General features: G+C 67.4%; 49 protein-coding genes and 1 tRNA gene (1 of these 50 cut by a window edge). 37 read left to right on the plus strand and 13 right to left on the minus strand.

Going from position 1 to position 57,331, the window contains the following annotated elements; translation table 11 throughout:
- The 14 genes from AC3WQZ_RS18805 to lpxC all read left to right on the plus strand — a co-directional run.
- On the plus strand, positions 1-1,811 hold a 1,811-nt coding region (locus AC3WQZ_RS18805; RefSeq protein WP_492301028.1), incomplete at its 5' end, for a peptidoglycan D,D-transpeptidase FtsI family protein.
- Positions 1,808-3,370: a UDP-N-acetylmuramoyl-L-alanyl-D-glutamate--2,6-diaminopimelate ligase gene (locus AC3WQZ_RS18810; RefSeq protein WP_058698450.1), complete on the plus strand. Its 1,563-nt coding sequence runs from the start codon at positions 1,808-1,810 to the stop codon at positions 3,368-3,370. The genes AC3WQZ_RS18805 and AC3WQZ_RS18810, both read left to right, overlap by 4 nt.
- Complete coding sequence (locus AC3WQZ_RS18815; protein ID WP_492301030.1) at positions 3,367-4,767, plus strand: UDP-N-acetylmuramoyl-tripeptide--D-alanyl-D-alanine ligase; 1,401 nt, start codon at positions 3,367-3,369, stop codon at positions 4,765-4,767. The genes AC3WQZ_RS18810 and AC3WQZ_RS18815 overlap by 4 nt, the downstream gene beginning before the upstream one ends.
- 13 nt (positions 4,768-4,780) lie before the next feature.
- Entirely contained in the window at positions 4,781-5,950 is a 1,170-nt protein-coding gene (gene mraY, locus AC3WQZ_RS18820; RefSeq protein ID WP_010814772.1) for a phospho-N-acetylmuramoyl-pentapeptide-transferase, read from the plus strand.
- Between the two features lie 69 nt (positions 5,951-6,019).
- On the plus strand, positions 6,020-7,531 hold the full coding sequence (gene murD, locus AC3WQZ_RS18825) for a UDP-N-acetylmuramoyl-L-alanine--D-glutamate ligase (protein WP_439668280.1): 1,512 nt from the start codon (positions 6,020-6,022) through the stop codon (positions 7,529-7,531).
- On the plus strand, positions 7,528-8,769 hold the full coding sequence (gene ftsW / locus AC3WQZ_RS18830; protein WP_010814770.1) for a putative lipid II flippase FtsW: 1,242 nt from the start codon (positions 7,528-7,530) through the stop codon (positions 8,767-8,769). Before murD ends, ftsW begins: the two co-directional genes overlap by 4 nt.
- The gene (murG, locus tag AC3WQZ_RS18835; protein WP_010814769.1) at positions 8,766-9,836 is read left to right on the plus strand and encodes an undecaprenyldiphospho-muramoylpentapeptide beta-N-acetylglucosaminyltransferase; all 1,071 of its coding nucleotides are present in this window, start codon (positions 8,766-8,768) and stop codon (positions 9,834-9,836) included. The genes ftsW and murG overlap by 4 nt, the downstream gene beginning before the upstream one ends.
- 22 nt (positions 9,837-9,858) lie before the next feature.
- Positions 9,859-11,292: a UDP-N-acetylmuramate--L-alanine ligase gene (gene murC, locus AC3WQZ_RS18840; RefSeq protein ID WP_010814768.1), complete on the plus strand. Its 1,434-nt coding sequence runs from the start codon at positions 9,859-9,861 to the stop codon at positions 11,290-11,292.
- Positions 11,289-12,272 carry a D-alanine--D-alanine ligase gene (locus tag AC3WQZ_RS18845; protein ID WP_011616088.1) on the plus strand — a complete coding sequence of 328 codons (984 nt, stop codon included), beginning with the start codon at positions 11,289-11,291 and terminating at the stop codon, positions 12,270-12,272. Before murC ends, AC3WQZ_RS18845 begins: the two co-directional genes overlap by 4 nt.
- A gap of 27 nt (positions 12,273-12,299) precedes the next feature.
- Positions 12,300-13,214, plus strand: coding sequence for a cell division protein FtsQ/DivIB (locus AC3WQZ_RS18850; protein WP_010814766.1), 915 nt, complete (start codon positions 12,300-12,302; stop codon positions 13,212-13,214).
- Positions 13,211-14,443: a cell division protein FtsA gene (gene ftsA / locus AC3WQZ_RS18855; protein ID WP_010814765.1), complete on the plus strand. Its 1,233-nt coding sequence runs from the start codon at positions 13,211-13,213 to the stop codon at positions 14,441-14,443. The genes AC3WQZ_RS18850 and ftsA overlap by 4 nt, the downstream gene beginning before the upstream one ends.
- A gap of 180 nt (positions 14,444-14,623) precedes the next feature.
- A complete protein-coding gene (gene ftsZ / locus AC3WQZ_RS18860) occupies positions 14,624-15,817 on the plus strand; it encodes a cell division protein FtsZ (protein WP_010814764.1) in 1,194 nt (397 codons plus the stop codon).
- Between the two features lie 447 nt (positions 15,818-16,264).
- Positions 16,265-16,771 (plus strand): peroxiredoxin, encoded by a 507-nt coding sequence (locus AC3WQZ_RS18865; RefSeq protein ID WP_010814763.1) that lies wholly within the window; start codon positions 16,265-16,267, stop codon positions 16,769-16,771.
- A 153-nt stretch (positions 16,772-16,924) separates the two neighbouring features.
- Complete coding sequence (gene lpxC / locus AC3WQZ_RS18870; RefSeq protein ID WP_010814762.1) at positions 16,925-17,842, plus strand: UDP-3-O-acyl-N-acetylglucosamine deacetylase; 918 nt, start codon at positions 16,925-16,927, stop codon at positions 17,840-17,842.
- A gap of 64 nt (positions 17,843-17,906) precedes the next feature.
- Here the strand turns inward: lpxC and AC3WQZ_RS18875 are convergent, their stop codons facing one another.
- Positions 17,907-18,410: a hypothetical protein gene (locus tag AC3WQZ_RS18875; RefSeq protein WP_010814761.1), complete on the minus strand. Its 504-nt coding sequence runs from the start codon at positions 18,408-18,410 to the stop codon at positions 17,907-17,909.
- Positions 18,411-18,715: 305 nt separating this feature from the next.
- Between AC3WQZ_RS18875 and secA the strand changes: the two genes are divergently transcribed.
- The 5 genes from secA (at position 18,716) to AC3WQZ_RS18900 (ending at position 26,445) form a co-directional block, all read left to right on the plus strand.
- The gene (gene secA, locus AC3WQZ_RS18880; RefSeq protein WP_010814760.1) at positions 18,716-21,493 is read left to right on the plus strand and encodes a preprotein translocase subunit SecA; all 2,778 of its coding nucleotides are present in this window, start codon (positions 18,716-18,718) and stop codon (positions 21,491-21,493) included.
- A gap of 163 nt (positions 21,494-21,656) precedes the next feature.
- On the plus strand, positions 21,657-22,883 hold the full coding sequence (gene argJ, locus AC3WQZ_RS18885; RefSeq protein WP_011616086.1) for a bifunctional glutamate N-acetyltransferase/amino-acid acetyltransferase ArgJ: 1,227 nt from the start codon (positions 21,657-21,659) through the stop codon (positions 22,881-22,883).
- Between the two features lie 80 nt (positions 22,884-22,963).
- Entirely contained in the window at positions 22,964-23,869 is a 906-nt protein-coding gene (locus AC3WQZ_RS18890) for an ATP-binding protein (protein WP_492301032.1), read from the plus strand.
- On the plus strand, positions 23,866-24,312 hold the full coding sequence (locus AC3WQZ_RS18895) for an NUDIX domain-containing protein (protein WP_011616085.1): 447 nt from the start codon (positions 23,866-23,868) through the stop codon (positions 24,310-24,312). The genes AC3WQZ_RS18890 and AC3WQZ_RS18895 overlap by 4 nt, the downstream gene beginning before the upstream one ends.
- A 93-nt stretch (positions 24,313-24,405) precedes the next feature.
- Positions 24,406-26,445, plus strand: a complete 2,040-nt coding sequence (locus AC3WQZ_RS18900) for an OPT family oligopeptide transporter (protein ID WP_492301033.1) — start codon at positions 24,406-24,408, stop codon at positions 26,443-26,445.
- Positions 26,446-26,475: 30 nt separating this feature from the next.
- Here AC3WQZ_RS18900 and AC3WQZ_RS18905 read toward each other — a convergent pair whose 3' ends face one another.
- The 6 genes from AC3WQZ_RS18905 to pilB form a co-directional block, all read right to left on the minus strand.
- Positions 26,476-26,664 (minus strand): DNA gyrase inhibitor YacG, encoded by a 189-nt coding sequence (locus AC3WQZ_RS18905; protein ID WP_010814755.1) that lies wholly within the window; start codon positions 26,662-26,664, stop codon positions 26,476-26,478.
- Between the two features lie 17 nt (positions 26,665-26,681).
- Entirely contained in the window at positions 26,682-27,440 is a 759-nt protein-coding gene (zapD, locus tag AC3WQZ_RS18910; RefSeq protein WP_439668274.1) for a cell division protein ZapD, read from the minus strand.
- A gap of 209 nt (positions 27,441-27,649) precedes the next feature.
- On the minus strand, positions 27,650-28,276 hold the full coding sequence (gene coaE, locus AC3WQZ_RS18915; RefSeq protein ID WP_010814753.1) for a dephospho-CoA kinase: 627 nt from the start codon (positions 28,274-28,276) through the stop codon (positions 27,650-27,652).
- Between the two features lie 63 nt (positions 28,277-28,339).
- Entirely contained in the window at positions 28,340-29,254 is a 915-nt protein-coding gene (locus AC3WQZ_RS18920) for a prepilin peptidase (protein WP_492301034.1), read from the minus strand.
- Between the two features lie 3 nt (positions 29,255-29,257).
- A complete protein-coding gene (locus AC3WQZ_RS18925) occupies positions 29,258-30,529 on the minus strand; it encodes a type II secretion system F family protein (RefSeq protein ID WP_492301036.1) in 1,272 nt (423 codons plus the stop codon).
- A gap of 64 nt (positions 30,530-30,593) precedes the next feature.
- Complete coding sequence (pilB, locus tag AC3WQZ_RS18930; RefSeq protein WP_011616081.1) at positions 30,594-32,318, minus strand: type IV-A pilus assembly ATPase PilB; 1,725 nt, start codon at positions 32,316-32,318, stop codon at positions 30,594-30,596.
- Positions 32,319-32,741: 423 nt separating this feature from the next.
- Here pilB and AC3WQZ_RS18935 point away from each other — a divergent pair, with 423 nt between their 5' ends.
- Positions 32,742-33,062 (plus strand): helix-turn-helix domain-containing protein, encoded by a 321-nt coding sequence (locus AC3WQZ_RS18935; protein ID WP_492293918.1) that lies wholly within the window; start codon positions 32,742-32,744, stop codon positions 33,060-33,062.
- A gap of 77 nt (positions 33,063-33,139) precedes the next feature.
- On the opposite strand, the gene AC3WQZ_RS18940 is transcribed toward AC3WQZ_RS18935, so the two are convergent.
- Positions 33,140-33,216: transfer RNA gene (locus AC3WQZ_RS18940), tRNA-Pro, on the minus strand.
- A 130-nt stretch (positions 33,217-33,346) separates the two neighbouring features.
- Positions 33,347-34,276: an octaprenyl diphosphate synthase gene (ispB, locus tag AC3WQZ_RS18945; RefSeq protein WP_454749914.1), complete on the minus strand. Its 930-nt coding sequence runs from the start codon at positions 34,274-34,276 to the stop codon at positions 33,347-33,349.
- A gap of 530 nt (positions 34,277-34,806) precedes the next feature.
- On the opposite strand from ispB, the gene rplU reads away from it, so the two are divergent.
- The 4 genes from rplU to proB all read left to right on the plus strand — a co-directional run bounded on the left by rplU (position 34,807) and on the right by proB (position 37,865).
- Entirely contained in the window at positions 34,807-35,118 is a 312-nt protein-coding gene (gene rplU / locus AC3WQZ_RS18950) for a 50S ribosomal protein L21 (protein ID WP_006576525.1), read from the plus strand.
- Between the two features lie 39 nt (positions 35,119-35,157).
- Positions 35,158-35,418, plus strand: coding sequence for a 50S ribosomal protein L27 (rpmA, locus tag AC3WQZ_RS18955; protein ID WP_010814747.1), 261 nt, complete (start codon positions 35,158-35,160; stop codon positions 35,416-35,418).
- A gap of 133 nt (positions 35,419-35,551) precedes the next feature.
- Positions 35,552-36,649: a GTPase ObgE gene (gene obgE, locus AC3WQZ_RS18960; RefSeq protein ID WP_010814746.1), complete on the plus strand. Its 1,098-nt coding sequence runs from the start codon at positions 35,552-35,554 to the stop codon at positions 36,647-36,649.
- 97 nt (positions 36,650-36,746) lie between these two features.
- The gene (proB, locus tag AC3WQZ_RS18965) at positions 36,747-37,865 is read left to right on the plus strand and encodes a glutamate 5-kinase (protein WP_492301038.1); all 1,119 of its coding nucleotides are present in this window, start codon (positions 36,747-36,749) and stop codon (positions 37,863-37,865) included.
- An 81-nt stretch (positions 37,866-37,946) separates the two neighbouring features.
- On the opposite strand, the gene AC3WQZ_RS18970 is transcribed toward proB, so the two are convergent.
- Together AC3WQZ_RS18970 and AC3WQZ_RS18975 are read right to left on the minus strand one after the other, a co-directional pair.
- Positions 37,947-38,528, minus strand: coding sequence for a CNP1-like family protein (locus AC3WQZ_RS18970; protein WP_010814744.1), 582 nt, complete (start codon positions 38,526-38,528; stop codon positions 37,947-37,949).
- Positions 38,521-39,204 (minus strand): RNA pyrophosphohydrolase, encoded by a 684-nt coding sequence (locus AC3WQZ_RS18975; protein WP_010814743.1) that lies wholly within the window; start codon positions 39,202-39,204, stop codon positions 38,521-38,523. The genes AC3WQZ_RS18970 and AC3WQZ_RS18975 overlap by 8 nt, the downstream gene beginning before the upstream one ends.
- Positions 39,205-39,396: 192 nt before the next feature.
- Here AC3WQZ_RS18975 and AC3WQZ_RS18980 point away from each other — a divergent pair, with 192 nt between their 5' ends.
- The 6 genes from AC3WQZ_RS18980 (at position 39,397) to AC3WQZ_RS19005 (ending at position 45,054) form a co-directional block, all read left to right on the plus strand.
- Complete coding sequence (locus AC3WQZ_RS18980) at positions 39,397-41,118, plus strand: proline--tRNA ligase (RefSeq protein ID WP_011616078.1); 1,722 nt, start codon at positions 39,397-39,399, stop codon at positions 41,116-41,118.
- Between the two features lie 5 nt (positions 41,119-41,123).
- Positions 41,124-41,867 carry a lytic transglycosylase domain-containing protein gene (locus AC3WQZ_RS18985; protein WP_492301039.1) on the plus strand — a complete coding sequence of 248 codons (744 nt, stop codon included), beginning with the start codon at positions 41,124-41,126 and terminating at the stop codon, positions 41,865-41,867.
- Positions 41,864-42,757 carry a 2OG-Fe(II) oxygenase gene (locus AC3WQZ_RS18990; protein WP_492301041.1) on the plus strand — a complete coding sequence of 298 codons (894 nt, stop codon included), beginning with the start codon at positions 41,864-41,866 and terminating at the stop codon, positions 42,755-42,757. The genes AC3WQZ_RS18985 and AC3WQZ_RS18990 overlap by 4 nt, the downstream gene beginning before the upstream one ends.
- Complete coding sequence (locus tag AC3WQZ_RS18995) at positions 42,754-43,584, plus strand: AraC family transcriptional regulator (protein WP_439671008.1); 831 nt, start codon at positions 42,754-42,756, stop codon at positions 43,582-43,584. The genes AC3WQZ_RS18990 and AC3WQZ_RS18995 overlap by 4 nt, the downstream gene beginning before the upstream one ends.
- Positions 43,585-43,667: 83 nt before the next feature.
- Complete coding sequence (locus AC3WQZ_RS19000; RefSeq protein ID WP_439671007.1) at positions 43,668-44,321, plus strand: LysE family translocator; 654 nt, start codon at positions 43,668-43,670, stop codon at positions 44,319-44,321.
- Between the two features lie 118 nt (positions 44,322-44,439).
- Entirely contained in the window at positions 44,440-45,054 is a 615-nt protein-coding gene (locus AC3WQZ_RS19005; protein WP_010814739.1) for a LysE family translocator, read from the plus strand.
- A 47-nt stretch (positions 45,055-45,101) separates the two neighbouring features.
- Here AC3WQZ_RS19005 and AC3WQZ_RS19010 read toward each other — a convergent pair whose 3' ends face one another.
- Positions 45,102-45,644: a hypoxanthine-guanine phosphoribosyltransferase gene (locus AC3WQZ_RS19010; protein WP_011616075.1), complete on the minus strand. Its 543-nt coding sequence runs from the start codon at positions 45,642-45,644 to the stop codon at positions 45,102-45,104.
- Between the two features lie 56 nt (positions 45,645-45,700).
- Positions 45,701-47,095 (minus strand): signal recognition particle protein, encoded by a 1,395-nt coding sequence (gene ffh / locus AC3WQZ_RS19015; protein WP_010814737.1) that lies wholly within the window; start codon positions 47,093-47,095, stop codon positions 45,701-45,703.
- Between the two features lie 141 nt (positions 47,096-47,236).
- On the opposite strand from ffh, the gene AC3WQZ_RS19020 reads away from it, so the two are divergent.
- The 7 genes from AC3WQZ_RS19020 to AC3WQZ_RS19050 form a co-directional block, all read left to right on the plus strand.
- The gene (locus AC3WQZ_RS19020; protein ID WP_492301043.1) at positions 47,237-48,175 is read left to right on the plus strand and encodes a cytochrome C assembly family protein; all 939 of its coding nucleotides are present in this window, start codon (positions 47,237-47,239) and stop codon (positions 48,173-48,175) included.
- Between the two features lie 6 nt (positions 48,176-48,181).
- On the plus strand, positions 48,182-48,484 hold the full coding sequence (locus AC3WQZ_RS19025; protein WP_010814735.1) for a PP0621 family protein: 303 nt from the start codon (positions 48,182-48,184) through the stop codon (positions 48,482-48,484).
- Positions 48,481-50,586, plus strand: a complete 2,106-nt coding sequence (locus AC3WQZ_RS19030; protein ID WP_492301044.1) for a sensor histidine kinase — start codon at positions 48,481-48,483, stop codon at positions 50,584-50,586. Before AC3WQZ_RS19025 ends, AC3WQZ_RS19030 begins: the two co-directional genes overlap by 4 nt.
- A 25-nt stretch (positions 50,587-50,611) precedes the next feature.
- Positions 50,612-52,237 (plus strand): sigma-54-dependent transcriptional regulator, encoded by a 1,626-nt coding sequence (locus AC3WQZ_RS19035; protein WP_193385846.1) that lies wholly within the window; start codon positions 50,612-50,614, stop codon positions 52,235-52,237.
- The gene (ampD, locus tag AC3WQZ_RS19040; RefSeq protein WP_492301046.1) at positions 52,234-52,851 is read left to right on the plus strand and encodes a 1,6-anhydro-N-acetylmuramyl-L-alanine amidase AmpD; all 618 of its coding nucleotides are present in this window, start codon (positions 52,234-52,236) and stop codon (positions 52,849-52,851) included. The genes AC3WQZ_RS19035 and ampD overlap by 4 nt, the downstream gene beginning before the upstream one ends.
- Before the next feature lie 495 nt (positions 52,852-53,346).
- Positions 53,347-56,280, plus strand: coding sequence for a ribonucleoside-diphosphate reductase subunit alpha (locus AC3WQZ_RS19045; RefSeq protein ID WP_492301048.1), 2,934 nt, complete (start codon positions 53,347-53,349; stop codon positions 56,278-56,280).
- A 143-nt stretch (positions 56,281-56,423) separates the two neighbouring features.
- On the plus strand, positions 56,424-57,331 hold the 5' portion of the coding sequence (locus tag AC3WQZ_RS19050; protein WP_116313103.1) for a ribonucleotide-diphosphate reductase subunit beta. 280 nt of this gene lie beyond the right edge of the window; only the first 908 of its 1,188 coding nucleotides appear in the window; its start codon is at positions 56,424-56,426; the stop codon falls past the right edge of the window.

A 57,331-nucleotide genomic window follows, 5' to 3' on the forward strand; every position in this document is an offset into this window, starting at 1 on the left:
GTCCCAACCCGCCCCGCCGTGACCGCAACGGCACCGCCTCGCGCCCGCGCAGCGGGCAGTTCTCGGCCAGCCCGGTGCTGGGCCTGCGCCTGCCGATGTGGCGCTCCAAGCTGGTGGTGTTCCTGATGTTCGCCGCCTTCGGCGCGCTGGCCCTGCGCGCGGCCTGGATCCAGGGCCCCGGCAACCAGTTCTACGAGGCCGAGGGCAAGAAGCGCTTCCAGCGCACGCTGGAGCTGCCGGCCACGCGCGGCAAGATCCTGGACCGCAACGGCCTGGTGCTGGCCACCAGCCTGCCGGTCAAGGCCGTCTGGGCGGTGCCCGAGGACGTGCCCAACCAGGTCGAGGCCGCCAAGATCCGCCAGCTGGCGAAGTTGCTCGGCATGTCCGAGAAAGACCTCGGCAAGAAGCTGTCCGAGGACAAGGGCTTCGTCTACCTGAAGCGCCAGGTGCTGCCTGACGTCGCCGACAAGATCGCCGCGCTGAAGATCGAGGGCATCCACCAGACCCGCGAATACAAGCGCTTCTACCCGGAAGGCGAGGCGATGGCCCACATCGTCGGCTTCACCAACGTGGAAGACCGCGGCCAGGAAGGCGTGGAGCTGGCGCGCGAGCCCGGCCTGGCCGCGCGCCGCCGCGGGGCCGGCGGGGCGGGCGCGCGCCAGGTGATCAAGGACCGCCTGGGCCGCGTGGTCGAGGACGTCGGCGTGCTGAAGACCCCGCGCGACGGCGAGGACATCCAGCTGTCGATCGACGCCAAGATCCAGTACCTGGCCTACAACGAGCTCAAGGCCGTGGTCGAAAAGCACAAGGCCAAGGCCGCCAGCGCGGTGGTGCTCGACGCCCAGACCGGCGAAGTGCTGGCGCTGGCAAACTGGCCCACCTACAACCCCAACGACCGTACCCGGCTGTCCGGCGAGCAGCTGCGCAACCGTGTGCTGACCGACACCTTCGAGCCCGGCTCGATGATGAAGCCGATCACGGTCGGCCTGGCGCTGCAGCTCAAGCGCGTGACGCCGTCCACGGTAATCACCACTACCGGCAAGTACAACTTCGAAGGCGCCACCATCAGCGATACCCACAACTACGGGGCGCTGACGGTAAGCGGCGTGATCCAGAAGTCGAGCAACATCGGCACGACCAAGATCGCGATGATGATGAAGCCGCAGGAGATGTGGGACATGTACACCAGCATCGGGCTGGGCCAGGCGCCCAAGATCGGCTTCCCCGGCGCCGTGGCCGGCCGCGTGCGCCCGTTCAAGAGCTGGCGCCCGATCGAGCAGGCCACCATGTCATACGGCTACGGCCTGTCGGTGTCGCTGTTCCAGATGGCGCATGCCTACACCATCTTCGCGCATGACGGCGAGTTGATCCCGGTGTCGATGTTCCGCACCAGCGGCCCCGCCACCGGCGAGCGCATCCTGTCGCCCCAGGTGGCCCGCGACGTGCGCGCCATGATGGAAACCGTGACCGCGCCCGGCGGCACCGCGCCCGAGGCGCAGGTGATGGGCTACCGCGTCGGCGGCAAGACCGGCACCGCCTACAAGCATGAAGGCCGCGGCTACAACCGCAGCAAGTACCGCGCCTCGTTCATCGGCCTGGCGCCGATGTCGAATCCGCGCATCATCGTGGCCGTCAGCGTGGACGAACCCACCGCGGGCAGCCACTACGGCGGCCTGGTGGCCGGCCCGGCGTTCGCGGCCATCACCGGCGGCACGCTGCGCGCACTGAATGTGCAGCCCGACTCGCCGATCCGCCAGCTGGTGGTCAGCGACAAGGTGCAGGAGAGCGAACCGTGGAGTTCGACCCAATGACGGCCAAGCCACTGCTCCCGCTCGAGGTCACCGCGCAGGCCAGCAATGCGCTGGCCTGGCTGCGTACCAACGTGGCCGCCGCCGCGCAGCTGACCGGAGATACCCGGCGCCTGGCGCGTGGCGATGTGTTCTTCGCCTACGTGCTCGGCAACGCGCGCCTGGCCACCGACGGCCGGCTCTATATCGCCCAGGCGATTGCCGCCGGCGCGGGGGCCATCGTCTATGAGGCCGACGGCTTCGACTGGCCCTTCAGCGACGTCGTGCCGCATCTCGCGGTGAGCCGCCTGCACCAGCTGGCCGGCCCGATCGCCGCCGGCTGGCATGGCAACCCGGTGCGCGGCCTGGCCGTGACCGGCATCACCGGCACCAACGGCAAGACCTCGTGCAGCCAGTGGCTGGCACGGGTGCTGCAGGCCGCCGGCACGCCCTGCGCGACCATCGGCACGCTGGGCACTGGCTTCCCGGGCGCGCTGCAGGCTACCGGCTTCACCACGCCTGACGCGGTGCAGCTGCAGGCCAGCCTGGCGTCCCTGCACGACGCCGGCGCGCGCGCGGTGGCGATGGAGGTGTCCTCGCACGGCCTGGAGCAGGAGCGCGTGGCCGGCACGCATTTCTCTGTGGCGGTGCTGACCAACCTGACCCAGGACCACCTCGACTACCACGGCTCGATGGCCGAGTACGAGGCCGCCAAGGAGAGCCTGTTCCGCTGGGACGGCCTGCGCACCGCGGTGGTCAACCGCGACGACGCCATGGGCCAGCGCCTGCTGGCGGCGGACGCCGCCGCCATTGGCGCGCCGCACGTGATCGAATACGGCATCGACGGCCCCGGCGCGGCCACGGTGCGCCGCCCGCGCGGCGAGTGGCTGCGCGCCACCAACGTGCGCGCCACGCCCACCGGCACCGCCTTCCATATCGACGGCAGCTTCGGCAGCGCCGAGATGGCCACACCGATGATCGGCGTCTTCAACGTCAGCAACCTGCTGGCGGTGCTGGGTGCGGCGCTGGCCAACGGCGTGGCGTGGGACGCGGCCATCGCCGCGCTGCGCGCGCTGACGCCGGTCGAAGGGCGCATGGAGTTGTTCGGTGCCGCCGGCGGCCCGGATGCGCCGCTGGCCGTGGTCGACTACGCCCATACCCCGGACGCGCTGGCGCAGACGCTGGCCGCGCTGCGCCCGGTGGCGCAGGCGCGTAACGGCCGCCTGTGGTGCGTGTTCGGCTGCGGTGGCGACCGCGACCCGATCAAGCGCCCGCTGATGGGCGCGGTGGCCGAGCGCGAGGCCGACGAGGTCATCCTGACCAGCGACAACCCGCGCAGCGAAGACCCGCAGGACATCCTGGACGCCATTGCCGACGGCATGGCCGTGCGCGCGCGCGCGCGCCAGATCGAAGACCGCGCCGCCGCCATCCTCTATGCCGTCAGGCACGCGGCACCGGCCGACGTGGTGCTGGTGGCGGGCAAGGGCCATGAGGCCACCCAGGAGATCCAGGGGCGCAAGCGCCCGTTCTCCGATCGCGAACATGTACGACTGGCGCTTGCCACCCGTGGAGTATCGGCATGAGCCAGACCCCAATGACCAACTTGCAGCAAGCCGCCGGCTGGATCACCGGCGCGCGCGTTTGCGGCGACGGCGCCGTGGAGTTTTCGCGCGTGCATAGCGACAGCCGCAGCGTCGAGCCCGGCGACCTGTTCGTCGCTCTCAAGGGCGAGCGCTTCGACGCGCATGACTTTATCGCCGACGTGGTGGCGCGCGGCGCTGCCGCCGTGCTGGTCAGCCGCGAGGTCGATGCCGGCGTGCCGGCCATCGTCGCGCCGGACACGCGCATTGCGCTGGGCGAGCTCGGCGCCGGCTGGCGCCGCCAGTTCACGCTGCCGGCGGTGGCGGTGACCGGCAGCAACGGCAAGACCACGGTCAAGGAAATGATCGCGGCCATCTTCGCCGCGGCGGTAGGCGAGGAGCAGCGCCTGGCCACCGGCGGCAACCTGAACAACGATATCGGCCTGCCGCTGACGGTGCTGCGCCTGCGCGCCACGCACAAGCTGGCGGTGCTGGAGCTCGGCATGAACCATCCGGGCGAGACGGTCTACCTGGCCGGCATCGCCCAGCCCACCGTGGCGGTGATCACCAACGCGCAGCGCGAGCACCAGGAGTTCATGGTCAGCGTGGAAGCCGTCGCCCACGAGCACGCTGCCGCGATTGCGGCGCTGCCTGCCAACGGCGTGGCGGTGTACCCACTCGACGCGGAAAGCGGCGGCGCCTACGCGCCGGTGTGGCGCAATGCCGCGGGCGCGCGCCGTGCGCTGTCGTTCGGCACCTCGCAGCGCGCCGATGTGCACGCCACCGTGACGCTGGTCGACGGCGCACAGGTGATGCAGGTACGCGCGCCTGGCCATGCCTTCGACGTGCGCCTGGCGCTGCTGGGTGAGCACAACGTGCGCAACGCGCTGGCGGCCATCGCCTGCGCGCTGGCCGCGGGGGTGCACGTGCCGGCGATCCAGCGGGGCCTGGCCGGGTTCCAGGCGGTCAAGGGCCGGCTGCAGGTCAAGTACACGCCGGGTGGGACGGTAGTCATCGACGACACATACAACGCCAACCCCGACTCCATGCGCGCCGCCATCGACGTGCTGGCCGGCTTTGCCGCGCCGCGTGTGCTGGTGCTGGGCGACATGGGCGAAGTGGGCGACCAGGGCCCCGCATTCCACCAAGAAATCGGTGCCTACGCCAAGGCGCGCGGCATTGGCACGCTGTGGGCGACCGGTGACCTGGCTGTGCATGCGGTGCAGGCATTCGGCGCGGGTGGCCGGCATTTCGGCACCGCGGAAGCCCTGGCAAAGGCGCTGGAGGAAGACAGCAGGGGCATGGTGGCGCAAGTGGGCGCCGTGCTGGTGAAGGGATCGCGCTTCATGCGCATGGAACGGATGGTCGCGGCGCTGGTCGCAGACACTTCCGCACATTAAATAAGACAACACGATGTTATTGGCTCTGGCCCAGTGGCTGCAAAACGACTACAGCTTCCTCCGGGTCGTCAACTATCTGACTTTCCGCGCGGTGATGGCCAACCTCACCGCGCTTCTGATCGGGCTGGCGTTCGGTCCGTGGGTGATCCGCAAGCTGACCGAGCTGAAGGTCGGCCAGGCGGTGCGCACCATCGGCCCGCAGACCCACTTGGTCAAGGCCGGCACGCCGACCATGGGCGGCGTGCTGGTGCTGGTCTCGATCGCGGTGTCGACGCTGCTGTGGTGCGACTGGGGCAACCGTTTTATCTGGGTGGTGATGCTGGTCACCTTCGGCTACGGCGCGATCGGCTGGGTCGACGACTACCGCAAGGTGGTGTATCGCGACCCGCGCGGCATGTCGAGCCGCGAGAAATTTTTCTGGCAGACGCTGATCGGCCTGGTGGCCGCGGTCTACCTGGCGTTTTCGGTATCGGAAAGCAGCAACGTACGGGTGTGGGAGCTGTTCCTGAACTGGGTCGAGGGCGGGCTGTCGTTGGACATGCCGTACAAGTCCAACCTGATCGTGCCCTTCTTCAAGGAGATCAGCTACCCGCTGGGCGTGGCCGGCTTCATCGTGCTGACCTACCTGGTGATCGTGGGCTCGAGCAACGCCGTCAACCTGACCGACGGCCTGGACGGCCTGGTGATCATGCCGGTGGTGCTGGTTGGCGGCGGGCTGGGCGTGTTTGCGTACGTAATGGGCAACTCGGTCTACAGCAAGTACCTGCTGTTCCCGCATATCCCGGGCGCGGGCGAACTGCTGATCTTCTGCTCGGCATTGGCCGGCGCGGGGCTGGCCTTCCTCTGGTTCAATGCGCACCCGGCGCAGGTGTTCATGGGCGACGTCGGCGCGCTGGCGCTGGGCGGCGCGCTCGGCACGGTGGCGGTGATCGTGCGCCAGGAGATCGTGCTGTTCGTGATGGGCGGCATCTTCGTGGTGGAAACACTGTCGGTGATGGCGCAGGTGACGTGGTTCAAGATCACCAAGCGCCGCTATGGCGAAGGCAGGCGGCTGTTCCGGATGGCGCCGCTGCACCACCATTTCGAGCTGGGCGGCTGGAAGGAAACCCAGGTCACGGTGCGTTTCTGGATCATCACCATGCTGCTGGTGCTGATCGGGTTGTCGACGCTGAAGTTGCGTTAATGGTTGCGCGGGTCAGGGACTGACGGCGCTTTCTATATAGATACAGGAAAACAAAGGCAGGAAATCGAAGTGTTTGGCGAGCTGCAAAAACCTCATGTGCTGGTACTGGGCCTTGGTGAGTCGGGCCTGGCCATGGCGCGCTGGTGTGGCCTGAACGGCTGCGCGGTGCGCGTGGCTGACACGCGCGAGGCGCCCGCCAACCTTGTCTTCCTGCAGGCCGAGCTGACTTCGGCCGAATTCGTCGGCGGCCCGTTCGCCGACAGCCTGCTCGACGGCATCGGCCTGGTGGCGATCAGCCCGGGCCTGTCGCCGCTGGAAGCCGCCACTGGCGCGCTGCTGGCCGCGGCGCAGGCGCGCGGCATCCCCGTGTGGGGCGAGATCGAGCTGTTCGTGCGCGCGCTGCGCCACCTGGAAGCCGAGTCCGGCTACGCGCCGAAGATCCTGGCGATCACCGGCACCAACGGCAAGACCACCACCACCGCGCTGACCGGCCGGCTGGTGGAGCGCGCCGGCAAGAGCGTGGCGGTGGCGGGCAATATCAGCCCGTCGGCGCTGGACAAGCTGTCGGCCTGCATCGCCTCGGCATCGCTGCCGGAGGTGTGGGTGCTTGAGCTGTCCAGCTTCCAGCTGGAAACCACGCACACGCTGGCGCCCGCCGCGGCGACTGTGCTCAACGTCACCCAGGACCACCTGGACTGGCATGGCTCGATGGAAGCCTATGCCGCGTCCAAGGCGCGCATCTTCGGGCCGGCCGGCAGCGAGTGCGTGCAGGTGCTCAACCGCAACGACCGCCTGACCATGGATATGGCGCGGCCCGGGAGCACGCCGCTGACCTTTGGCACCGACCTGCCGGAAACGCCGGGCAGCTTCGGCATCCTGCGCGAGGGCGGCATGCCCTGGCTGGTGCTGGCCGAACCCGATCCGGACGCGGAAGGGGAGGGCAAGCCGCGCCGCCGCAAGGCCGCCGAGGTGGTCCAGGAAGCCGTGCCGGTGCGCCACAAGCGCCTGATGCCGGCCGACGCGCTGCATATCCGCGGCATGCACAACGCCACCAACGCGATGGCCGCGCTGGCGCTGTGCCGCGCCATCGACCTGCCGATGAACGCACTGCTGCACGGCCTGCGCGAATACCGCGGCGAGCCGCACCGCGTGGAGTGGGTTGCGACCATCGACGATGTCGAGTATTTCGACGACAGCAAGGGCACCAACGTGGGCGCAACCGTGGCCGCGCTGTCTGGGCTGGACAAGCGCGTGGTGCTGATCGCCGGCGGCGAAGGCAAGGGCCAGGATTTCTCGCCGCTGGCCGCGCCGGTGGCGCAGTACGCGCGCGCGGTGGTGCTGATCGGCCGTGCCGCTGGTGAACTGCGCGATGCATTGCAGGGCAGCGGTGCCAGCCTGGTCGACGCCGGCACGCTGGAAGAGGCCGTGACCAAGGCTGCCGGACTGGCCGAGAGCGGCGATGTGGTGCTGCTGTCGCCGGCATGCGCCAGCCTCGACATGTTCCGCAACTACGTGCATCGCGCCGAGGTGTTCCGCGGCGCCGTGGAAGAACTGGCGCTGTCCCGGGGGATCCTGCCATGAGCGAAGCACAGGTCAAGCGCAGCGGCTTTATCGGCGCCACCATCGGCAATGCCTGGGGTGGCCTGCGCGACGCCGTGTCGGGCGTCAAGCCGACCCGCTCGCGCATGATGGAGTACGACCAGCCCATGCTGTGGGTGTCGATCGTGCTGCTCGCGCTCGGCCTGGTGATGGTCTATTCGGCCTCGATCGCGCTGCCGGACTCGCCGCGCTACGCCAACTATCGCGAGAGCCACTTCCTGATGCGCCATGCGTTCGCGCTGGGGATCGGGCTGTCGGTCGGGCTGGCGTCGTTCCAGGTCCCGGTCAAGGTGTGGGACCGCTACGCGCCCAAGCTCTTTATCTTCGCGCTGATCCTGCTGGTGATCGTGCTGGTGCCGTTCGTCGGCAAGGGCGTGAACGGCGCGCGGCGCTGGATTCCGCTGGGCGTGATGAACTTCCAGCCGTCCGAGCTGATGAAGCTGGCGGTGGTGCTGTACGCGGCCAACTACACCGTGCGCAAGCAGGAGTGGATGCAGACCGTGTCCAAGGGCTTTTTGCCGATGGGCGTGGCGGTGGTGGTGGTGGGCATGCTGCTGCTGCTCGAGCCCGACATGGGCGCGTTCCTGGTAATCGCCGCGGTGGCGATGGGCATCCTGTTCCTGGGCGGCATCAACGGCAAGCTGTTTGCCGGGCTGGTGGGCGTGGCAATCGGCGCGTTCGCGCTGCTGATCACGGCTTCGCCCTGGCGGCGCGAGCGGATCTTCGCCTACCTGAACCCGTGGGAAGAGAGCAACGCGCTGGGCAAGGCCTACCAGCTCACGCACTCGCTGATCGCTTTCGGCCGCGGCGAGTGGACCGGGGTGGGGCTGGGCGGCAGCATCGAGAAGCTGCACTACCTGCCCGAGGCCCATACCGACTTCATCCTCGCGGTGATCGGCGAGGAATTCGGCTTTGTCGGCGTGCTGGTGGTGATCGTGCTGTTCTACTGGCTGGTGCGGCGCGCCTTCAATATCGGCCGCACCGCGCTGCAGCTGGACCGCACCTTTGCCGGCCTGGTGGCCAAGGGCATCGGCGTGTGGATCGGCTGGCAGACCTTTATCAATATGGGCGTGAATCTGGGCCTGCTGCCGACCAAGGGGCTGACGCTGCCGCTGGTGAGCTATGGCGGCTCGGGGATCTTGATGAACTGCGTGGCGCTGGCGATCCTGCTGCGCATTGATTATGAAAATCGAGTATTGATGCGCGGAGGGAAGGTATGACCGGACCGCGCACCTTGCTCGTGATGGCCGGCGGCACCGGGGGGCATGTGTTCCCGGGGCTGGCGGTCGCGCACGCGCTGCGCGAGCAGGGCTGGAAAGTGGTCTGGCTGGGCAACCGCACCGGCATGGAAGCCACGCTGGTGCCCAAGCACGACATCCCGATGGAGTTCATCCAGTTCGGCGGGCTGCGCGGCAAAGGCCTGGTGACCAAGTTCCTGCTGCCGCTGAACCTGCTGCGTGCGTTCTGGCAGAGCATAGCCGCGCTGCGCCGGGTGCGCCCGAGCGTGGTGCTGGGCATGGGCGGCTATATCACCTTCCCGGCCGGCATGATGGCGTCGCTGCTGGGGCGCCCGCTGGTGCTGCACGAGCAGAACTCGATTGCCGGACTGGCCAACAAGGTGCTGGCCAAGGTGGCCGACCGCGTGCTGTGCGCGTTCCCGGACACGCTGCCCGGCGGCGAATGGACCGGCAACCCGGTACGCGAGGAACTGGCGCACCTGGACGCGCCCGAAGCGCGCTATGACCAGCGCAGCGGCCCGCTGCGGATCCTGGTGGTGGGCGGCAGCCTGGGCGCCGCGGCGTTGAACGAGGTGGTGCCCAAGGCCATCGCGCTGCTGCCCGGGGGCGAGCGCCCGGTGGTCACGCATCAGGCGGGCGCGAAGCAGATCGACACGCTGCGCGCCAACTACGCGGCCGCGCAGGTGCCCGCGCAGACCCTGCCGTTCATCGACGACATGGCGCGCGCTTACGCCGATGCGGACCTGGTGATCTGCCGCGCCGGCGCGATGACGGTGTCGGAAGTGGCTGCCGCGGGTGTGGCGGCGATGTTCGTGCCGTTCCCGCATGCGGTGGACGACCACCAGACCACCAACGCGGAATTTTTGTCGAAGCAGGGCGCGGCCCTGCTGGTGCAGCAGAAAGACCTGACGGCCGAGGGGCTGGCGCAAACCATCGCCAGCCTGACCCGGCCGCAGCTGAAAGACATGGCGCGCCTGGCGCGCGGACTGGCCAAACCTGAGGCAACCCGGCGCGTCGCCGAGATCTGCAGTCAGCTGGCCAGGGACTGAAGCCTATATAAGCAGCAATCGAATGAAGCATATCGTCAAGAACATCCACTTCGTGGGCATCGGCGGCGCCGGCATGAGCGGCATCGCCGAGGTCCTGCTGAACCTGGGATACAAGGTCTCGGGCTCGGACGTGGGCAACAATGCCGCCACGCGGCGCCTGGCATCGCTCGGCGCCACGGTCATGCACGGGCATGACGCGGCCAACGTGACCGGCGCCAACGCGGTGGTGGTGTCGACCGCCGTCAGCGGCGACAACCCCGAAGTGCTGGCCGCCCGCAGCAAGCGCATCCCGGTGGTGCCGCGCGCAGTGATGCTGGCCGAACTGATGCGCCTGAAGCAGGGCGTGGCCATCGCCGGCACGCACGGCAAGACCACCACCACCAGCCTGGTGGCGTCGGTGCTGGCCGAAGGCGGGCTGGACCCGACCTTCGTGATCGGCGGCCGCCTGAACTCGGCCGGCGCCAACGCGCGCCTGGGCACGGGCGACTTCATCGTGGCCGAGGCCGACGAGTCGGACGCATCGTTCCTGAACCTGTTCCCGGTCATCGAGGTCATCACCAATATCGATGCCGACCACATGGACACCTACGGGCATGACTTTGCCCGGCTCAAGCAGGCGTTCATCGAATTCACCCAGCGGCTGCCGTTCTACGGCATCGCGGTGCTGTGCGTCGACGACCCCAACGTGCGCGAGATCCTGCCGTTCGTGTCCAAGCCGGTGGTGCGCTACGGCTTTGCCGAGGATGCCCAGATCCGCGCCGTGGACGCGCGCGCGGTCGACGGCCAGATGCACTTCACCGTGCAGCGCCAGCTTAACGGCCATACCGAGCCGCCGCTCGAGATCGTGCTGAACCTGCCCGGCCTGCACAACGTGCAGAACGCGCTCGCGGCGATCGCCATTGCCACTGAGCTGGAGGTGCCCGATGCCGCCATCGTCAAGGCACTGCGCGAGTTCCATGGCGTGGGCCGGCGCTTCCAGCGCTACGGCGAGGTGGCCACGCCCGACGGCGCCGGCACCTTCACCCTGGTGGACGACTACGGCCACCACCCGGTCGAGATGGCGGCCACGCTGGCCGCCGCGCGCGGCGCGTTCCCGGGGCGCCGCCTGGTGCTGGCGTTCCAGCCGCACCGCTTTACCCGTACGCGGGATTGCTTTGAGGACTTCGTCAAAGTGCTGGGCACCGTCGATGCGCTGCTGCTGTCCGAGGTCTACGCCGCCGGCGAAGCCCCGATCGTGGCCGCCGACGGCCGTGCGCTGACCCGCGCGCTGCGCGTGGCCGGCAAGGTCGAACCTGTTTTCGTGGAGCAGATGGAAGAAATGCCGCAGGCCATCCTGGATGCCGTCCGGCCGGGCGATGTGGTCGTGACGATGGGCGCGGGCTCGATCGGGGCCGTGCCGGGGCAGCTGGTGTCGCACCAGCAATCGACGCAATCAACGCAGGGAGGCCAGGCATGAGCTTCGTCGCCCATCCCAATATCGATCCCAAGTCGCTGGGCAAGGTCGGCGTGCTGCTGGGCGGACGCTCGGCCGAACGCGAGATCTCGCTGATGTCTGGCAACGGCGTGCTGGCCGCGCTGCAGTCGCGCGGCGTGGACGCGCACGGCTTCGACCCGGGCCTGCAGAGCGTGGCCGAGCTGGCCGCTGCCGGCTTTGACCGCGTCTTTATCGCACTGCATGGCCGCTATGGCGAGGATGGCACCATCCAGGGCCTGCTCGAGCAGCTGGGCGTGCCGTACACCGGCAGCGGCGTGCTGGCATCAGCCATGGCCATGGACAAGCAGGCCACCAAGCGCTTGTGGATGACCTATGGCCTGGCCACGCCGCGCTTTGCCATGCTGCATGCGGACACTGATTTTGATGCCGTGGCGGCCGACCTGGGCCTGCCGCTGATCGTCAAGCCGGCGCGCGAGGGCTCGTCGATCGGCCTGACCAAGGTCACTGCCGCCGACCAGATGCGCGCGGCGTTCGAGAAGGCCGCGGCGCTGGACAACGACGTCATTGCCGAGACCTTTATCGACGGCGCCGAACTGACCTGCCCGATCGTGGGCGAGGGCGACAGCGCCGAAGCGCTGCCGGTGATCCGCATCGTTGCGCCCGAAGCCAACTACGACTATCAAAATAAGTACTTTACTGACGATACCCAGTACTTGTGCCCGTCGGGCCTGGATCCCGAAGTCGAACGCGAGGTCCGGGCGCTGGCGGTGCAGTCCTACCGCGTGCTGGGCTGCCGCGGCTGGGCGCGTGCCGACCTGATGCTGCGCGCCGACGGCAAGCCTTTCCTGCTCGAGATGAATACCTCGCCCGGCATGACCGGCCATTCGCTGGTGCCGATGGCGGCGCGCGCGGTTGGCATCAGCTACGAGGACTTCGTGATGCAGGTGGTGGCCGCGGCCACGCTGGACCTGCATCCCAACGAGCATTGGAAACCCGAATAACGCAACCGAACAGGACCGTACCGGACCATGTGGCATAACGCACGCCTGCTCAACCTGATCGCCTCCGCGCTGTACGCGCTGGTGGTGCTGATGGCGCTCGCGGCAGGCCTGCTGTGGCTGGCGCAGCGGCCGGTGTTCGCCATCACCCATGTGGAGATCGGCCCGCTGGACGGCGGCGCCCTGCGCCACGTGAACGCGCCCAGCGTGCGTGCCAGCGCGCTGGGCAAGCTGACCGGCAATTTCTTCACGCTGGACCTGAACGCGGCCCGGCAGGCATTCGAGTCGGTGCCCTGGGTGCGGCGCGCCAGCGTGCGGCGCGAATGGCCCAACGGCCTGGCGGTCGAGGTCGAGGAACACGAGGCGCTGGGCACCTGGGGCACGCCCGACAGCGGGCGCCTGATCAATACCTATGGCGAGGTCTTTGTCGCCAACACCGCCGAGGCGGAAGAAGACGCACAGCTGCTGGCGCTGGACGGGCCGCCGGACAGCGAGGGCGATGTGATCGAGAAGCTCGAGGTCATGCGCCAGTGGTTCAAGCCGCTCAAGGCCGAGCCGCTGGCGGTGGCCCTGTCTGGCCGCTATGCCTGGCGCGCGAAGCTGTCCAACGGCATGGAGGTCGAACTGGGCCGCGAGCAGAACGATGAGGATCGCGTGGCGATGGACCAGCGGGTCCGGCGCTTCGTCGCGGCCTGGCCGCAGGTCACCCAGCAATGGGGCAGCCAGATCGAGTATGCCGACTTGCGTTATCCCAACGGCTTTGCCATCCGCGCCGCCAATGCCCGCTTCCTGACCGAGGCGCAGATCGCAGCTGCGGTCAGGGCGGAGAAGGCGGCGAAAGCAGCGAAGGCGGCCAAGCCGGCGCCGGCGGCAGCAGCGGTTTCAGGTACTTCCAACAACAATCCGACGCGACTGAAGAGCAAGAACGCGGAGAAAACCCGATGAGCAAGGAATACAAGGACCTGTTGGTCGGTCTCGATATCGGCACCTCGAAGGTGGCGGCGGTGGTCGCAGAACTGCGCCCCGACGGCAGCTACGAGGTGATCGGGATGGGCCAGTCAGAGTCCAAGGGTCTGAAGAAAGGGGTCGTGGTCAATATCGAGGCCACCGTGCAGTCGATCCAGAAGGCGCTGGAAGAGGCCGAGCTGATGGCCGACTGCAAGATTTCGGAGGTCTTCACCGGCATTGCCGGCAGCCACATCCGCAGCTTCAACTCCAGCGGCATGGTGGCGATCAAGGACAAGGAGGTCACGCAGACCGATGTGGCGCGCGTGATCGAGACCGCCAAGGCGGTCAATATCCCGACCGACCAGCAGATCCTGCACATCCTGACGCAGGAATTCATCATCGACGGCCAGGAGGACGTGCGCGAGCCCATCGGCATGAGCGGCATCCGCCTGGAAGTGAAGGTGCATATCGTCACCGGCGCGGTCAGCGCCGCGCAGAACATCGTCAAGTGCGTGCGCCGCTGCGGCCTGGAAGTGCACGACCTGATCCTGCAGCCGCTGGCTTCGAGCCTGGCGGTGCTGACCGAGGACGAGAAGGAACTGGGCGTGGTGCTGGTCGACATCGGCGGCGGCACCACCGACATCGCCATCTTCAGCGAAGGCGCGATCCGCCATACGGCCGTGATCCCTATCGCCGGCGACCAGATCACCAACGACATCGCGATGGCGCTGCGCACGCCGACGCCAGATGCCGAGGACATCAAGATCCAGTACGGCATCGCCAAGCAGGCGATCGCCGACCCGGACGACATGATCGAAGTGCCGGGCGTGGGCGACCGTGGCACGCGCACGCTCAGCCGCCAGGCGCTGGCCGCGGTGATCGAGCCGCGCATCGAAGAGCTGTACTCGCTGGTGCACCAGGTGGTGCGCGAGTCGGGCTATGAAGAACTGTTGTCGTCCGGCGTGGTCATCACCGGTGGTACCGCGATGATGCCGGGCATGGTCGAGCTGGGCGAGGACATCTTCCTCAAGCCTGTGCGCGTGGGTGTGCCGGAGTACCGCGGCAACCTGCACGAGGTGGTGAAGAGCCCGCGCTACGCGACCGTGATGGGCCTGCTGCTGGAAGGCCGTGTGCAACGCATGCGCGGACGCAAGGTGGCGGTGCAGAGCGGGTCGGTCAAGCAGGTGTGGACCCGCATGAAGGAATGGTTTGTCGGCAATTTCTGATCAATGCGGAAATTGACGCGCTGACGATGCAACGGCGCGCAGGCAGGGCGGTCTACCGGACAGGCCTGTGTACCGAGTGGAAGTTTTCTGGTTTTCTTTTTATTGGTTTCTTGTTCAGAAACCAGGGGTTGCGGCGGGGAGGCTGCATCGTCTGGGGACTGATTTTTCTCGGAGGCAGTGATGGACTTTGACATGATCGAAACGGAAGTGCAGGACGGCACCATCATCAAGGTGGTCGGCGTGGGCGGTGCGGGCGGTAACGCCGTGCAGCACATGATCAGCCGCGGCGTGCAAGGCGTCGAATTCATCTGCATGAACACCGATGCCCAGGCGCTCAAGCGTTCGAGCGCTTCGCGCGTGCTGCAACTTGGCAATACGGGCCTGGGCGCTGGCGCCAAGCCGGAAGTCGGCCGCAACTGCGCCGAATCGGCCCGTGATCAGATCGCCGACTCCCTGCGCGGCGCGCACATGGTCTTCATCACTGCCGGCATGGGCGGCGGCACCGGCACGGGCGCCGCGCCGATCGTCGCGCAAGTGGCCAAGGAGATGGGCATCCTGACCGTGGGCGTGGTCAGCAAGCCGTTCGACTTCGAAGGCGCGCGCCGCGCCAAGGTGGCCGAACACGGTTCCAGCGAGCTGGAATCAAGCGTCGACTCGCTGATCGTGGTGCTCAACGAGAAGCTGTTCGAAGTGATGGGCGACGACGCCGAGATGGACAAGTGCTTCCAGTGCGCCGACGACGTGCTGCACAACGCGGTGGCCGGCATTGCCGAGATCATCAACGTTGACGGCCTGGTGAACGTCGACTTCGAAGACGTGAAGACGGTGATGGGCGAGCAGGGCAAGGCCATGATGGGGACGGCCACCGTGTCGGGCGTGGACCGCGCCCGCCTGGCAGCCGAGCAGGCCGTTGCCAGCCCGCTGCTGGAAGGCGTTGACCTGTCCGGCGCGCGCGGCGTGCTGGTCAACATCACCGCCAGCCGTTCGCTGAAGCTGTCGGAAACCAAGGAAGTCATGAACACCATCCGCAGCTACGCGGCGGAAGATGCGACCGTGATCTTCGGTACGGTGTACGATGACTCGATGAGCGATGCGCTGCGCGTGACGGTGGTGGCCACGGGCCTGGGCCGCTCGGCCAAGAAGCAACAGCCGATGACCCTGCTCAAGACCGGCACGGACAACATGCCGGTGCAGATGATGGCCAACATGACCGCCGCCGCGGCCACGCACAGCTCGCCGGACTACAGCAACCTGGATACGCCGGCCGTGTGGCGCAGCTCGCGTGAGTCGGCGTCGGCTCACGTGGCGGCGCTGCAGGAAAAGGGTGTGGATACGTACGACATCCCGGCCTTCCTGCGCAAGCAGGCAGACTGAGCCCTGCCTGGCGCGGCATCGGTGCCTCCACCGGCCGCCTGACGGAACGCGTCGCCTTGTCGCGATGCACGTGCGCTCCCCATCCGCGCGTGCCTTGCATGGACTGACGTGAACCGCCGGGCTGCTGGCGGCGCCGCGCCTGCGCCGGACTGAGCTTCACCCGCATCCCGCCGGGACTGGCGTGCCGCTGGCCGCCTCCCCGGACTGGTTTCCCGCCTTCCCGGTCGGGATGTATCAGCGTCCGCGCGGCGCACCCAAGAGGTGCGCCGCGCGGACGTCTTTGTAGCAAGGTGTATCGGATCCGCGCCGGATGTCACCGGATGTGACCCGGCTTTGGCAATGCGGGCAAGGCGCCTATGATCTTGAGATTGCCCGTCTGACTGAGTGCGGGCGTCTGCGCCCCGGCATCCGGACTATTCTTCAGAAAACCCAGAAGGACCACGACCCATGATCACTGTCGGTTCCCGCGTCCCCGACGCCACGCTGCAGGAATTCTTCGAAACCGAAGGCAACGGCTGTGCGCTCGGCCCCAATGCCTTCAAGGTGGCGGACCTGGTCCGCGGCCGCAAGATCGTGGTGTTCGGCCTGCCCGGCGCTTTTACGCCGACCTGCTCGGCCAAGCATGTGCCGGGCTTTGTGCAGCACGCCGCGGCGCTGCGCGAGGCCGGCGTCGACGAGGTCTGGTGCGTGTCGGTCAACGACGCCTTCGTGATGGGCGCCTGGGGCCGTGAACAGCAGACTGGCGGCACGGTGCGCATGATGGCCGACGGCAGCGCCGAGTGGACCCGCGCGCTGGGCCTGGACCAGGACCTGGGCGCGCGCGGCATGGGCGTGCGCTCCAAGCGCTACGCGATGGTGATCGACGACGGCGTCGTCACCCGGCTCGACGTCGAGGCACCGGGCGAATTCCGCGTCAGCAGCGCCGAAGCAGTGCTGGCGGCGTTGCGTGGCTGACACAGTCATCCGGGTAAACGTGGATAATACGCAACTTGTTAAGGGGATGTTAACAGCCGGAAACAAAACCCGGCTGCAGCGCCCCTGAGGTGGTGGTAAAATCCATTAATCACAAAAGCTGCCCGATAGATTTTTATAATAGTTGAGGCTGTCATGCTCAAACAGCGCACCATCAAATCCCTGGTAAAGACCGTTGGCATCGGCCTGCACTCGGGACGCAAGGTCACGTTGACCCTGCGTCCCGCGCCGGCGGACACCGGCATCGTCTTTACCCGCGTCGACCTGCCCGAGGCCGTCGAGATTCCCGTGGCCGCGTCGGCCATCGGCGACACGCGCCTGGCATCGGTGCTGCAGAAGGATGGCGCGCGCGTTTCGACCGTCGAGCACCTGATGTCGGCCTGTGCGGGCCTGGGCATCGACAACCTCTATGTCGATGTCGACGCCGAGGAAATCCCGATCATGGACGGCAGCGCCGCGTCCTTCGTGTTCCTGCTGCAGTCGGCCGGCATTGAAGAGCAGAACGCGCTGAAGACCTTTATCCGCGTCAAGAAAGCGGTGGAAGTGCGCGAGGGCGACAAGCTGGCGCGGCTGGAGCCGTTCTTCGGCTTCAAGCTGTCGTTCACCATCGACTTCCGCCACCCGGCGGTCGACAAGACCGGCCAGACTTTCTCGATCGACTTTGCCGACACCAGCTACGTGCGCGAGATTGCCCGCGCCCGCACCTTCGGCTTTGCGCACGAGGTGGAAGCCCTGCGCGAGATGGGCCTGGCGCGCGGCGGCAGCCTGGACAACGCGATCGTGCTGGACGAGCACCGCATGCTCAACAATGAAGAGCTGCGCTACGGCGACGAGTTCGTGCGCCACAAGATCCTGGATGCGATCGGCGACCTGTATGTGGTGGGCCACCCGCTGATCGGCGCCTATGTGGCGAACAAGTCGGGCCACGGCCTGAACAACCAGCTGCTGCGCGCGCTGCTGGCCGACCAGGAAGCCTATGAACTGGTCACCTTCGACCGCGTCGAGGAAGCCCCGGTCGCGTTCCTGCCGCAGGCGCAGCCGGCGTTTGCCTGATCCTGGCGAACTGGCGCAGAAAAAAGCCGACCCGAGGGTCGGCTTTTTCGTGTTCGGCAACGGGCTAGCGGTGATGGGCGAGCAGCGTATTGAGCGCGTCGCGCAGCGGCGAATCCGGCAGGCTGCGCGCCAGCTGGTCCAGATTGGCGAGTCCCGTGGGCGTCATGCGGCCACCGGTGCGCTGGCGTTGCACGGGCTCCACTTCCCAGTCCGCGTGGCGCGACACCTCCGGCTGCACCCGCACCCGGATCGCGGTGATATGCGAGCCGCGCTGCTGCAGCCGTGCCAGCAGCGTCGGCACTACCTGGCGCACGCGGGCAGCGGCGGCGCCGTGCGCGGCCAGCAACAGCAGCACCTGGGCGTTCGGGTCGGTGGCGTCACGCTTGACCCCGGCCACGGCCAGGCCGTCGCGCATGCCGGCGGGCAGCAGTGCCAGCACCTCGGCCTCGAGCACCGACAGCTGGCGCGCGGTCTGCATCAGCGTCGAAACCGGGCCGGCCTTGGCCAGCCAGTCGTTGAGCGGCTTGGCGGCGGGGGTCTGCAGGGCGTGATGGGTGAAGCGGCGCATGCATGCATTCTAGCAAGGGGCGCGCTGGCCGCCTTGCCCGACTGTGGATTGAAGCTGCGGCGGCCGCCCCAAACTGTGGCCAATGGGCGCACGGGCAATCACGCGGGCAATCTGCGGACCACACGCGTGGCCGACATCCGGCAGGCTTGCCTGCCCTTGCGGGACGGGGCCAGGCGCGTTCCGGCCGTGACCCCGGCACATGATAAACTCGGCGTTTTGCGCCAATCTATCCATTCCTCGCCCGGCCGCCGGAGCAGCCCGCATCCCTGGGGTGCCGCCCGGTTCCGCGCAGGTGAAAGCAATCGATGATCACCGGCCTTCTCAAGAAAGTCTTCGGCAGCCGCAATGAGCGGCTGATCAAACAATACCGCCGCACGGTGGCGCAGATCAATGCGCTGGAGCCGAAGTTCGAGCAGCTCTCGGACGACGAACTGCGCGGCATGACGGAGACCTTCCGGCAGCGCCACGCCGGCGGCGAATCGCTCGAGGCGCTGCTGCCCGAGGCCTTCGCCGTCTGCCGCGAGGCCAGCAAGCGTGTCATGAAGATGCGCCACTTCGACGTGCAGCTGATCGGCGGCATGGTGCTGAACGACAACAAGATCGCCGAAATGCGCACCGGCGAAGGCAAGACGCTGACCGCGACGCTGGCCGTGTACCTGAATGCCATCACCGGCCAGGGCGTGCACGTGGTGACCGTCAACGACTACCTGGCGCAGCGCGATGCCGAGTGGATGGGCCGGCTGTACAACTTCCTGGGCCTGTCGGTGGGCGTGAACCTGTCGCAGATGCCGCACGACGCCAAGCAGGCGGCGTACAACTCGGACATCACCTACGGCACCAACAACGAGTTCGGCTTCGACTACCTGCGCGACAACATGGTCTACGACCCGTCGCAACGCGTGCAGCGCCCGCTCAACTACGCCATCGTCGATGAAGTGGACTCGATCCTGATCGACGAGGCCCGCACCCCGCTGATCATCTCCGGCCAGGCCGAGAACCAGACCGACCTGTACCAGCGCATGAACGGCATCCCCAAGCTGCTCGAGCGCCAGATCGGTGAAGAGAAGGCCGACGGCACCGGCGTCGAGAAGCCGGGCGACTACTACGTCGACGAGAAGGGCCACCAGGTCTACCTGACCGAAGCCGGCCACGAGAAGGCCGAAGAGATCCTGTCGCAGCAAGGCCTGATCGGCGAGGGCGAGTCGCTCTACGCGCCGCAGAACATCACGCTGATGCACCACCTGTACGCCGCCCTGCGCGCGCACAGCCTGTTCCATCGCGACCAGCACTACGTGGTGCAGAACGACGAAGTCGTGATCGTCGACGAGTTCACCGGCCGCCTGATGACCGGCCGCCGCTGGTCCGACGGCCTGCACCAGGCCGTTGAGGCCAAGGAAGGCGTCACCGTCCAGCAAGAGAACCAGACGCTGGCGACGATCACCTTCCAGAACTACTTCCGCATGTACAACAAGCTGGCCGGCATGACCGGCACGGCTGACACCGAAGCGTATGAGTTCCAGGAGATCTACGGCCTGGAAGTGGTGGTGATCCCGACCAACCGCCCGGCCCAGCGCAAGGACCAGCAGGACCAGATCTACAAGACCGGCAAGGAGCGTTACGACGCCGTGGTGCGCGATATCCGCGACTGCTACGAGCGTGGCCAGCCGGTGCTGGTGGGCACCACCTCGATCGAGACCTCGGAATACCTGTCGGGCCTGCTCGATCGCGAGCAACTGCCGCACCAGGTGCTCAACGCCAAGCAGCACGCGCGCGAAGCCGAGATCGTGGCCCAGGCCGGCCGCCCCAAGATGATCACCATTGCCACCAACATGGCCGGCCGCGGTACCGACATCGTGCTGGGCGGCAATGTGGAGAAGCAATCCGGCTTTATCGAGGCGGACCCGAACCTGTCCGACGCCGAGAAGGCCGCACGCATCAAGCAGCTCGAGGATGAGTGGCATTCGCTGCACGAGCAGGTCAAGGCCGCCGGCGGCCTGCATATCGTCGGCACCGAGCGCCATGAGTCGCGCCGTATCGACAACCAGCTGCGCGGCCGTGCCGGCCGCCAGGGCGACCCGGGTTCGTCGCGCTTCTACCTGTCGCTGGACGACCAGCTGCTGCGCATCTTCGCCGGCGACCGCGTGCGCGCCATCATGGAACGCCTGAAGATGCCCGAGGGCGAGCCGATCGAAGCCGGCATCGTCACGCGCTCGATCGAATCGGCGCAGCGCAAGGTCGAAGGCCGCAACTTCGACATCCGCAAGCAGCTGCTGCAGTACGACGACGTCGCCAACGACCAGCGCAAGGAAATCTACAAGCTGCGCAACGACGTGCTGGAAGCCCAGGATGTCGGCGACATGGTGACCAACCTGCGCGAGAGCGTGCTGGTTGAGCTGTTCCGCGACCACGTGCCGGCCGACACCATGGAAGAGCAGTGGAACATCTCCGGCCTGGAAACGCGCCTGCGCGAGGACTGGGGCCTGGAAGTGCCGCTGGCGCAGACCATCGAGGGCGCGCAGAGCATCGAGGACGAAGAGCTGCTCAACCTGATCATGAAGGCGGCCGCGGAGCGCTACGATGGCAAGGTCGCGATGGTCGGCCGCGAGTCGTTCGCCGGCTTCGAGCGCTCGGTCATGCTGCAGAGCATCGACACGCACTGGCGCGAGCACCTGGCCGCGCTGGACCACCTGCGCCAGGGCATCCACCTGCGCGGCTATGCGCAGAAGGATCCCAAGCAGGAATACAAGCGCGAGTCGTTCGAGCTGTTCGCGCGCCTGCTGGACCTGATCAAGAACGAAGTCACGCGCGTGACCTTCAACGTGCAGATCCAGTCGCCGGAAGAGCTGGAGCAGGCTTCGGAAGAGATCGAGGAAGGCCTGTCGCACCTGGAGAACATCCAGTACAAGCACGACGAGTTCGCCGAAGGGCGCGAGCCGGTCGAGGAAGCGCCGTCGCCGCGCACCGGTGCGGCCATGGCCGCCGCCGAGCTGGCGCTGGCGGGCATGCCCAAGGTCGGCCGCAACGATCCGTGCCCGTGCGGCTCGGGCAAGAAGTTCAAGCAGTGCCACGGCAGGCTCAGCTGAACTGAGCCCGGCCGGGTACCCGGCATGACGTCGTTCCCGCTGTCTGGGGAGTGACGCGCAAGGAAACGACATGCCCGCCCTCCGCGGGCATGTTCGTCTGATGACAAGCAAGTTGCGAGCAGAAGCCGCAAGCAGATAACGCAAGCAGGAACGAGGAGTCCACATGCCCGTCAATCTTCCGCTGCCCCAGGCAGAGAACCTGAAATCCGTCGCCGGCGTGGAGCTGGGCTGGGCCGAGGCGGGCATCCGCAAGGCCAACCGCAAGGACGTGCTGGTGGTGCGCGTGGCCGAAGGCAGCACCGTGGCCGGCGTCTTCACCAGCAACCGCTTCTGCGCGGCGCCGGTGCAGGTCTGCCGCGAGCACCTGGCCGCTGGCAAGGGCATCCGCGCGCTGGTGGTCAACACCGGCAATGCCAACGCCGGCACCGGCGAACCGGGCCTGGCCAGTGCCCGCGCCAGCTGCGACGCGCTGGCAGCGCAACTGGGCATCGCCGCCGAGCAGGTGCTGCCGTTCTCGACCGGCGTGATCCTGGAGCCGCTGCCGGTCGACCGCCTGGTGGCCGGCCTGCCCGCCGCCATCGCCAACGCGAAGCCGGACAACTGGCTGGCCGCCGCCGAAGCCATCATGACCACCGACACGCAGCCCAAGGCCGCGTCGCGCACGGTGCAGATCGACGGCAAGACCGTGACGCTGTCGGGCATCAGCAAGGGCGCCGGCATGATCCGCCCGAACATGGCGACCATGCTCGGCTTTATCGCCATGGACGCCGCCGTGGCCCAGCCGGTGCTGCAGGCGCTGGTCTCCTACGCCGCCGACCATTCGTTCAACAGCATCACCATCGACGGCGATACCTCGACCAACGACTCGTTCGTGCTGATCGCCACGGGCAAGTCCGGCGCCGTGGTCGAGCGCGCCGAAGGCCCGGCCTTCGAGGCGCTGCGCGACGCGGTGACCGCGCTGGCGCAGGAACTGGCGCAGATGATCGTGCGCGACGGCGAAGGCGCCACCAAGCTGATGACCATCCGCGTCGAAGGCGGCAAGGACGTGGCCGAGTGCCGCCAGATCGCCTATGCGGTGGCGCACTCGCCGCTGGTCAAGACCGCGTTCTATGCGTCGGACCCCAACCTGGGCCGCATCCTGGCCGCGGTCGGCTACGCCGGCGTCGATGACCTCGACGTCGGCCGCGTCAACCTGTGGCTGGACGATGTCTGGGTGGCCCGCGACGGCGGCCGCAACCCCGACTACCGCGAGGAAGACGGCCAGCGCGTGATGAAGCAGGCCGAGATCACCGTGCGCATCGCGCTCGGCCGCGGCAAGGCCGAAGCGACGGTCTGGACCTGCGACCTGTCGCACGACTACGTGTCGATCAACGCCGACTACCGCTCCTGAGCTTTCCGTCCTTCCCGTGCATGCGGGAAGGGCATCGATTCCCCTGCCAGCCGATACCGCGCCCCTAGCGTGCCCCTGCCATGTCTGACCTCGCCGCCCGCCTCGACAACTTCCTTGCCCGACTCGAACAATGGCTGCCGCCGCAACTGAGCGACGCCGACTGGCAGGAGGCCGTGGCGTTCCGCTGGCGCAAGCGGCAGAGCCTGTTCGGCAATATCGGCTACCTGCAGCCGGTGCGCCAGCTGCCGCCGATCCACCTGGACGACCTGAAGAACATCGAGCGCCAGAAGGATGCCATCGTCGCCAACACGCGCCAGTTCGTGAGCAAGCTGCCGGCCAACAATGTGCTGCTGACCGGCGCGCGCGGCACCGGCAAGTCGTCGCTGATCAAGGCCTGCCTCAATGCCTTCGTCAGGGACGGGCTGCGGCTGGTTGAGGTGGACAAGGATGACCTGGGCGACCTCGGCGATATCGTCGAGCTGGTTGCGCAGCGCCCCGAGCGCTTCGTGATCTTCTGCGACGACCTGTCGTTCGAAGAGGGCGAGTCGGGCTACAAGTCGCTCAAGTCGGCGCTGGACGGCTCGGTGGCGGCGCAGTCGGACAACGTGCTGATCTACGCCACCTCCAACCGCCGGCACCTGCTGCCGGAGTACATGAAGGACAACGAGACCTACCGCCACACCGACGATGGCGAGATCCATCCCGGCGAAGTGGTGGAAGAGAAGATCTCGCTGTCCGAGCGCTTCGGGCTGTGGCTGTCGTTCTACCCGCCCAAGCAGGACGAATATCTGGCCATTGTCGGCCACTGGCTCAGGCACTTTGGCTGCACCGACGAGGACGTCGCCGCGGCGCGCGGTGACGCGCTGGTGTGGGCGCTGGAGCGCGGCTCGCGCTCGGGCCGCGTGGCCTGGCAGTTTGCGCGCGATTGGGGCGGCAAGCATGGCAAGCCCTATATTGCCGATGTCGCCGGAGACGCCAAGGCATGAGCGCGGCCACGCAGAACCCCGCGCAGACCGGCGCCAACCCGCCGCGCAAGGTGACCGAGGTGGCGGTCGGCGTGCTGGTGCAGCCCGACGGACGCTTCCTGCTGGCGCAGCGCCCGGCCGGCAAGCCCTACGAGGGCTATTGGGAATTCCCCGGCGGCAAGCTGGAGCCCGGTGAGTCGGTGGAGGCAGCACTGGCCAGAGAACTCCATGAAGAGCTGGGCCTTGATGTAACGCAATGCGAGCGTTGGCACATTCTGGAACATGACTATCCGCACGCCTATGTGCGGCTGTATTTCTGCAAGGTCACCGACTGGCGGGGCGACCCCGTCGGCCGCGAAGGCCAGGCCTTCTCGTGGCAGCGCACGCCGGTGACGGTGGGGCCGCTGCTGCCGGCCACCATTCCCGTGGTGGAGTGGCTGGCCGAGGAATCGGGCAACGGCTGACCCTGCCTTCCCGCTGTCGGGCAAGCGGCCGCGGCGCCCGCTTGCGCGCCGCCAGGGCCTGACCAGGCCCTGATCCACAGGAAAGGAACCTGCATGCTACGTGTCGATCGTATCGCCGACGACGTTTCCCTGCCTGAACTGACCCTGCGCGGCATCATCCTCGGTGCGCTGATCACGGTCGTGTTCACCGCCTCCAACATCTACCTGGGCCTGAAGGTCGGCCTGACCTTCTCGTCGGCGATCCCGGCGGCCGTGATCTCGATGGCCGTGCTGCGGCTCTTCCCCGGCGCCAACATCCTGGAAAACAACATGGTGCAGACGCAGGCCTCGGCCGCGGGCACCCTGTCGTCGATCATCTTTATCCTGCCGGGCCTGGTCATGCTGGGCCACTGGCAGGGCTTCCCGTTCTGGCAGACGCTGGCGATCTGCGCGGCCGGCGGCATGCTGGGCGTGCTGTTCAGCATCCCGCTGCGCCACGCGATGGTGGTGCAGAGCGAGCTGCCCTACCCGGAGGGCGTGGCCGCGGCGGAAATCCTGCGCGTGGGCAGCGCCGCGCCAGACCAGGCCGCGCCGGGGCAGAAGCCCCAGGCGACCGGCCTGGCCGACCTGATGGCCGGCGGCCTGGTGGCGGGGCTGTTCAGCTTTGCCGCCGGCGGGCTGCGCCTGCTGGCCGAGGGCGCCAACTTCTGGCTGTCGGCCGGGGCCTCGGTGGTGCGGCTGTCGATGGGGTTCTCGCTGGCGCTGGTGGGCGCGGGCTACCTGGTCGGAATCGTCGGCGGGCTGGCCATGCTGCTCGGGCTGGTGCTGACCTGGGGCGTCGCCGTGCCGTGGCTGACGGCCATCACGCCGCGCCCGGACGGCGCCACGCTGTCGGCTTTCGGCGCCATGGTGTGGAGCCAGCAGGCGCGCTTCATCGGTGCCGGCACCATCGGCATTGCCGCGATCTGGACGCTGCTGTCGCTGGCCGGGCCGATGCTGTACGGCATCCGCGCCTCGTTCGGCGCGCTGCAGGGCGGGCCGGCGGGGCAGGGCAAGATGCCGCGCACGCAGCAGGACATGCCGGCCAGATGGATCGGGCTGGTGATGCTGGGGCTGCTGGCGGTGCTGGTGACGGTATTCGCCTGGTTCCTCGCGCCGGCGCCACTCGATGGCGGCGCACGCTGGCGCCTGGTGATCTACGCGGTGGTGTTCGCCTATATCTTCGGCTTCCTGGTGGCGGCGGCGTGCGGCTACATGGCCGGGCTGGTGGGCTCGTCGGCCAGCCCGATCTCGGGCATCGGCATCATCGCGGTGATCCTGGTGTCGCTGCTGATCCTGCTGGCGGGCAAGGCCGACGGGCTGCTGGCCACGCCCGAGGGCAGAAACTTCGCGATTGCGCTGGCGATCTTCACCACCTCGGCGGTGGTGGCGGTCGCCTCGATCGCCAACGACAACCTGCAGGACCTGAAGACCGGCTGGCTGGTCGGTGCCACGCCGTGGCGCCAGCAGGTGGCGCTGCTGATCGGCTGCGCGGTAGGCGCGGCGGTGATTCCGCCGGTGCTGGACCTGCTCTACAGCGCCTATGGCTTCGCCGGCGCGCTGCCGCGTGCGGACATGGACCCCAACCAGGCGCTGGCCGCGCCGCAGGCGACGCTGATGACCGCGATCGCCACCGGCATCTTCACCCGCCAGCTCAACTGGACCATGATCCTGATCGGCATCGGGCTGGGCGTGGTGCTGATCGCCATCGACGAGGTGCTGCGCCGCCGCCGCGGCGCGGCGCGGCTGCCGGTGCTGGCGGTGGGCATCGGCATCTACCTGCCGCCGACCATCAGCTCGGCGCTGGTGGTGGGCGCGGTGCTGTCGTGGCTCCTGCTGCGCAGCGAGCGCCGCCGCGCCAGCGCGCGCGGCGACGACGTCAAGCTGGCGCTGGAACATGCCGAGCGGCGCGGCACGCTGCTGGCCTCGGGCCTGATCGTGGGGGAAAGCCTGGTCGGCGTGATGCTGGCCGCGGTAATCGGCCTGTCGGGCAGGGATGCGCCACTGGCGCTGGCCGGGCCCGGGTTTGAAGCGACCGCGCAGTGGCTGGGCCTGGCGGTGTTCGCGCTGGTATGCGTGGGCTTCTACCGCCGCGTGCTGGCGGCGGCGCACTGAACCGCGAGGGACGCTGAAGGCGAGGGCGCTTCAGTCGTCCTCGTCTTCAGTCTGGTCGGCGGAGGTCTCGCCCGGCTTGCCGCCGATCACGTATTTCTCGGACGCCCAGGCGCCGAGATCGATCTGCTTGCAGCGCTCGGAACAGAAGGGGCGGAATTTGTTGTCGGGCACCCAGGCCACCTCGGTGCCGCAGGTGGGGCATTTGACGACAGCAGGCATAGCGTTCAGCGCAGGCTTCAGAAATTGCAGAGTTTCAGCAGGAACGGGATATCCGCATCGACCGAGCGTGGGCGCAGGTCGCCGTCCTGCTGCGTGAAGCGCACCCACAGCATGTACTTGTTGGCGCTCATCTCGGGGATGAAGGCCAGCAGCGAGTCATCCAGGTAGACCTGCATCAGCTGGTAGCTGCGTCCGGACAGCATTTGCTGGTAGCTGCCGCCGGTGGCGATCACCTTGCCGCTCTGGCCGGCTTCGCGCAGCAGGCGCAGCACGATGGTGGTGCCCACGCGCAGCGACAGCAGCGGACGTACCCACTTCAGGATATCGGCGCGGCGGTCTTCGGCGGGGCGGTGCTGCCAGGCATAGTAGGCCGGCAGGTCGAACTCGCAGGTGCCGCCGGGGATGATCGCGCGGCTGCGGATGCTGGTCAGCCACTCGTTGTCGGCCAGCAGCTGGCCGGCCTTGCCCACGGTCTGGTTGAGCATGGCGATGCCTTGCTCGATCTCGCCGATGACGGCGTCCAGCGCCTCCTGGTCGATCTGCGGGCTGGCGCGCAGCGGCGCCAGTGCCTGGCGCTGGCGTTCCAGTTCCTTGATCAGGTCGGTCTTGAGGTCGGCGCGGCCGGCGACGTCGATGATCTCGAACAGCGTGGTCAGCGCGACATGGTGCTGGTGGGCATGATCCTGGCCGAGAAAGTATTCCAGCCGATCGAACAGGTCCTCCAGGCGCAGGAGTGTCCTGATGCGTTCGTTGAAAGGGTATTCGTACAGAATCAAGTGCAATGTCCGTGCAGGGCGTCGGGCGCTTTCAGGAGCGGCCCGGTGCAGAATGAGGCCCGGGAAATGCCGGAAGGGGCGATATATGGCGGGCGGTTGCCGCCAGTATGCGGTGATTTCCCCGCATATTCCAGCGCATTCTATGCGAGACACGGGCCGAGGACAATGTCGCGTGCATGATGCCATGCGCTGGCGCGCCGGGTTGCGCGTTATGGATGGACCCTGGCCGCCGCCGACAGTTCACGATAGTAGCGGTCGAGCCGGTCGACCTGGTCCACCAGCGCCTCCACCGGACCGTCGTTGTCGATGACGTCGTCGGCACATGCCAGGCGCTCGGCGCGGGTGGCCTGTCTGGCCATGATGGCCTGCACCTGCTCGCGGCTGAAGCCGTTGCGCGACATCACGCGCGCTACCTGGGTGGCCTCGGTGCAGTCCACCACCAGCACGCGGCCCACGCGCTCGCGCCATGAGCCCGATTCCACCAGCAGCGGCACCACGTAGATCAGGTAGGGATGGTCGCCGGCATCGCGGATCGCGTGGGCGCGCTCGGTGGTCAGTGCACGGATCAGCGGGTGGGTGATCGCTTCAAGCCGCGCCTTGGCTGCGGGGTCGGCAAACACCAGTGCGCGCATCGCGTCGCGGTCCATGGCGCCGTCGGGACGCAGGCAGGCCGGGCCGAAGGCCTCGACCAGCGCCGGGATGGCGCGCCCGCCCGGGGCGGTGATCTCGTGCGCGAGCAGGTCGGTGTCGATGATCGCGGCACCGCGCGCGGCAAACATGTCGGCCACGCGGGTCTTGCCGCTGCCGATGCCGCCGGTCAGTCCGATTTCCAGCATGTGAGGCTCTGTTGACGATGTTGCCGCAACGATACCAGCTTCAGCGGAGATCGTCGGACACCGTCATGGCCATGCAAACAGCGGCAGCACGCCGGGGCCGAACAGCAGCACCACCACGCCGGCGAGCGCGATGAAGGGCCCGAACGGGAAGGGCGTGTCGCGTTCCTGCCGGCGCAGCGCGATATTGGCCAGCCCGAACAGCACGCCGACCACCGACGACAGCAGCACCAGCGCCGGCAGCGCCTGCCAGCCGAGCCAGGCGCCCAGCGCCGCCATCAGCTTGAAGTCGCCAAAGCCCATGCCTTCCTTGCCGCGCACCAGCCGGAACAGCCAGTAGGCCGTCCACAGCACCAGGTAGCCGGCAGCCGCGCCGATCACGGCGTCGGGCAGCGCCACGAACACGCCGCCCAGGTTCAGCAGCAGGCCCAGCCACAACAGCGGCAGGGTGATCTGGTCCGGCAGCAGTTGCGTATCGGCATCGATCATGGTCAGCGCCAGCAGCGCCCACACCAGCACCAGCGCGGCCAGGGCCTGTCCGCCGGGGCCGAAGCGCCACGCCGCCAGCGCGCTCAGCACGCCACAGGCCAGCTCGACCAGCGGATAGCGCACACTGATCGGCGCCTGGCACGCCGAGCAGCGCCCGCGCAGGAACAGGTAGCTCAGCACCGGCACGTTCTCCCACGGCGCAATCGCGTGGCCGCAATGCGGGCAGGCCGAGCGCGGCACCATCAGGTTGTAGCGGCCGGGGTAGGGCAGCGGGTCGCCGCGCAGCTCGGCGATATAGTTGGCCTCGTCGCGCTCCATCATGCGCGGCATCCGGTGGATGATCACATTGAGGAAACTGCCGACCACCAGCCCGAGCAGCGCGGCGGCCGCCACCAGGAAGGCGGGCGGCAACGCCGCCAGTGCCTCCACCAGCGGCGCGCCGCCGGTGGAGGCCGACGAAGGGTAGGGGGAAGCAGACCACGAAGACAACATCGCTTACACCACCTGTCCCAGCTTGAAGATCGGCAGGTACATCGCCACCACCATGCCGCCGATCAGCACACCCAGCACCACGATGATCAGCGGCTCGATCAGGCTGGAGATCGCGGCCACGGCATCGTCGACCTCGCGCTCGTAGAACTCCGCCACCTTCAGCAGCATGTTGTCCAGCGCGCCGGACTCCTCACCGATCTGCGTCATCTGCAGCACCATGTTGTCGAACACATGGGTGGCCTGCATCGCGTTGGTCAGGCTGGTGCCGATGCGCACCGATTGCTCGATCTCGCGCGTGGCGTCGTAGTAGACCCAGTTGCCGGCCGCGCCGGCCACGGACTCCATTGACTCCACCAGCGGCGTGCCGGCGGCGAACATGGTGGCCAGCGTGCGGGTCCAGCGCGCGATCACGGCCTTGCGGAACAGGCTGCCGAAGATCGGCAGCTTCAGCAGCGTGCGGTCGGTGGCGCGCTGCACCTTCTCCGATTTCTTCAGCGCGCGCAGGTAGAAGGAGATGCCGGCCACCGGCGCCCCGATCACCAGGTACCAGTACTGGACAAAGAAGTCCGAGATGGCGATCACCAGCAGCGTCGGCGCCGGCAGGTTGGCGCCGAAGCTGGAGAACACGCCCTTGAACGCCGGGATCACGAACAGCATCAGGATCACGGTCACGGCAAAGGCCACCGTCAGCACCGCGATCGGGTAGATCATCGCCGACTTGATCTGGCCTTTCAGCGCGATGGTCTTTTCCATGTAGAGCGACAGGCGCTCCAGCAGCGAATCCAGGATACCGCCCTGTTCGCCGGCATCGATCAGGTTGCAGTACAGCGTATCGAAGTACTTCGGATGGCGCCGGAATGCCGCGGCCATGCTGCTGCCGGCCTCGATGTCGAAGCGGATGTCGGACAGCAGCTGGGTGAAGTTGGGGTTCACGTGGCCACGCGCGATGATGTCGATCGATTGCAGCAGCGGAATGCCGGCCTTGAGCATGGTCGACAGCTGCCGTGTGAAGTAGGCGATGTCCTTCTCGGTGATCTTGCGCCCGCGAGCGGCCTTGCGCTTCTTCAGCTTGACGATGGTCAGGCCCTGCTTGCGCAGCGTGGCGGTGACCTCGGCCTGGTTCTCGGCGCGCAGCTCGCCGGTGAAGGTCTTGCCCTTGCGGTCCTTGCCTTCCCACTCAAAGATATACTGGGTGGGTGCCTTGCGCCCCTTCCCTGATTTCGCCCGTGACGGTGCCGCCGTCCGGGCGCTCGCCGCTGGTGCACGCGTCGCCATGATATTGACCCCCGATGTAAATGACGCTTGTTCTGCGTCTTGTATTTACGTTTGTCCTGCTTCCCTAAGTATTCGTAGTCGCCAGCACTTCTTCGAGTGACGTGACGCCCTGCCTCACCTTCAGCAGCCCCGCTTCGCGCAACGATAGCACGCCGTCCTTGCGCGCCTGCTCGGCGATCTGCAATGCCGTTCCATGCGTCAGGATGATCTCCTGCATGGCCTCGGTGATCGGCATGACCTGGTAGATGCCGCAGCGGCCCTTGTAGCCGGTGCCGTTGCAGCGCTCGCAGCCGACCGGGTGGTAGGCCTGCCAGCTGCCGTCCAGGTCTTGTTCGCGGAAGCCCGCCTCCAGCAGCGCCTCGCGCGGGATCTCGCCCTCGCGCTTGCAGGTGCACAGCCGCCGCGCCAGCCGCTGCGCGGTGATCATCAGTACGCTCGAGGCAATATTGAAGGCCGCCACGCCCATGTTCATCAACCGCGTCAGCGTGGTCGGCGCATCGTTGGTGTGCAGCGTCGACAACACCAGGTGGCCGGTCTGCGCGGCCTTGATCGAGATGTCGGCGGTTTCCAGGTCGCGGATTTCGCCGACCATGATGATGTCCGGATCCTGCCGCAGGAACGAACGCAGGGCCGCGGCAAAGGTCAGGCCCGCCTTGTCGTTGACGTTGACCTGGTTGATGCCGGGCAGCTGGATTTCGGCCGGGTCTTCCGCGGTGGAGATATTGATGTCGCCCTGGTTCAGCAGGTTCAGGAAGGTGTACAGCGACACCGTCTTGCCGCTGCCGGTGGGGCCGGTCACCAGCACCATGCCATAGGGGCGCTTGATCACGTCCAGCAGCAGCGCCTTCTGCTCAGGCTCATAGCCGAGCTGGTCGATGTCGAGTTTGTCGGACGAAGATTCCAGGATCCGCATCACGATCTTCTCGCCGAACAGCGTCGGCAGCGTCGACACGCGGAAATCCACTGCCCGCTCGACCGTCTCCTTGGCGTCCTTGTCCTTGGGCAGGGCAATCAGCAGCTTCATGCGGCCGTCCTGCGGCACGCGCTTTTCAGAAATATCCAGGCGCGACAGCACCTTGATGCGGGTGGCGATCTTGTCGCGGATATCCAGCGGTGGGCGCGCGACCTCCTGCAGCACCCCGTCCACGCGGAAGCGGACGCGGTAGAAAGTCTCGAACGGCTCGAAGTGCAGGTCGGACGCGCCGCGATGGAAGGCCTCGGTCAGCAGCTTCTGCAGGAAGCGCACCACCGGGGCGTCGTCGATATTGTCGGCGGTGGTGCGGTTGCGCTGGTTGCCGGCCGCGGCCACCGGATCGTATTCGATCATCTTGCGCTCGGCCTGCACCGGCGAGATGTTCTTCAGCGTGCCCAGGGCCTCGCCGGCGGAGCGCACGTGCTTCATCAGCTTGTCGTGCTCGACCACCACCGCTTCGACCGGCAGCTTGTACTTTTCCTTGATCGCATCCAGCCCGGCCTGGTTGGACGGGTCGGACATCGCCAGCACCAGCCGGTTCTCGCGCCGGCCCAGCGGCAGCAGCCGGTGCGCGTGGAATTCACGGTTGCCGGCCAGTGCCGGCGGCACCTTGTTCAGGTTGTACTGGGCCAGGTCCAGCAGCGGCAGCTGGTATTTGTCCGCGGCAAACAGCGCCAGGTCGTGCGCGCTCATGGTGCCGCTGCCGACGATCTCGTCGATCAGCTGCGACTGCTTTTCACGCGCGGCCTGCTCCAGCTGAGCAAGCAGGGCGGGCGCGATACGCCGGCTCTGGGCCAGGGCAAGACCGAGTGTCATGGCAGGTGCGCTGTGCGGTGCGGTTAGGCGGTGGCGGATGCCACGCAGGCGGGGGCGGACGGACCCACGTCCCCGGATCGGGGCAGTTTGCCGCCGGGGTCACTTTTTGTAAAGCCGGCGCGGGCGCGGTGTTGGCGTTTGCGCGACACGGGCGCAACCCTACTTGCGCGGGGAAGAAGCGGCGTTTCAGGCAGCTTCCTTGCGCGCGGGACAGGTGCCCTTTTGAGAGGAGTCCCTGTCCCCGCCCATGTTTGCCTTGGCCTTTTCCCAACGGGAGACGCCACGTCATTTTTGATCCGATATAGAATCAAAAGTGCGTGCATAACACTGCGTGATGCCAATTTGCAGGAAGCCCTTCATGCAGTTCATCAAGAAGGCGCACAAGCCGCTGCACCTGGCGATCGAGGATGAAGAGAGAAAGGGATGACCATCATGACCGCAGAAGACCTGATGAAGGCCGTCAGCAAGATGCCCGCGCAGGAGCGCATCAAGTTTTTCACGCTGGTGGGCGAGCAGGCTTTCAAGGACGAGGACTTCTCGCACGAGGAGGTCTTTGGCCACCTCGCGGAAGCAGATTTCACCGCCGCGGAGGCGGCCGAATACCTCGAAGTTTCAATTGCCACCTTCCGGCGGCTGGTGCGCGACGGCAAGCTCGCGCCCCATGCAGTAGTGGGTCGTAGCCAGCTGTTTTCCGCGGCCGACCTGGAGGCATTCAAGCGTCAGCGCAAGGCGATCAAGGGATGAGTTGCCGGAGGATCGGGGAGGGGGGGGCAGAAAGACAAAAGGCCGAACCAACTGACGTTGATTCGGCCTTTTAAATCTGGTCGGGGTGAGAGGATTCGAACCTCCGGCCTCTACGTCCCGAACGTAGCGCTCTACCAGGCTAAGCTACACCCCGATTTGGTTTGCTGGCAAACGTCTGACCGTCTGCAGCAAAGAAGGTAAGTTTAGCAGCGTTTTTTGGGGAATGGAAGAGGGCGAGGAAAATCGCCGTTCTGCCCGCTTCCGCTGCCTTCCCCGCGGTTGCGTCAGGACTGCCGTTGCAATGAGAACGCGCAGAGCTGGATCAGGGTTTCCTTCAGTTCCGACGGCGGGAACTGCCGTGCCGCCTGTTCGGCGGCTTCAGCCTCGCGCCGCGCGGCTTCGAAGGTGACGTCCAGCGCGCCACTGGCGTGGATCGCGGCAAACACGGCATCGAAATGCTCGGTGCCACCTCGCACGATGGCGTCGCGCGCCAACTGGCGCTGTTCGGGCGTGCCGTGTTCCAGCAGGTGCAGCAGGGGCAGGGTGGGCTTGCCTTCGCGCAGGTCGTCGCCGGCGTTCTTGCCCATCTGCTCGGCGCTGGCAGTGTAGTCCAGCATGTCGTCGATCAGCTGGAAGGCGGTGCCGATGCGGCGGCCGTATTCAGCCGCGGCTTCTTCCATCCGGGCGTCGGCGCCGGCCAGCACGGCGCCGAGTTGCGCGGCGGCCTCGAACAGCTTGGCGGTCTTGTAGCGGATCACCTGCAGGTAGCGCTCGACGGTGACGTCGGGGTCGTGCATGTTCAGCAGCTGCAGGACCTCGCCCTCGGCGATCACGTTGGTCGCGTTGGACAGGATCTCCATGATGCGCATGCTGCCGGCATCGACCATCATCTGGAACGCGCGCGAATAGAGGAAGTCGCCCACCAGCACGCTGGCGGCGTTGCCGAACACGGCATTGGCGGTATCGCGCCCGCGCCGCAGCTCGGACTCGTCGACCACGTCGTCGTGCAGCAGGGTGGCGGTGTGGATGAACTCCACCACGGCGGCCAGCTCATGGTGGCGGTTGCCGTCGTAGCCCATCGCGCGCGCTGTCAGCAGCAGGATCACCGGGCGCAGGCGCTTGCCGCCGGCACCGATGATGTATTCGCCGATCTGCTCGATCAGGGGGACTTCAGAAGACAGCCGCTGGCGGATAACAGCATCGACCGCGCGCATGTCTGCAGCGACCGGGGCAAGCAAGGCAGTGGCGGAAGGCTGGGACAAGATGATCACCGTTACGCAAAACCGGACGATTATATGCGATGCGCGTGGCGTTCCACGTATGGCGCGCTTCTAAAGATTCGCGCTCAGGGTATGCGCTCAGGGTGTTCGCAAGGCGCGCAACTATAATGCAGCCATGAACAAGCCCGTGCCTCGTCGCCACCTGCGCCGCACCGCCCTTTGGGTGGCGTTTGCGGCACTGGCGGGATTCCTGCTCGCCGACCTGACCTGAGCCAGGGCGCGGTTGCATTGTGGCGATGCCGCCGCACACAGGCTATGTGCCTGTTTTCTTTGCCCTTTTCCCGGATCTCATTTATAATTCCCGGTTTCCTCCGGTAGCTGCGCTCGCTTTGCGGGTTCTGACCGGCGGGAGATAACCGGGCCGCATTGAGCCCGCCCAGGCGCCAGGCCGTGCAATTGACCGGCCGCGCAGGGTGCGCCAGTGCCGGCATACGGCGTTTTATTCACATCCGAGAGGTTCGACAATGTACGCGGTCGTAAAAACCGGCGGCAAGCAATACAAGGTTGCTGCTGGCGAAAAACTGAAAGTAGAACAGATACCGGCAGACATTGGCGCAGAAATCACGCTCGACCAGGTGCTCGCAGTGGGCGCCGGCGACCAAATCAAGTTTGGTACGCCGCTGGTTAGCGGGGCTTCCGTCAAGGCTACCGTTATCTCCCAAGGTCGTCACGACAAAGTGAAGATCTTCAAGATGCGCCGTCGCAAGCACTACCAGAAGCGTCAGGGCCATCGTCAGAATTACACCGAACTGCGCATCGAAGCGATCGTTGCCTGATCGATCGAGCGTAACCAGGTAAAGCGACAGGAGTAAGACATGGCACAGAAAAAAGGCGGCGGTTCCACGCGGAACGGCCGTGATTCCGAATCGAAGCGTCTGGGCGTGAAGGTGTTTGGTGGCCAGGCCATCAACGCCGGCGGCATCATCATCCGCCAACGCGGTACCCGCGTGCATGCCGGCGACAACGTCGGCGTGGGCAAGGACCACACGCTGTTTGCCCTGGTGGACGGCCACGTGCAGTTCGCCGTCAAGGGCCCTGCCAAGAAGCAGCAAGTCAGCGTCGTTCCGGCGGCCTGATAACAGCCTTTGCAGGATGAAGGCCCCGCAACGCTTGCGGGGCCTTTTCTTTTCTGGCGACAATGTCAGTTCGCCAGCCCGGTCGGAGGCTTCCAGCCGCTGATCCGCCGATCCATCACGGAAACCCATCATCATGAAGTTCATAGACGAAGCCCGAATCGAAGCCATCGCCGGCAACGGCGGCAATGGCAGCGCCTCGTTCCGGCGCGAGAAGTTTGTGCCCTTCGGCGGCCCGGATGGTGGCGACGGCGGCCGCGGCGGCAGCGTGTTCGCCGTGGCGGACCGCAATATCAATACGCTGATCGACTTCCGCTACGCCAGGAAGCACGTTGCCCGCAACGGCGAGAACGGCCGCGGCTCCGACTGCTACGGCGCGGCGGGTGAGGACATCACGCTGCGCATGCCGGTGGGCACGCTGATCACCGACATGGACACCGGCGAAGTCATCGCCGACCTGACCGAGCACGGCCAGCGCGTGTGCCTGGCCGAAGGCGGCATGGGCGGCTGGGGCAACCTGCATTTCAAGTCCAGTACCAACCGCGCGCCGCGCCAGCAGGTGGACGGCAAGCCGGGCGAGCGCCGCATGCTCAAGCTCGAGCTCAAGGTGCTGGCCGACGTCGGCCTGCTGGGCATGCCCAACGCCGGCAAGTCGACCTTTATCTCGCATATCTCCAACGCGCGCCCGAAGGTGGCGGACTATCCGTTCACTACCCTGCACCCGAACCTGGGCGTGGTGCGCGTGGACCACGAGCAATCGTTCGTGGTCGCCGACATTCCCGGCCTGATCGAAGGCGCCGCCGAAGGCGCGGGCCTGGGTCACCAGTTCCTGCGCCACCTGCAGCGCACCGGCCTGCTGCTGCATATTGTCGACCTGGCGCCGTTTGACGAGGCAGTCGACCCGGTGGCCGAGGCCAAGGCCATCGTCAACGAGCTGAAGAAGTACGACGAAACCCTGTACGACAAGCCGCGCTGGCTGGTGCTGAACAAGCTCGACGTGGTTCCCGAGGACGAGCGCGCGGCCCGCGTGAAGGATTTCATCAAGCGCTACAAGTGGAAGGGGCCGGTGTTCCAGATTTCGGCGCTGACCGGCGAAGGCTGCCGCGAGCTGATCTACGCGATCAAGGACCACCTGCAGGCGATCAAGGCCGAAGAAGCCGCGGCGCTGGCCGAGCCGGACATCCGGCTGGACGAGCGCCTGCACAACGTCGACCAGGGGCAGGGCGAGGCATAAGCCGGGGCCGCCGCTGGCGCCCCACCACAGAAGAATACCCACGGACAATTCGGGCGCGGCGCCCGCCGCCGGCTGCCCGGGAGACAGGATTCCCGTCATGCAATCGGTCATCGCGCAGGCAAAGCGCATCGTCGTCAAAGTCGGCTCCAGCCTGGTCACCAACGACGGCAAGGGGCTGGACCACGACGCCATCGCCCGCTGGGCGGCCCAGATCGCCAAGCTGCGCGTGGCCGGCAAGGAAGTGGTGCTGGTCAGCTCCGGCGCCATCGCCGAAGGCATGCAGCGCCTGGGCTGGGTGCGCCGCCCGAAGGAAATCCATGAGCTGCAGGCCGCCGCCGCCGTCGGCCAGATGGGCCTGGCGCAGGTCTATGAAAGCCAGTTCGGCCGCTACGGCATCCGCACCGCGCAGGTGCTGCTGACCCACGCCGACCTGGCCGACCGCGAACGCTACCTCAACGCCCGCTCGACCCTGCTCACGCTCCTGTCCCTGGGCGTGGTGCCGATCATCAACGAGAACGACACCGTGGTCACCGACGAAATCAAGTTCGGCGACAACGACACGCTGGGCGCGCTGGTGACCAACCTGATCGAAGGCGACGCGCTGGTGATCCTGACCGACCAGCGCGGCCTGTACACCGCCGACCCGCGCAAGGACCCGGCCGCGCAGTTCGTGGACGAGGCCCTGGCCGGCACCCCCGAGCTGGAAGCCATGGCCGGCGGCGCCGGCACGTCGATCGGGCGCGGCGGCATGCTGACCAAGATCCTGGCGGCCAAGCGCGCAGCCAAGTCCGGCGCCCATACCACCATCGCCTCCGGGCGCGAGGCCAACGTGCTGGAGCGCCTGGCCGCGGGCGAGGCCATCGGCACCCAGCTGCTGGCGCCGACCGGGCGGCTCACGGCGCGCAAGCAATGGATGGCCGACCACCTGCAGCTGCGCGGCCGGGTCGTGATGGACAACGGCGCGGTCGAGAAGCTCACCAGCGGCGGCAAGTCGCTGTTGCCGATCGGCGTGACGGAAGTGCAGGGCGAGTTCGCCCGCGGCGAGGTGATCGCGTGCGTCGACGCGCAGGGCAAGGAGGTGGCGCGCGGCATCACCAACTATTCCAGCGCCGAGGCGCGGCTGATCGCGCGCAAGCCCTCATCCGAGATCGAGTCCGTGCTGGGGCACCTGAACGAGCCCGAACTGATCCATCGCGACAACCTGGTGCTGGTCTGACGGGCGTACAGGCCGGGCGCAAACAAAAACGGCGGGGCTGCCAGGCAGTCCCGCCGTTTTTTTATGTCGACGCTGCGTGCTTCAGCGCTTGCGCGGCGCTCGCGATTGCAGGTCGCGCACCATGGCGTCGGCGGTGCCGGCCACGGTACGGCCCTCGCAGAAGAAATCGATCGCCAGCGTGGCGGCATAGGCATTGCGCACGCCAGTCTCCATGCGGTGCCAGGTCTCGCCGTAGTCGCTGCTGTTGGGCACCCACTCGGTGGCGCCCTTGGGCAGCGTGGCGTAGAGCTTGCGCTCGAACGCATCGCAGCGCAGGCCTTCGAAGGTCACGTTGCGCGCGCCGCTCTGGCTGGTGGTGACGACCGTGTAGCGCACCACGTTGTCCTTGCCGACCGAGACCGACTTGCCGTCCACCGCGAATGACAGCGAGCCGGTGCCCGACACCGAGAACGGGATCAGGTTGGCGTCCTGAGGCGGTGCCGGCAGCATCGCCTTGGCCTCATCAAAGGTCTTGGGCGCGAACGGGTTGAGCCAGGTGCTTTCTTCCTCCGCCATCTCCTTGCCGGTGGTCTTGCAGCCGGCCAGCGCAAGGCTGGCCGCGGCAATCAGCATGCCGGCAGCGGTCAGGCCGCGGCGGCGGCCCAGGCCGGTGAAACTAGTCATCAGTGCTCCGTGAGGTGGAAACCGGCGTTGCCGGTGAATCGTGCTCGGTCGCATGCGCGGCCTCGGCATTGCAGTCGGCGTCGGCCTGCTGCGCCTGCTGGGCGCGGCTGAGCGCCTGGCTGCGCGGCCCGCCATGCCGGCCATGCATGCCGTGGGGGCCGTGCGTGCCGTGTGTGCCATAGGGACTCAGCGGCACACGCGCGTGCCGGTTCAGGAAGCGTGACAACTCCGTCAGCGCCAGCTGGTAGACATCGCGCTTGAACTCGATCACCGCCTCCAGCGGCACCCAGTAATGACTCCAACGCCAGGCGTCGAATTCAGGGTGCTCGGTGGCACGCAGATGGATATCACAGTCCCTGCCGGCCATGCGCAGCAGGAACCAGATTTGTTTCTGGCCCTTGTAGTGGCCGCGGATCTCGCGGCGGATGAACTTGTCCGGCACCTCGTAACGCAGCCAGTCGCGCGTGCGACCGACGATCCTGACGTGCTCCGGAAGCAGGCCGATTTCCTCATGCAGTTCGCGGTACATGGCCTGTTCAGGCGTTTCGCCGTACTTGATGCCACCTTGCGGGAACTGCCAGGAGTGTTCGCCGATTCGCTTGCCCCAGAAAACCTCGTTTCGTGCGTTGAGGAGGATGATGCCGACGTTCGGGCGAAAGCCTTCACGATCGAGCATGACTGCACCTCGAATCCTTTAGAATTACGCTGATTATAAAGGAAGCGCGCAGCCGGGCCCGGACCGGGGGATGCTGGTTTTCCCCGAGCGGAAGGGCAGTTTCAGGCGCGTGCCCACAATTCAGTGCCGCCGGCCCCCGGATTTTGCCGGGACGGGTTTTCCCGAGCCCGGCGGCCCAGAGAGAAATTACGGATGAAAGCCTCGCAATTCTTCATTTCCACCCTCAAGGAAGCGCCCGCCGACGCGGAAATCGTTTCGCACAAGCTGATGATGCGCGCCGGCATGATCAAGAAGCTGGGCGCCGGCATCTACAACTACATGCCGATCGGGCTGCGCGTGATCCGCAAGGTGGAGAACATCGTGCGCGAGGAAATGAACCGCGCCGGCGCGGTGGAGCTGTCCATGCCGGTGATCCAGCCGGCCGAGCTGTGGCAGGAAACCGGCCGCTGGGACAAGATGGGCCCCGAGCTGCTGCGCCTGAAGGACCGCCATGAGCGCGACTTCGCGGTCCAGCCGACCTCGGAAGAGGTAGTGACCGACATCGCCCGCTCGGAAATCCGCAGCTACAAGCAGCTGCCGGTCAATTTCTACCAGATCCAGACCAAGTTCCGCGACGAGCGCCGGCCGCGCTTCGGCATCATGCGCGGGCGCGAGTTCACCATGAAGGATGCCTATTCCTTCGACCGCGACACGGACGGCCTGCGCAAGTCCTACGAGAACATGTACGACGCCTACGTGCGCATCTTCCGCCGCTTTGGCCTGGAATTCCGCGCCGTGGCGGCCGACAACGGCGCCATCGGCGGCTCGGGCTCGCATGAGTTCCATGTGATCGCCGACACCGGCGAAGACGCCATCGTCTACTGCCCGACCTCGGACTACGCCGCCAACATGGAGGCCGCCGAGGCGCTGCCCCTGCTGGCCAGCCGCGCCGCGCCGGCCGAAGACCTGGTCAAGACCGCCACCCCGGAAAAGGCCAAGTGCGAGCACGTGGCCGAGTTCCTGGGCATCCCGCTGCAGCGTACCGTCAAGTCGATCGTGCTGGCCAAGGACACCGAGGCCGGCGCCGAGATCTGGCTGCTGCTGATCCGCGGCGACCATGAGCTGAACGAGGTCAAGGCGTCCAAGGTGCCGGGCCTGGCCGACTTTCGCTTCGCCACCGAGAACGAGATCGTCGATGCCTTCGGCTCGCCGCCGGGCTACCTGGGCCCGATCGGCGCGAAGAAGCCGGTCAAGGTGGTGGCCGACCGCACCGTCGCCAACATGAGCGATTTCGTCTGCGGCGCCAACTACCGCGACTACCACTACACCGGCGTCAACTGGGGCCGCGACCTGCCCGAGCCGGTCGTGGCCGACCTGCGCAACGTGGTCGCCGGCGACGCCTCGCCGGACGGCCAGGGCACGCTGGAAATCTGCCGCGGCATCGAGGTGGGCCACGTGTTCATGCTGGGCACGCGTTACTCGGAATCGATGAATGCCACCTTCCTGGACGAGAACGGCAAGACCCAGCCGATGCAGATGGGCTGCTACGGCATCGGCGTCACCCGTATCCTGGGCGCGGCGATCGAGCAGAACTTCGATGAGCGCGGCATCATCTGGCCGGCCGCGATCGCGCCGTTCGCGGTGGTGATCTGCCCGGTGGGCTACGACCGCTCCGAAGCCGTCAAGGCCGAGGCCGACCGCATCCATGCCGAGCTGCTGGCCGCCGGCGTGGACGTCATCCTGGACGACCGCGGCGAGCGCCCGGGCGTGATGTTTGCCGACTGGGAGCTGATCGGGGTGCCGCACCGCGTGGTGGTGGGCGACCGCGGCCTGAAGGAAGGCAAGGTCGAGTACCAGGGCCGGCGCGACGCGCAGGCCACCGCCGTCAGCGTGGCCGACGTGGTCGGCCACGTGCGCAGCCAGCTGGCGAACTGAGCCCCATGCGCGCCGCCCGCGGCATGTCCGGTGCCGCCCGCCGCTGCGCGGGCGGGCTGCTGCTGGCCGTCGCGGCCATGGCAGCCCACGCCGGCGCGCAGAAGGAAGAAGACCTCGCCGATTCCGTGCGCGGCGCGCTGGCCGCCGCCATTGCCGATGACCGGCCCACGCGGCCGGTATTCGCGTCCGGCGGCGAGCGCCTGGCCTACCTGAAATGGCTGGGCGAGATGTCCGCCCGCCTGGCCTCGCGCATCCCCGAGCCGCAGGTGCGCGTGGAACTGATCGAGGTGGCCTACTACGAGGCCAAGCGCGCCGGGCTGGAGCCCGCGCTGGTGCTGGGCCTGGTCCAGGTCGAGAGCAACTTCCGCAAGTACGCGATCAGCTCGGCCGGTGCGCGCGGGCTGATGCAGGTGATGCCGTTCTGGGTGCGCGCCATCGGCGACAGCGACCCGCGCAAGCTGTTTCACCTGCAGAGCAACCTGCGTTACGGCTGCACCATCCTGCGCTACTACCTGGACCGCGAGCAGGGCGACCTGTACCTGGCGCTGGGCCGCTACAACGGCAGCCGCGGCCGCCCCGAATATCCGAACGCGGTGCTGGCGGCGTGGAAGCGCTGGCAGTATTCCGAAGCCACGGTCACCGTGGCCGGCGAGCCCGAGATCGCGCCGTCGCGCCCGCGCGCACCGGTGTCCGAGCCGCCTGCCCGCAACCCGTTCTCGTCGCAGCGCGTCGCCGCCAATCCGTCATGATCCGCGAAGCATCCGTTGCCGGCGGCAAGACCGGCTACACCGAATCCTCGCCCGAACTTGAACAATGGCTGGCCCGGCATATCGCCCAGGGCTTTGCCGCAGATGCGCTGGTGTTGTCGATGCTGCGCTCGGGCTATGACGACGCCTTTGCGCGCCAGGCCGTGGCCGCGGCATTTGCACAAGATGCCTATGGTGCCGCGCCGGCCCGGCCTGCGCCGGCGCGCTCCGCAGCTGCAGCCGGCACGCCCGCGGTCTACGCGGCCGATGGCGGGGACCGCCAGGTCCCGATCCTGTTCCGGCTGGCGTCGCCACAGGTCCAACTGTTCCAGCAGCTGCTGACCGACGACGAGTGCGATGCCCTGGTGGCGCTGTCGCGCGGCCGCCTGGCGCGCTCGCCGGTGGTCAACCCGGACACCGGCGACGAGAACCTGATCGATGCCCGCACCAGCATGGGCGCGATGTTCCAGGTGGCCGAGCACCCCCTGATCACGCGCATCGAGGCCCGCATCGCCGCCGTCACCGGCGTGCCCGCCGAGCACGGCGAAGGCCTGCAGATCCTCAACTACAAGCCCGGCGGCGAGTACCAGCCGCACTTCGACTACTTCAATCCGCAGCGCCCCGGCGAGGCGCGCCAGCTGTCCGTCGGCGGGCAGCGCATCGCCACCCTGGTGATCTACCTGAACACGCCCGAGGCGGGCGGCGCCACCGCGTTCCCGCGCGTGGGGCTGGAGGTGGCGCCGGTCAAGGGCAATGCGGTGTACTTCAGCTACCTGCTGCCCGACGGCACGCTGGACGAACGCACCCTGCACGCGGGCCTGCCGGTGGCATCCGGCGAGAAGTGGATCGCCACCAAATGGCTGCGCGAACGGCCGTACCGCAGCGAGGCATGAGCCGCCCCACGGCCGCGCCTGGCGCCACCCGCTGGTGGGCTGATCCCGCGCTGCCGTTTGCCGAAAGCCGGCGCGCCAGCCACAGCAGCGCCAGCTACCTGCCGCATATCCATCCCACCCTGTCAGTCGGCGCCGTTGACAGCGGCACCAGCCGCTTTGCCTGCGGCGCCGATGCGGCGCTGATCGGGCCCGGCGCGGTGGTGGTGATCCCGGCGGGCCAGTCGCATGCCTGCAATCCGGTGCCCGACGGGCGCTGGAGCTACCAGATGCTGCATTTCGATCCGGCGTGGGTCGCCTCCGTGCTGGATGAGGACGGTGCGGCACGGTCCGCGCTGCCGGCGTGCGTGACGAAGTCGCTGCCGGTCTACGGGCTGGTCTGCGGGCTGAACCGCGCGCTGTTCTCGGCCGCGGACAGCGTCGAGAAAGAGGCCGCGCTGGTCGCCTTCATCGGCGACCTGCATGCCGCCATCGATACCGGCGCAGCCACGCGGACCATGCCGGCGCCCGTTGCCATATCCGCTCGGGTGGCGCAGCTGTGCGAGCTGCTGCACGCGCGCCATGCCGAACGGCTGCCGCTGGCCGAACTGGCGCGCGCCTGCGGCCTGAGCCGCTACCACCTGATCCGTGCCTTCCGCGCCGAGACCGGCATGACGCCGCACGCCTACCAGCTCGACCTTCGCATCCAGCACGGGCGCCGCCTGCTGCGGCAGGGCGCGGCGCTGGCCGAGGTGGCGCTGGCGCTGGGCTTTGCCGACCAGAGCCACTTCCAGCGCGCTTTCAAGCAGCGCGTCGCCATGACGCCGCGCGGCTATCAGCGCGCTGCCTGATACGGCCTGCCGCCACAGCAACTTTCTTCAAGACCGCCGACATCCCGGTACACGACACTGCCGGCTCTTCACGGAGGGTCGGCATGGACATGGCTTTCGATCTCGGCGCGCGGACGCTGCCCTGGCAGCAGTTCGCCATGGTGGCCGGCGCGCACGCGCTGGCGCTGCTCAGCCCGGGGCCGGATTTCTTCCTGGTGGTGCGCAGCGCGCTGGTGCACGGGCCGCGGCGCGCGAGCGGCGTATGCCTGGGTATCGCGCTGGGCAATGGCGTCTTCATCGGCCTGGCGCTGGCCGGATTTGCCGCGATGCGCGACCATCCGCTGCTGTTCGCGGCGTTGCAGTGGGCGGGCTGCGCCTACCTCGCATGGCTGGGCTGGCGGCTGCTGCGCACCAGCGGCACGGTGGCCATTCCCGCAGCGGACGGCGGCGCGCCCGCGCCGTGGCTCACCCAGCTGGCCAGCGGGTTCCTTTCCGCCGTCCTGAATCCCAAGAACGGGCTGTTCTATGCCAGCCTGTTCTCGGTGCTTGCCGCCAGCCGCACTCCGCCTGCGGTGCAGCTCGCCTACGGCGCATGGATGTTTGCCGTGGTGCTGGGCTGGGATCTGCTGGTGGCGCATGGCATCGGGCATCCGGCGGTGGCGGCGCGCTTCGGGCGCTCGGTGCGATGGGTGGAGCGGATCACGGGTGCGGTGCTGTGGCTGCTCGCGTTTGCCATCGCTTGGCACGCGCTGCGCTGAACCAGCCAGCAGGCCTGGCCCGTATCGGTATTTATCGAAAAAATTGTACCGGTACTGTACCGCTAACTGACCGTAGACTGATTTCCCTGAATGTATCTGAACGCCCCTGGAGTCAGTCATGGAAGTATCCCAACTCGCCGCCGGAACCGGTGTTTTTGCCGCGTTTGCCGGCTTTGCGCTGGTGTCGTCGATCACCCCCGGTCCCAACAACACGATGCTGCTCGCCTCGGGCGTGAATTTCGGCTTCGTGCGCACGGTGCCGCACCTGCTCGGCGTCAGCATTGGCTTTGCGCTGATGGTGGGGCTGGTCGGGCTGGGGCTGGGATCGATGTTCCACGCCTTCCCGTGGACCTGGCAGGTGCTGCGCGTGGTGGCGACGGTCTACCTGATATGGCTGGCGTGGAAGCTGGCCACGGCCGGCGGCGTGCAGGACCAGCAGGTCAAGCGGCCGATGGGCTTCTGGGCCGCGGCGGCGTTCCAGTGGGTCAATCCCAAGGCGTGGGTGATGGCGGTGGGCGCGTGCAGCACCTATGTGCTGCACGGCAACCTGTGGCTCAACGTGCTGCTGCTGGCGGGGATCTTCGGGGTGGTGAACCTGCCCAGCGTGGCGATGTGGGCACTGTGCGGCTCGGCGCTGCGGCGCTGGCTGGCGCGTCCGCGGGTGCTGCGCGCCTTCAATATCGGCATGGCCGTGCTGCTGCTGGCCTCGCTGTGGCCGATCCTGGGCGCCTGAGGATGGCGCCGGGGCAGGCACCCGGGCGGGTGCCTGTATTCAACTGATCAAACCAGCGCGCGGATCGAGTCCAGGTTGCGCCAGTAGCCCTTGGCATCCATGCCGCACCCAAACACATAGCGGTCCGGCACGGCAAAGCCGCAGAAGTCCGGATGCATGGGCTTGATCTTGGTCAGCGTCTTCTCGCACAGCACCGCGGCGTGGAATTCCTTGGCGCCCATGTCCATGATGCGCTCGCGGATCGCGGCCATGGTCTCGCCTTCATCCAGGATGTCGTCCAGCACCAGCACCACGCGGTCCTTGACCGACTCGCGCGGGGCCACGCGCCACTGCATCTCGCCGCCCACGGTCTTGTTGTTGTAGCGCGAGAGGTGGATGTAGTCGAACTCCAGCGGGAAGGCCAGCTTGGGCAGCAGCATGCCGGTGAAGACCACCGCGCCGCCCATCACCGACAGCACCAGCGGGAAGGCATCGCCCATCTTGGCGGTGATTTCCGCGGCCATGCGGTCCAGCGACGCCTGGACTTCCGCGGCGGAGACGATTTCCTCGGAGTTGGCCCACAGCTCGCGGGCCTGTACGGCACTCATCATGATGTCTTTCCTGTTCTTTTGCGGGGGGAGGCAAGTCGGGGTGCGACGGACGGATTCTAGCGGTTGAAGAGGCCCTTCATGCCGCCCTTCATCGCGCCCATCTGGCGCATCATCTTCATCATGCCGCCGCCCTTGAGCTTTTTCATCATGGACTGCATCTGGTCGAACTGGTTGAGCAGGCGGTTCACTTCCTGCACCGGCACGCCGGCGCCCGCGGCAATGCGGCGCTTGCGGCTGGCCTTGATCAGCTCGGGCTTGGCGCGCTCGGTGGGCGTCATGCTGTTGATGATGCCTTCCATGCGGGCCACCTGCTTCTCGGCCTGGTCCATGTTGGCGCCCTGCGCCTGCTGGGCGAACTGCGCCGGCAGCTTGTCGACCAGGCTGCCCAGGCCGCCCATCTTCTTCATCTGGCCGATCTGGGCCTTGAAGTCTTCCAGGTCGAAGTCACCGGTCTTCTTGATCTTCTTGGCCAGCTTTTCGGCCGCTTCCATGTCCACGCCGCGCTGGGCTTCCTCGACCAGCGCGAGGATGTCGCCCATGCCCAGGATGCGCTGGGCCATGCGGTCGGGGTAGAAGGGCTCCAGGCCGTCCAGCTTTTCGCCGACGCCGACAAACTTGATCGGGCGGCCGGTGATATGGCGCACCGACAGCGCCGCGCCGCCGCGCGCATCGCCGTCCAGCTTGGTCAGCACCACGCCGGTCAGCGGCAGGGTATCGTTGAAGGCCTTGGCGGTGTTGACCGCGTCCTGGCCCAGCATGGCGTCGACCACGAACAGGGTTTCGGCGGGCTTCAGCTCGGCGTGCAGGGCGGCGATTTCCTGCATCATCAGCTCGTCGATACCGAGCCGGCCGGCCGTGTCGACGATCAGCACGTCGTGGTAGTGCTTGCGTGCCCAGTCCACCGCCGCGCGGGCGATGTCCGCCGGCTTCTGGTCCGGCTGCGACGGGAAGAAGTCAGCGCCGACCTGCTCGGAAACCGTCTTGAGCTGGGCGATAGCGGCGGGGCGGTAGACGTCGCACGAGACCGTCAGCACCTTCTTCTTTTTGTTTTCCTTGAGCCACTTGGCCAGCTTGCCCACGGTGGTGGTCTTGCCGGCGCCCTGCAGGCCCGCCATCAGGATGATGGCGGGCGGCTGCACGGCCAGGTTCAGCTCGGCTTCCTTGTTGTTGCCGCTGGCCGCGTCGGCGCCGCCGATCACGGCGGTCAGCTCGCGCTGGACCACGCCGACCAGGGCCTGGCCCGGGGTGAGGCTGCTGACAACCTCCTCGCCCATGGCCTTTTCCTTCACGCGGGCAACGAATTCGCGCACGACCGGCAGCGCCACGTCGGCTTCGAGCATGGCAAGGCGCACTTCGCGCAGCATCTCGGCGGTGTTGGCCTCGGTCAGGCGCGCCTCGCCGCGCATGGTCTTGACCACACGCGCCAGGCGTTGAGTGAGATTGTCCAGCATGGCAGGAATCGGGGGAGAAGTCGGAGCAGGGCTCGGGGCTGAAATCGGAGGCAGTCTTGCACACGGGGCGGGCCTGGAACACCGGTTACACCGGTTCAAGCGGGCCGCCACCGTCCGTGGGCACTAAGGTAAACTGCGTAAATGGTGATTGTACTGTATGCCCTGACGGCACTTCTCTATTGCGGCCTGGCCTTTCACGGCTGGGCCACGCGCCACCCACGCCTTGCCACCGCTGCCGGCCCGGCAGGGGGGGCGACCTCGGCCGTGCTGGTGGCCGGCGGCGGCCCCATCCCCCCGGCGGGCGGCGCGCACGGCGAAGGGCGCCCGGCCTGGTGGCACGTGCTGATGCTGGCGGCGCTGGCCAGCCACGGCATGCTGCTGCATGAAACCATCTTTCCGGCCGAGCGCATGATGTTCGGCTTTGCCTTCGCACTGTCGGCCATGCTGTGGCTGGGCGTGGGCATCTACTGGATCGAAAGCTTCTTCTTCTCGCTGGCGGGGCTGGGCCTGATCGTGATCCCGGTGGCGCTGGTGGCCAGCCTGATGCCGCTGGCCTTCCCCGGCTCGCAGATCCTGGGCTACGCGGCGCGGCCGCTGTTCAAGCTGCATTTCATCATCGCCAACGTGGCCTACGGGCTGTTCACGCTGGCGGCGTTCCACGCCTTCCTGATGCTGCTGGCCGAACGGCGCCTGCATGGCTTCCGGCACGCGCCGGCGCGGCCGCCGGAGCAGCAACCCAGCGAATGGCTGGGCCGCTGGCTTGATCTGCTGCCGCCGCTGCTGACGCTGGAGAAGCTGCTGTTCCGGCTGATCGGGGCCGGCTTTGTGCTGCTGACGCTGACCATTGCCTCGGGCCTGCTGTTCTCTGAAGAGCTGTTCGGCCGCGCCTTCCGGCTGGACCACAAGACGGTGTTCGCGCTGATCTCGTGGGCCATGTTCGGCGGCATCCTGGCCGGGCGCATCTTCCGCGGCTGGCGCGGCAAGGTGGCGCTGCGCTGGGTCATCGCCTCGTTCGGCATCCTGCTGCTGGCCTATGTCGGCAGCCGTTTCGTGATTGAAGTCGTCCTGCATCGTCTCTGATTCCCCATGGCACGTATCCTGATCCTGCTGGCCGTGGTGCTGGGCGTCATCTGGTGGCTGCGCGCCCGCGCCGAGGCGCGGCTGGCTGAACACCGCGCACGCCAGGCCCGCGAGGCCAGCGAGCGCACTGCCGCCGCCGGCCCGGCCGACGCCACCGCCGAACCCATGGTCCAGTGCGCCCAGTGCGGCGTGCACCTGCCGCAGGGCGAGGCCATTGCCTGGCGCGGCCTGCACTACTGCCGCCGCAGCCACCTGCCTGACGAAAGCCGGGCCGAGGGCAGCGACAGCAGCAGCGGCCCCCGCCCATGACAGAGCCGGCGTCGTCGGGCTGGCAGCGGCTGAACGCCTGGCGCGGCCTGGCCCAGCTGTGGCGCCAGCCCGAACCGCCTGACTTTCACTGGCGCCTGCTGCGCTATTTCTGCTGGACCCGCGTGGCCGTGGGCCTGCTGCTGGTCGGCTTTGCGCTGATGCGGCGCGGCGAGCCGGCCTCCGTCACCGCCATCACGAATGCGATCCCGCCCGTGCCGTTCGACCTCGGGGGCCTGGGCGGCATCGAGCACGCGGCGGCCATGACCATCGCCGTGCCCTATCTTGGCATTGCCGTGGCGATGCTGGCCGGCACGCTGTGGCGCCGGCACTTCCATCTGCGCGTGCGGGTGCAGGTGCTGGCCGACCTGGCCCTGCTGGCGCTGGTCTTCAGCGTGCTGGGGCGGGGCGGTCAGGCCGAGGGCCTGGCCATGATCTTCCTGCTGCCCGCGCTGGAAGCCGGCGCACTGACCAGCCTGCTGTTCGCGCTGTTTGCCGCGTCGATCTCCGCGCTGGTGGTGATGAGCGGGCCCTTCATGCACACCATCCTGCTGCGCCAGGCCGATGCCGGCCTGCTGGGCTCGGGCCTGTTCGGCCTGGTGTTCATGATCGCGGCGCTGCTGATGTATATGCTGGCCAACCGCCAGATCGCGCAGGAGCGCCTGGCGCTGGCGCGCGAGCAGGAGCTGCGCCTGCAGCAGCTGGTCAACCGGCTCATGGTCAACGACATGCAGGACGGCGTGATGCTGGTGCGCGCCAACGGCGCGGTGGTGGCCGCCAACCCCGCGGCGGTGGTGCTGCTGGGCGTGCAGCCGCATGAGCGCATCTACTCGCGCCGGCTGGGTGGTGCGGCAGGTCAGGGCGGAGAAGCAGTGCTGTTCGACCTGCGCCGCATCCCGCGCCTGCAGCCGCTGATGGAGATGCTGCGCGACTGGCTGCACAGCAAGGACGACGTGCCGCGCATCCTGCAGCTGCTGCCGATGGCGTCCGGCACCGCGCTGGCCGACGGCACCATGCAGCACACCCGGCTGCGGCTGCGCTTTGTGCTGCCGGGGCTGGCAGGATTGCGCTCGACCATGGCGCATGGCCGCACCGTGCCGGCCACGCTGGATACCGCCGCCTGGAGCGAACTGTCGCCCGAAGCCGCCGGCCGCCTGCGCCTGGCCATCGCCCAGAACGAGGCCATGGCCTGGTCGCAGGAGGATGAGGCCCTGTTGCGCAACGAGATGCGCGACACCGTGCTGGTCCATATCGAAAGCTGGGAACGCATCGCCGAGCAGGTGCAGCAGGAAAAGCTGGCCGCCATGGGCCGGCTGGTGGCCAGCATCGCGCACCAGATCCGCAACCCGCTGGCGGCAATCAGCCAGGCCAGCGAGCTGCTGGGAGACTCCGGCCGGCGCGACCCTGCCGCGCAAGAACATGGCGGCGCCGATGTCGATATCGACGCCCGCCTGCTGCGCATCATCAACGACAACGTGCGCCGGCTGGACCAGGTGGTGTCAGACGTGCTGCAGATGTCGCGCCGCCCGCGCACCGGCCGCAGCACCGTGCACCTGGCGCAGGCGCTGCCCGAGATCGTCGAGCGCTGGCGCGCCGAAATGCGCTCGCGCCGCCCGCGCGCCGGCGAGACCCGCCCGGCGGGCCGGGCCGACATCAACGCCAATGCCATCCGGCTGACCGTGGACGTGGCCCAGCCGGTGGTGTTCGACGCCTCGCAGCTGCAGCAGGTGCTGGGCAACCTGCTGGACAACGCCTGGCGCTACTGCAGCCGGCTGCCGGGATCGATCCGGCTGCTGGCGCATGCGCTGGACCAGCACCATGCCGAGCTGATCGTCTGGAACGACGGCGCCGAAGTCGCGCGCGAGCACCAGCGCAGCCTGTTCGAACCGTTCTTCACCAGCAACGCCCAGGGCACCGGGCTGGGCCTGTTCATGGCGCGCGAGCTGTGCGGCGCCAATGACGCCCAGGTGCGCTACGGCGCCATCGCCTTGCCGGCGCTGTTGGAGCGCACTGGCATGCTGGCCGCCGCCGCGCGCGATACACTGCCGGCCAAGGCTTTCGTGCTGACGCTGCGCATCGAGAGTGCCGATGCGGCCGCCGCCTGACCTGTCCCAACCCAGCCACCACCCCATGCCACCCCGAATGTCCCGAGCGCCCGATCCCATCCTGGTCATCGACGACGAGGCCGACCTGCGCGAGCTGCTGGACATCTCGATCCGCCGCATGGGCCATGACGTGGTGCTGGCCGGCTCGCTCGCCGAGGCGCGCGAGAAGCTGGCGCAGCGCCGCTACAGCCTGGTGCTGACCGACATGCGCCTGGGCGACGGCCTGGGCATCGAGATCGTGCGCCAGCTGTCGGCCGCGCCGGAACGCATCCCGGTGGCGGTCATCACCGCCTACGGCAGCGCCGACAACGCCGTGGAAGCACTCAAGGCCGGCGCCTTCGACTACATCGCCAAGCCGGTATCGCTGGAGCAGCTGCGCAGCCTGGTGCTGAACGCGCTGGGCCGCCAGCAACGCGACAGCACCGATGCCGAAGCCGCCGCGGCCGAGCAGGCCGCCGACCGCGCCGCCGCCCTGCTGCCCGGCCATTCCGCCGCCATGCTGGAGGTGCGCCGTTCGCTGTCGCGGCTGGCGCGCAGCATGGCGCCGGTGGTGATCAGCGGCGAATCCGGCAGCGGCAAGGAGCGCGCCGCGCGCGCCATCCACGCGACCAGCGGCCGGGCCGCGCATCCGTTTATCGCCGTCAACTGCGGCGCCATCCCCGAGAACCTGATGGAGTCCGAGTTCTTCGGCCATGTCAAAGGCGCCTTCACCGGTGCCGACGGGGAGCGCGGCGGCTTCTTCCAGGCCGCCAACGGCGGCACGCTGCTGCTCGACGAGGTGGCCGACCTGCCGCTGCCGATGCAGGTCAAGCTGCTGCGCGCGCTGCAGGAGCGCCGGGTGCGCAAGATCGGCGCCAGCCGCGAAGACGCCGTCGACGTGCGCGTGATGTGCGCCAGCCACAAGGACCTGGCGGCGATGGTGTCGGCCGGGCAGTTCCGGCAGGACTTGTACTACCGCCTGAACGTGCTGGCGCTGCGCATGCCCACGCTGCGCGAGCGCGGTGAAGACATCCCGGTGCTGGCGCGCGCCATCCTGGACCACCTGGCGGTGCGCTACGGCGACCCGCGCCCCAAGCGGCTGTCGCCGGCGGCGCTGCAACGGCTGGTGGCCTATCCGTTCCCCGGCAACGTGCGCGAGCTGGAGAACCTGCTGGAGCGCGCCTACGCCTTTGCCGAGAGCGAAGAGATCGAGCTGGCCGACCTGGGCCCGCTGGACGCCGGCGCCGAGCGCGCCGGGCTGATGCATGCCCCCGCGCCGGCGATGGCGCCCACCAACTATTCCGCCCCCTGGGGCGCCGCAGGCATGTGGGCGCCGGTGCCGCCGGCCGCCGCGCCCGCGCCGGCCCCGGCAGAGCCGCCGCCCGTGGTGCCGGCCCCGGCCAGCGCGCCCGAACCCGAGCCCGCCGGCGATCCCGCCGAACGCGCCTGCCGCGGCATCGTCTTCCCGATCGACCTGCAAGCCAGGCTGGAAGCCGTGGAGCGCGAGCTGATCCTGCAGGCGCTGGCGCAGACCAACTTCAACCGCACCGCGGCCGCGCCGCTGCTGGGCCTGAACCTGCGCCAGCTGCGCTACCGTATCCAGCAACTGGGCATCCGCGAGGCCATGGACGCCGCCGAACGCAGCACCGTGGAAGGCGAGGGCACGTCATGAGCAAGCCCGAGCACCGCTATCTGCCAGAGGCCGACGGCTGGGTCCCCGCCGCGCGCCGCGTGCCGTCACCAAACTTTGACGAGCGCCCGGCCGGCATGCCGGTGGACCTGGTGGTGCTGCACAACATCAGCCTGCCGCCCGGCCAGTTCGGCAGCGGCGACATCGAGGCCTTCTTCCAGAACCGGCTCGATCCCAACAAGCACCCGTACTTTGCCACCATCCACCAGGTGCAGGTGTCCGCGCACTTCCTGGTCACGCGCGAGGGGGAGCTGGTGCAGTTTGTCCCGTGCACGCAGCGGGCCTGGCACGCCGGACAGTCCGACTTCTTCGGCCGCGCCCGCTGCAACGATTTCTCCATCGGCATCGAGATCGAGGGCTGCGACGACCTGCCGTTCACCCTGGCCCAGTACGACACCGTGGCCGCGCTGGTGCCCGCGCTGCTGGCCGCCTACCCGGTGCGCGCGATTGCCGGCCACAGCGACATTGCCCCGGGGCGTAAGACCGATCCCGGCCCGCATTTCGACTGGGCGCGCTTCGCCACGCAGGCAGGCCTGGCGCCCGGCATGTTGCCCTACCAGTGCCCTGGCGCGGCTGGCCGGGTGACGAATCCTTAACCTCATTCCCCATCCCCGTGCGCCCCGTTCCGGCGCACATGCCCCACCTCCGGGTGGGGCTATCGCAACGTCGCAACAATCAAAAAAATTTTTGTGAAATGTGCAGTTGCGAACGGTCTGACGAAAACCCTTGCGAGTACTAGGCTTGCGGGCATGTGGCGTTGCCGCATCGGCGCCACCGCCCCCGAAAAAGCGCTTGTCAAGACTGGTCATTCGGATTCGTTTCACTATACTTAGCCCAGTTTCACGCATCACACACTATATCTAGTAGTCAAACCGGGGAGCCGGCCCCAAGGGCGAGTCAGGGATCACGAAGTTCGTGCATCGTCTCGAAACCGCCCGCTAAGGCCAGCGAATCACAAGAGTCCCTGGCGAAATGTTCACGTAAAGGCAGTCTGTCCGCCCCCGACCTCACGCCGGGAGGGACGTTCTTTTCGCCGCATTTCGCCAGGGACTCTTTTGTCTCTTATTTCCAGGGTAAAAACAGGAGTTCTCATGCAAACGGCCCAGAACGAAATCACCACGGGTGGCGCCGCCGCCGGTATTGCACCGACCGCGCAGCAGACCCCCGCCAACGCCGCCAATACGAACTACCCGGATCACAAGATCATTCGACGCAACGGCGCCGTGGTGGCTTTCGAGCCGTCCAAGATCGCCGTTGCCATGACCAAGGCCTTCCTCGCCGTGAACGGCGGGCAGGGCGCCGCGTCCGCGCGTGTGCGCGAGATCGTCGAGCAACTGACTGACAACGTCGTGCGCGCACTGGTGCGCAGCCGCCCCAACGGCGGCGCCATCCATATCGAAGACGTGCAGGACCACGTGGAACTGGCGCTGATGCGCTCGGGCGAGCATGAAGTGGCCCGCGCCTACGTGCTGTACCGCGAGAAGCGCAAGGACGAGCGCGCCCAGGCCAACGCCCAGGCCGTGGCCCGCGTGCAGGAGGGCGGCATCTCGGTCAACGTGACCGATGGCGGCGTCACGCACGTGCTGGACATCGCCGCGCTGCATGACCTGATCGACAACGCCTGCAGCGGCCTTGGCAACGCAGTGAGCGCCGAGCCGATCCTGAAGGAAACCCTGAAGAACCTGTACGACGGCGTGCCGATGACGCAGGTGTACGACTCCGCCATCCTGGCCGCGCGTACCCTGATCGAAAAGGACCCGGACTACAGCCAGGTCACCGCCCGTATCCTGCTGCACACCATCCGCAAGGAAATCCTGGGCACCGAAGTGACCCAGGCCGAGATGTCCAGCCGCTACGCCGAGTACTTCCCCAAGTTTATCGCCCGCGGCATCGAAGCCGAGCTGCTGGACGAGCAACTGGCCACCTACGACCTGGCCCGCCTGGGCGCCGCGCTGGACGCCGGCCGCGACTTCCAGTTCAACTACCTGGGCCTGCAGACCCTGTACGACCGCTACTTCCTGCATATCGATGAAACCCGCATCGAAATGCCGCAGGCCTTCTTCATGCGCGTGGCCATGGGCCTGGCGCTGAACGAGAAGGACCGTGAAGCGCGCGCCATCGAGTTCTACCAGCTGCTGTCGTCGTTCGACTTCATGTCGTCCACGCCGACCCTGTTCAACTCCGGCACCCGCCGCTCGCAGCTGTCGTCGTGCTACCTGACCACCGTCTCCGACGACCTGGAAGGCATCTACGAAGCGCTGAAGGAAAACGCGCTGCTGTCCAAGTTCGCCGGCGGCCTGGGCAATGACTGGACCAACGTGCGCGCGCTCGGCTCGCACATCAAGGGCACCAACGGCAAGTCGCAAGGCGTGGTCCCGTTCCTGAAGGTGGTCAACGACACCGCCGTGGCCGTGAACCAGGGCGGCAAGCGCAAGGGCGCCGTCTGCGCCTACCTGGAAACGTGGCACCTGGACATCGAAGAATTCCTGGAACTGCGCAAGAACACCGGCGACGACCGCCGCCGCACCCACGACATGAACACGGCCAACTGGATCCCGGACCTGTTCATGAAGCGCGTGATGGAAGGCGGCGAATGGACCCTGTTCTCGCCCGCCACCTGCCCGGACCTGCACGACAAGGTCGGCAAGGAATTCGAGAAGGCCTACCTGGGCTATGAAGCCAAGGCCGCCAGCGGCGAACTGAAGCTGTTCAAGAAGCTGCCCGCGCTGCAACTGTGGCGCAAGATGCTGGGCATGCTGTTCGAGACCGGCCACCCGTGGATCACCTTCAAGGATCCCTGCAACATCCGCAGCCCGCAGCAGCACGTCGGCGTTGTCCACAGCTCCAACCTGTGCACGGAAATCACGCTCAACACCAACGAGAGCGAGATCGCCGTCTGCAACCTGGGCTCGGTCAACCTGGTCGCCCACATGGCGAAGCAGGCCGACGGCACCTACGCGCTGGATCACGCCAAGCTGCAGAAGACCGTGCGCACCGCCATGCGCATGCTCGACAACGTGATCGACATCAACTACTACGCCGTGGACAAGGCGCGCAATTCCAACCTGCGCCACCGTCCGGTCGGCATGGGCATCATGGGCTTCCAGGACTGCCTGCACGTGCTGCGCACGCCGTATTCCAGCGACGCCGCCGTCAAGTTTGCCGATACCTCGATGGAAGCGGTGTGCTACTACGCCTACCAGGCTTCGACCGAGCTGGCCGAAGAGCGCGGCCGCTACAGCACCTATGAAGGCTCGCTGTGGGACCGCGGCATCCTGCCGCAAGACTCGCTCAAGCTGCTGGCCGAAGAGCGCGGCGGCTACCTGGAAGTCGACATGTCTGCCACGATGGACTGGGACAGCCTGCGCGCCCGCATCAAGCAGCACGGCATGCGCAACTCGAACTGCATCGCGATCGCGCCGACCGCCACGATCTCGAACATCATCGGCGTGTCCGCCTGCATCGAGCCGACGTTCCAGAACCTGTACGTCAAGTCCAACCTGTCGGGCGAGTTCACCGTGGTCAATGACTACCTGGTGCGCGACCTGAAGGAACGCGGCCTGTGGGACGAAGTGATGGTTGCCGACCTGAAGTACTTCGACGGCTCGCTGTCGCGTATCGACCGCATTCCGCAAGACCTGCGCGACATCTACGCCACCGCGTTCGAAGTCGAGCCGACCTGGCTGGTGGAAGCCGCCAGCCGCCGCCAGAAGTGGATCGACCAGGCCCAGTCCCTGAACATCTACATGGCCGGCGCGTCGGGCAAGAAGCTGGATGACACCTACAAGCTGGCATGGGTGCGCGGCCTGAAGACCACGTACTACCTGCGCACGATGGCTGCCACCCACGTGGAAAAGTCCACCGTGTCGCGCGGCTCGCTGAACGCGGTGTCGTCGGGCAGCGACAGCGGCTCCGCCCTGGACGCAGCCGCCGCATCGGCCCCGGCCATGCCGGAAGCCGAAGGCGCGGTCTGCACGATGCGCCCGGGCGACCCCGGCTTCGAAGAGTGCGAAGCCTGCCAATAAGTCTTACCTAACCCCCCGGTTTGCTCCCCTCTCCCGCCCGCGGGAGAGGGGCCGGGGGAGAGGGCCGGCGCAACCACGAAGTTGCACAAGTCAAAAAACACTGACCACCGCCGCCCCCAAACCGAATCACGGAGAACCACATCATGCTGAGCTGGGACGACGACGTTCAAGCCACCCCGCAGGCCGCACCGCAGCCTGCCCTGCAACCCGCTGCATCGGCTGCCACCGCTGACCAGCAAGGCGTCCTGCCGCCGAGCGCCACGCAAGCCGGCATCCTGGGCAACAACCCCAACGCCGCCGCCGCGCAAAGCAACCGCCGCGTCAACGCTGCCGACAAGCGCGTGATCAACGGCTCGACCGACGTCAACCAGCTGGTGCCGTTCAAGTACAAGTGGGCGTGGGAAAAGTACCTGGCCGGCTGCGCCAACCACTGGATGCCGCAGGAAATCAACATGTCCCGCGACATCGCCCTGTGGAAAGACCCCAACGGCCTGACCGAAGACGAGCGCCGCATCATCAAGCGCAACCTCGGCTTCTTCGTCACCGCCGACTCGCTGGCCGCCAACAACATCGTGCTGGGCACCTACCGCCAGATCACCGCGCCGGAATGCCGCCAGTACCTGCTGCGCCAGGCCTTTGAAGAGGCCATCCACACCCACGCCTACCAGTACATCGTGGAGTCCCTGGGCCTGAACGAAGCCGAGATCTTCAACGCGTACCACGAAGTGCAGTCGATCCGCGACAAGGACGAGTTCCTGATCCCGTTCATCGACACGCTGACCGACCCGTCGTTCAAGACCGGCACGCCGGAGAACGACCAGAAGCTGCTGAAGTCGCTGATCGTGTTCGCCTGCATCATGGAAGGGCTGTTCTTCTATGTGGGCTTCACGCAGATCCTGGCGATGGGGCGGCAGAACAAGATGACTGGGGCTGCCGAGCAGTATCAGTACATCCTGCGCGATGAGTCGCTGCATTGCAATTTTGGGATTGACCTGATCAACCAGATCAAGCTGGAGAACCCGCATCTGTGGACGGCGGAGTTCAAGGCTGA

The organism is Cupriavidus sp. FW305-26, from assembly GCF_058787975.1.

Coding starts and splice junctions, on each gene's coding strand:
- AC3WQZ_RS18925 (WP_492301036.1), bottom strand. CDS start 30,529: ATGGCGACGCGTGCACCAGCGGCGAGCGCCCGGACGGCGGCACCGTCA.
- AC3WQZ_RS18810 (WP_058698450.1), top strand. CDS start 1,808: ATGACGGCCAAGCCACTGCTCCCGCTCGAGGTCACCGCGCAGGCCAGC.
- ffh (WP_010814737.1), bottom strand. CDS start 47,095: ATGCTGGACAATCTCACTCAACGCCTGGCGCGTGTGGTCAAGACCATG.
- AC3WQZ_RS18970 (WP_010814744.1), bottom strand. CDS start 38,528: ATGACTAGTTTCACCGGCCTGGGCCGCCGCCGCGGCCTGACCGCTGCC.
- AC3WQZ_RS18985 (WP_492301039.1), top strand. CDS start 41,124: ATGCGCGCCGCCCGCGGCATGTCCGGTGCCGCCCGCCGCTGCGCGGGC.
- AC3WQZ_RS18850 (WP_010814766.1), top strand. CDS start 12,300: ATGTGGCATAACGCACGCCTGCTCAACCTGATCGCCTCCGCGCTGTAC.
- AC3WQZ_RS18905 (WP_010814755.1), bottom strand. CDS start 26,664: ATGCCTGCTGTCGTCAAATGCCCCACCTGCGGCACCGAGGTGGCCTGG.
- AC3WQZ_RS19030 (WP_492301044.1), top strand. CDS start 48,481: ATGACAGAGCCGGCGTCGTCGGGCTGGCAGCGGCTGAACGCCTGGCGC.
- AC3WQZ_RS18935 (WP_492293918.1), top strand. CDS start 32,742: ATGACCATCATGACCGCAGAAGACCTGATGAAGGCCGTCAGCAAGATG.
- rplU (WP_006576525.1), top strand. CDS start 34,807: ATGTACGCGGTCGTAAAAACCGGCGGCAAGCAATACAAGGTTGCTGCT.
- murG (WP_010814769.1), top strand. CDS start 8,766: ATGACCGGACCGCGCACCTTGCTCGTGATGGCCGGCGGCACCGGGGGG.
- AC3WQZ_RS19035 (WP_193385846.1), top strand. CDS start 50,612: ATGCCACCCCGAATGTCCCGAGCGCCCGATCCCATCCTGGTCATCGAC.
- ftsA (WP_010814765.1), top strand. CDS start 13,211: ATGAGCAAGGAATACAAGGACCTGTTGGTCGGTCTCGATATCGGCACC.
- coaE (WP_010814753.1), bottom strand. CDS start 28,276: ATGCTGGAAATCGGACTGACCGGCGGCATCGGCAGCGGCAAGACCCGC.
- ampD (WP_492301046.1), top strand. CDS start 52,234: ATGAGCAAGCCCGAGCACCGCTATCTGCCAGAGGCCGACGGCTGGGTC.
- AC3WQZ_RS19045 (WP_492301048.1), top strand. CDS start 53,347: ATGCAAACGGCCCAGAACGAAATCACCACGGGTGGCGCCGCCGCCGGT.
- AC3WQZ_RS18995 (WP_439671008.1), top strand. CDS start 42,754: ATGAGCCGCCCCACGGCCGCGCCTGGCGCCACCCGCTGGTGGGCTGAT.
- AC3WQZ_RS19020 (WP_492301043.1), top strand. CDS start 47,237: ATGGTGATTGTACTGTATGCCCTGACGGCACTTCTCTATTGCGGCCTG.
- mraY (WP_010814772.1), top strand. CDS start 4,781: ATGTTATTGGCTCTGGCCCAGTGGCTGCAAAACGACTACAGCTTCCTC.
- obgE (WP_010814746.1), top strand. CDS start 35,552: ATGAAGTTCATAGACGAAGCCCGAATCGAAGCCATCGCCGGCAACGGC.
- ispB (WP_454749914.1), bottom strand. CDS start 34,276: ATGCGCGCGGTCGATGCTGTTATCCGCCAGCGGCTGTCTTCTGAAGTC.
- murC (WP_010814768.1), top strand. CDS start 9,859: ATGAAGCATATCGTCAAGAACATCCACTTCGTGGGCATCGGCGGCGCC.
- ftsW (WP_010814770.1), top strand. CDS start 7,528: ATGAGCGAAGCACAGGTCAAGCGCAGCGGCTTTATCGGCGCCACCATC.
- AC3WQZ_RS18845 (WP_011616088.1), top strand. CDS start 11,289: ATGAGCTTCGTCGCCCATCCCAATATCGATCCCAAGTCGCTGGGCAAG.
- secA (WP_010814760.1), top strand. CDS start 18,716: ATGATCACCGGCCTTCTCAAGAAAGTCTTCGGCAGCCGCAATGAGCGG.
- AC3WQZ_RS19000 (WP_439671007.1), top strand. CDS start 43,668: ATGGACATGGCTTTCGATCTCGGCGCGCGGACGCTGCCCTGGCAGCAG.
- AC3WQZ_RS18815 (WP_492301030.1), top strand. CDS start 3,367: ATGAGCCAGACCCCAATGACCAACTTGCAGCAAGCCGCCGGCTGGATC.
- AC3WQZ_RS18920 (WP_492301034.1), bottom strand. CDS start 29,254: ATGTTGTCTTCGTGGTCTGCTTCCCCCTACCCTTCGTCGGCCTCCACC.
- AC3WQZ_RS19025 (WP_010814735.1), top strand. CDS start 48,182: ATGGCACGTATCCTGATCCTGCTGGCCGTGGTGCTGGGCGTCATCTGG.
- AC3WQZ_RS19005 (WP_010814739.1), top strand. CDS start 44,440: ATGGAAGTATCCCAACTCGCCGCCGGAACCGGTGTTTTTGCCGCGTTT.
- AC3WQZ_RS19010 (WP_011616075.1), bottom strand. CDS start 45,644: ATGATGAGTGCCGTACAGGCCCGCGAGCTGTGGGCCAACTCCGAGGAA.
- AC3WQZ_RS18895 (WP_011616085.1), top strand. CDS start 23,866: ATGAGCGCGGCCACGCAGAACCCCGCGCAGACCGGCGCCAACCCGCCG.
- proB (WP_492301038.1), top strand. CDS start 36,747: ATGCAATCGGTCATCGCGCAGGCAAAGCGCATCGTCGTCAAAGTCGGC.
- AC3WQZ_RS18975 (WP_010814743.1), bottom strand. CDS start 39,204: ATGCTCGATCGTGAAGGCTTTCGCCCGAACGTCGGCATCATCCTCCTC.
- pilB (WP_011616081.1), bottom strand. CDS start 32,318: ATGACACTCGGTCTTGCCCTGGCCCAGAGCCGGCGTATCGCGCCCGCC.
- AC3WQZ_RS18980 (WP_011616078.1), top strand. CDS start 39,397: ATGAAAGCCTCGCAATTCTTCATTTCCACCCTCAAGGAAGCGCCCGCC.
- AC3WQZ_RS18875 (WP_010814761.1), bottom strand. CDS start 18,410: ATGCGCCGCTTCACCCATCACGCCCTGCAGACCCCCGCCGCCAAGCCG.
- lpxC (WP_010814762.1), top strand. CDS start 16,925: ATGCTCAAACAGCGCACCATCAAATCCCTGGTAAAGACCGTTGGCATC.
- AC3WQZ_RS18990 (WP_492301041.1), top strand. CDS start 41,864: ATGATCCGCGAAGCATCCGTTGCCGGCGGCAAGACCGGCTACACCGAA.
- AC3WQZ_RS18900 (WP_492301033.1), top strand. CDS start 24,406: ATGCTACGTGTCGATCGTATCGCCGACGACGTTTCCCTGCCTGAACTG.
- AC3WQZ_RS18865 (WP_010814763.1), top strand. CDS start 16,265: ATGATCACTGTCGGTTCCCGCGTCCCCGACGCCACGCTGCAGGAATTC.
- argJ (WP_011616086.1), top strand. CDS start 21,657: ATGCCCGTCAATCTTCCGCTGCCCCAGGCAGAGAACCTGAAATCCGTC.
- AC3WQZ_RS18890 (WP_492301032.1), top strand. CDS start 22,964: ATGTCTGACCTCGCCGCCCGCCTCGACAACTTCCTTGCCCGACTCGAA.
- rpmA (WP_010814747.1), top strand. CDS start 35,158: ATGGCACAGAAAAAAGGCGGCGGTTCCACGCGGAACGGCCGTGATTCC.
- ftsZ (WP_010814764.1), top strand. CDS start 14,624: ATGGACTTTGACATGATCGAAACGGAAGTGCAGGACGGCACCATCATC.